55 protein-coding genes and 1 tRNA gene (2 of these 56 only partly in view) are annotated in these 55,998 nt (G+C 66.7%); 23 read left to right on the plus strand and 33 right to left on the minus strand.

All coding sequences use genetic code 11. From position 1 onward, the window contains the following. On the plus strand, positions 1–587 hold the final stretch of the coding sequence (gltX, locus tag JNK84_RS11215) for a glutamate--tRNA ligase (protein WP_293424065.1). Its footprint begins 832 nt before the window's first position; 587 of the gene's 1,419 nt are visible here — the last part of the coding sequence; its start codon lies beyond the left edge, outside the window; the stop codon is at positions 585–587. 185 nt (positions 588–772) lie between these two features. Then, positions 773–2,071: a citrate synthase gene (gltA, locus tag JNK84_RS11220; RefSeq protein WP_293424067.1), complete on the plus strand. Its 1,299-nt coding sequence runs from the start codon at positions 773–775 to the stop codon at positions 2,069–2,071. A 51-nt stretch (positions 2,072–2,122) separates the two neighbouring features. Here gltA and lpxB read toward each other — a convergent pair whose 3' ends face one another. The 12 genes from lpxB to pyrH form a co-directional block, all read right to left on the minus strand. Continuing rightward, positions 2,123–3,310, minus strand: coding sequence for a lipid-A-disaccharide synthase (gene lpxB, locus JNK84_RS11225; RefSeq protein WP_293424069.1), 1,188 nt, complete (start codon positions 3,308–3,310; stop codon positions 2,123–2,125). Further along, positions 3,307–4,155: an LpxI family protein gene (locus tag JNK84_RS11230; protein WP_293424071.1), complete on the minus strand. Its 849-nt coding sequence runs from the start codon at positions 4,153–4,155 to the stop codon at positions 3,307–3,309. Before JNK84_RS11230 ends, lpxB begins: the two co-directional genes overlap by 4 nt. Further along, positions 4,148–4,990, minus strand: coding sequence for an acyl-ACP--UDP-N-acetylglucosamine O-acyltransferase (lpxA, locus tag JNK84_RS11235; RefSeq protein ID WP_293424073.1), 843 nt, complete (start codon positions 4,988–4,990; stop codon positions 4,148–4,150). Before lpxA ends, JNK84_RS11230 begins: the two co-directional genes overlap by 8 nt. A gap of 3 nt (positions 4,991–4,993) precedes the next feature. After that, positions 4,994–5,446 (minus strand): 3-hydroxyacyl-ACP dehydratase FabZ, encoded by a 453-nt coding sequence (fabZ, locus tag JNK84_RS11240; protein WP_293424075.1) that lies wholly within the window; start codon positions 5,444–5,446, stop codon positions 4,994–4,996. An 89-nt stretch (positions 5,447–5,535) separates the two neighbouring features. Beyond that, on the minus strand, positions 5,536–6,591 hold the full coding sequence (lpxD, locus tag JNK84_RS11245) for a UDP-3-O-(3-hydroxymyristoyl)glucosamine N-acyltransferase (protein ID WP_293424077.1): 1,056 nt from the start codon (positions 6,589–6,591) through the stop codon (positions 5,536–5,538). A 48-nt stretch (positions 6,592–6,639) separates the two neighbouring features. Continuing rightward, a complete protein-coding gene (bamA, locus tag JNK84_RS11250) occupies positions 6,640–9,183 on the minus strand; it encodes an outer membrane protein assembly factor BamA (protein ID WP_293424079.1) in 2,544 nt (847 codons plus the stop codon). 214 nt (positions 9,184–9,397) lie between these two features. Next, positions 9,398–10,732: an RIP metalloprotease RseP gene (gene rseP / locus JNK84_RS11255; protein ID WP_293424081.1), complete on the minus strand. Its 1,335-nt coding sequence runs from the start codon at positions 10,730–10,732 to the stop codon at positions 9,398–9,400. 52 nt (positions 10,733–10,784) lie between these two features. Next, entirely contained in the window at positions 10,785–11,954 is a 1,170-nt protein-coding gene (gene dxr, locus JNK84_RS11260; RefSeq protein WP_293424083.1) for a 1-deoxy-D-xylulose-5-phosphate reductoisomerase, read from the minus strand. 4 nt (positions 11,955–11,958) lie between these two features. Next, positions 11,959–12,807, minus strand: coding sequence for a phosphatidate cytidylyltransferase (locus JNK84_RS11265; protein WP_293424085.1), 849 nt, complete (start codon positions 12,805–12,807; stop codon positions 11,959–11,961). Between the two features lie 5 nt (positions 12,808–12,812). Further along, on the minus strand, positions 12,813–13,574 hold the full coding sequence (locus tag JNK84_RS11270) for an isoprenyl transferase (protein WP_293424928.1): 762 nt from the start codon (positions 13,572–13,574) through the stop codon (positions 12,813–12,815). Between the two features lie 16 nt (positions 13,575–13,590). Then, entirely contained in the window at positions 13,591–14,157 is a 567-nt protein-coding gene (gene frr / locus JNK84_RS11275) for a ribosome recycling factor (protein WP_293424087.1), read from the minus strand. A 59-nt stretch (positions 14,158–14,216) separates the two neighbouring features. Next, entirely contained in the window at positions 14,217–14,933 is a 717-nt protein-coding gene (pyrH, locus tag JNK84_RS11280) for a UMP kinase (protein WP_293424089.1), read from the minus strand. A 185-nt stretch (positions 14,934–15,118) separates the two neighbouring features. Here pyrH and JNK84_RS11285 point away from each other — a divergent pair, with 185 nt between their 5' ends. Together JNK84_RS11285 and JNK84_RS11290 are read left to right on the plus strand one after the other, a co-directional pair. Further along, positions 15,119–15,853: an SDR family oxidoreductase gene (locus JNK84_RS11285; protein WP_293424091.1), complete on the plus strand. Its 735-nt coding sequence runs from the start codon at positions 15,119–15,121 to the stop codon at positions 15,851–15,853. Positions 15,854–15,857: 4 nt separating this feature from the next. Beyond that, entirely contained in the window at positions 15,858–16,499 is a 642-nt protein-coding gene (locus JNK84_RS11290; RefSeq protein WP_293424093.1) for a 2-hydroxychromene-2-carboxylate isomerase, read from the plus strand. A 57-nt stretch (positions 16,500–16,556) separates the two neighbouring features. Here JNK84_RS11290 and tsf read toward each other — a convergent pair whose 3' ends face one another. The 3 genes from tsf to JNK84_RS11305 all read right to left on the minus strand — a co-directional run bounded on the left by tsf (position 16,557) and on the right by JNK84_RS11305 (position 19,418). Next, on the minus strand, positions 16,557–17,480 hold the full coding sequence (tsf, locus tag JNK84_RS11295) for a translation elongation factor Ts (RefSeq protein ID WP_293424095.1): 924 nt from the start codon (positions 17,478–17,480) through the stop codon (positions 16,557–16,559). Between the two features lie 132 nt (positions 17,481–17,612). Beyond that, the gene (locus JNK84_RS11300; RefSeq protein ID WP_293424097.1) at positions 17,613–18,605 is read right to left on the minus strand and encodes a 30S ribosomal protein S2; all 993 of its coding nucleotides are present in this window, start codon (positions 18,603–18,605) and stop codon (positions 17,613–17,615) included. 168 nt (positions 18,606–18,773) lie between these two features. After that, positions 18,774–19,418 carry an HAD hydrolase-like protein gene (locus JNK84_RS11305; protein ID WP_293424099.1) on the minus strand — a complete coding sequence of 215 codons (645 nt, stop codon included), beginning with the start codon at positions 19,416–19,418 and terminating at the stop codon, positions 18,774–18,776. Positions 19,419–19,567: 149 nt separating this feature from the next. Here JNK84_RS11305 and JNK84_RS11310 point away from each other — a divergent pair, with 149 nt between their 5' ends. Continuing rightward, complete coding sequence (locus tag JNK84_RS11310) at positions 19,568–20,104, plus strand: MOSC domain-containing protein (RefSeq protein WP_293424101.1); 537 nt, start codon at positions 19,568–19,570, stop codon at positions 20,102–20,104. Positions 20,105–20,109: 5 nt separating this feature from the next. On the opposite strand, the gene JNK84_RS11315 is transcribed toward JNK84_RS11310, so the two are convergent. Then, positions 20,110–20,433, minus strand: a complete 324-nt coding sequence (locus JNK84_RS11315) for a YnfA family protein (protein ID WP_293424929.1) — start codon at positions 20,431–20,433, stop codon at positions 20,110–20,112. A 123-nt stretch (positions 20,434–20,556) separates the two neighbouring features. Between JNK84_RS11315 and JNK84_RS11320 the strand changes: the two genes are divergently transcribed. From JNK84_RS11320 to JNK84_RS11335, 4 genes are all read left to right on the plus strand, one after another. Next, positions 20,557–21,348 carry an SDR family NAD(P)-dependent oxidoreductase gene (locus tag JNK84_RS11320; protein WP_293424103.1) on the plus strand — a complete coding sequence of 264 codons (792 nt, stop codon included), beginning with the start codon at positions 20,557–20,559 and terminating at the stop codon, positions 21,346–21,348. Next, positions 21,345–22,331: a small ribosomal subunit Rsm22 family protein gene (locus JNK84_RS11325; RefSeq protein ID WP_293424104.1), complete on the plus strand. Its 987-nt coding sequence runs from the start codon at positions 21,345–21,347 to the stop codon at positions 22,329–22,331. The genes JNK84_RS11320 and JNK84_RS11325 overlap by 4 nt, the downstream gene beginning before the upstream one ends. 4 nt (positions 22,332–22,335) lie before the next feature. Then, on the plus strand, positions 22,336–22,575 hold the full coding sequence (locus JNK84_RS11330; protein WP_293424106.1) for a cysteine rich repeat-containing protein: 240 nt from the start codon (positions 22,336–22,338) through the stop codon (positions 22,573–22,575). An 82-nt stretch (positions 22,576–22,657) separates the two neighbouring features. Further along, a complete protein-coding gene (locus tag JNK84_RS11335) occupies positions 22,658–23,557 on the plus strand; it encodes a DMT family transporter (RefSeq protein ID WP_293424108.1) in 900 nt (299 codons plus the stop codon). On the opposite strand, the gene JNK84_RS11340 is transcribed toward JNK84_RS11335, so the two are convergent. The 3 genes from JNK84_RS11340 to JNK84_RS11350 all read right to left on the minus strand — a co-directional run bounded on the left by JNK84_RS11340 (position 23,544) and on the right by JNK84_RS11350 (position 25,687). After that, entirely contained in the window at positions 23,544–24,635 is a 1,092-nt protein-coding gene (locus JNK84_RS11340; protein WP_293424110.1) for a 5-(carboxyamino)imidazole ribonucleotide synthase, read from the minus strand. The two genes, JNK84_RS11335 and JNK84_RS11340, sit on opposite strands and share 14 nt — an antisense overlap. Then, positions 24,622–25,131, minus strand: coding sequence for a 5-(carboxyamino)imidazole ribonucleotide mutase (gene purE / locus JNK84_RS11345; RefSeq protein WP_293424112.1), 510 nt, complete (start codon positions 25,129–25,131; stop codon positions 24,622–24,624). The genes JNK84_RS11340 and purE overlap by 14 nt, the downstream gene beginning before the upstream one ends. Before the next feature lie 343 nt (positions 25,132–25,474). Continuing rightward, on the minus strand, positions 25,475–25,687 hold the full coding sequence (locus tag JNK84_RS11350; RefSeq protein ID WP_293424114.1) for a YdcH family protein: 213 nt from the start codon (positions 25,685–25,687) through the stop codon (positions 25,475–25,477). Between the two features lie 268 nt (positions 25,688–25,955). On the opposite strand from JNK84_RS11350, the gene JNK84_RS11355 reads away from it, so the two are divergent. Beyond that, the gene (locus tag JNK84_RS11355) at positions 25,956–26,138 is read left to right on the plus strand and encodes a YdcH family protein (RefSeq protein WP_293424116.1); all 183 of its coding nucleotides are present in this window, start codon (positions 25,956–25,958) and stop codon (positions 26,136–26,138) included. Positions 26,139–26,239: 101 nt separating this feature from the next. On the opposite strand, the gene JNK84_RS11360 is transcribed toward JNK84_RS11355, so the two are convergent. Beyond that, on the minus strand, positions 26,240–26,791 hold the full coding sequence (locus JNK84_RS11360) for a cytochrome b (protein ID WP_293424118.1): 552 nt from the start codon (positions 26,789–26,791) through the stop codon (positions 26,240–26,242). 373 nt (positions 26,792–27,164) lie between these two features. Between JNK84_RS11360 and ribA the strand changes: the two genes are divergently transcribed. After that, positions 27,165–28,286 carry a GTP cyclohydrolase II RibA gene (gene ribA, locus JNK84_RS11365; protein WP_293424120.1) on the plus strand — a complete coding sequence of 374 codons (1,122 nt, stop codon included), beginning with the start codon at positions 27,165–27,167 and terminating at the stop codon, positions 28,284–28,286. Between the two features lie 119 nt (positions 28,287–28,405). Next, positions 28,406–30,655, plus strand: a complete 2,250-nt coding sequence (locus JNK84_RS11370) for a hypothetical protein (protein WP_293424122.1) — start codon at positions 28,406–28,408, stop codon at positions 30,653–30,655. Position 30,656: 1 nt separating this feature from the next. Here JNK84_RS11370 and JNK84_RS11375 read toward each other — a convergent pair whose 3' ends face one another. From JNK84_RS11375 to JNK84_RS11400, 6 genes are all read right to left on the minus strand, one after another. Beyond that, positions 30,657–31,424 carry a LamB/YcsF family protein gene (locus JNK84_RS11375; protein WP_293424124.1) on the minus strand — a complete coding sequence of 256 codons (768 nt, stop codon included), beginning with the start codon at positions 31,422–31,424 and terminating at the stop codon, positions 30,657–30,659. 10 nt (positions 31,425–31,434) lie between these two features. Beyond that, positions 31,435–32,469, minus strand: a complete 1,035-nt coding sequence (locus JNK84_RS11380; RefSeq protein WP_293424126.1) for a biotin-dependent carboxyltransferase family protein — start codon at positions 32,467–32,469, stop codon at positions 31,435–31,437. Continuing rightward, on the minus strand, positions 32,466–33,194 hold the full coding sequence (gene pxpB, locus JNK84_RS11385; RefSeq protein ID WP_293424128.1) for a 5-oxoprolinase subunit PxpB: 729 nt from the start codon (positions 33,192–33,194) through the stop codon (positions 32,466–32,468). The genes JNK84_RS11380 and pxpB overlap by 4 nt, the downstream gene beginning before the upstream one ends. A 35-nt stretch (positions 33,195–33,229) precedes the next feature. Further along, a complete protein-coding gene (locus JNK84_RS11390) occupies positions 33,230–34,561 on the minus strand; it encodes a TRAP transporter large permease (protein WP_293424130.1) in 1,332 nt (443 codons plus the stop codon). 3 nt (positions 34,562–34,564) lie between these two features. Next, positions 34,565–35,098, minus strand: a complete 534-nt coding sequence (locus JNK84_RS11395; protein WP_293424133.1) for a TRAP transporter small permease — start codon at positions 35,096–35,098, stop codon at positions 34,565–34,567. Positions 35,099–35,231: 133 nt separating this feature from the next. After that, the gene (locus tag JNK84_RS11400; RefSeq protein WP_293424135.1) at positions 35,232–36,224 is read right to left on the minus strand and encodes a TRAP transporter substrate-binding protein; all 993 of its coding nucleotides are present in this window, start codon (positions 36,222–36,224) and stop codon (positions 35,232–35,234) included. 320 nt (positions 36,225–36,544) lie between these two features. Between JNK84_RS11400 and JNK84_RS11405 the strand changes: the two genes are divergently transcribed. After that, entirely contained in the window at positions 36,545–37,063 is a 519-nt protein-coding gene (locus JNK84_RS11405; protein ID WP_293424137.1) for a winged helix DNA-binding protein, read from the plus strand. 18 nt (positions 37,064–37,081) lie between these two features. Here the strand turns inward: JNK84_RS11405 and JNK84_RS11410 are convergent, their stop codons facing one another. The 7 genes from JNK84_RS11410 to JNK84_RS11440 all read right to left on the minus strand — a co-directional run bounded on the left by JNK84_RS11410 (position 37,082) and on the right by JNK84_RS11440 (position 47,410). Next, the gene (locus JNK84_RS11410; RefSeq protein ID WP_293424139.1) at positions 37,082–38,722 is read right to left on the minus strand and encodes a hydantoinase B/oxoprolinase family protein; all 1,641 of its coding nucleotides are present in this window, start codon (positions 38,720–38,722) and stop codon (positions 37,082–37,084) included. A 5-nt stretch (positions 38,723–38,727) separates the two neighbouring features. Then, positions 38,728–40,878, minus strand: coding sequence for a hydantoinase/oxoprolinase family protein (locus tag JNK84_RS11415; protein ID WP_293424141.1), 2,151 nt, complete (start codon positions 40,876–40,878; stop codon positions 38,728–38,730). Positions 40,879–41,145: 267 nt separating this feature from the next. Continuing rightward, entirely contained in the window at positions 41,146–42,093 is a 948-nt protein-coding gene (locus tag JNK84_RS11420) for an acetamidase/formamidase family protein (RefSeq protein WP_293424143.1), read from the minus strand. Beyond that, positions 42,090–44,540, minus strand: a complete 2,451-nt coding sequence (locus JNK84_RS11425; protein ID WP_293424145.1) for a TRAP transporter permease — start codon at positions 44,538–44,540, stop codon at positions 42,090–42,092. The genes JNK84_RS11420 and JNK84_RS11425 overlap by 4 nt, the downstream gene beginning before the upstream one ends. Positions 44,541–44,721: 181 nt before the next feature. Continuing rightward, positions 44,722–45,684, minus strand: a complete 963-nt coding sequence (locus JNK84_RS11430) for a TAXI family TRAP transporter solute-binding subunit (RefSeq protein ID WP_293424147.1) — start codon at positions 45,682–45,684, stop codon at positions 44,722–44,724. A 115-nt stretch (positions 45,685–45,799) separates the two neighbouring features. Beyond that, on the minus strand, positions 45,800–46,489 hold the full coding sequence (locus tag JNK84_RS11435; protein WP_293424149.1) for a DUF1045 domain-containing protein: 690 nt from the start codon (positions 46,487–46,489) through the stop codon (positions 45,800–45,802). Positions 46,490–46,537: 48 nt separating this feature from the next. Then, on the minus strand, positions 46,538–47,410 hold the full coding sequence (locus tag JNK84_RS11440) for a lysozyme inhibitor LprI family protein (protein ID WP_293424151.1): 873 nt from the start codon (positions 47,408–47,410) through the stop codon (positions 46,538–46,540). Positions 47,411–47,574: 164 nt separating this feature from the next. On the opposite strand from JNK84_RS11440, the gene mnmA reads away from it, so the two are divergent. From mnmA to JNK84_RS11490, 10 genes are all read left to right on the plus strand, one after another. Continuing rightward, complete coding sequence (gene mnmA / locus JNK84_RS11445; protein ID WP_293424153.1) at positions 47,575–48,741, plus strand: tRNA 2-thiouridine(34) synthase MnmA; 1,167 nt, start codon at positions 47,575–47,577, stop codon at positions 48,739–48,741. 10 nt (positions 48,742–48,751) lie between these two features. Next, a complete protein-coding gene (locus JNK84_RS11450) occupies positions 48,752–49,381 on the plus strand; it encodes a class I SAM-dependent methyltransferase (RefSeq protein WP_293424155.1) in 630 nt (209 codons plus the stop codon). Positions 49,382–49,520: 139 nt separating this feature from the next. Then, positions 49,521–50,510: an MBL fold metallo-hydrolase gene (locus tag JNK84_RS11455; protein WP_293424157.1), complete on the plus strand. Its 990-nt coding sequence runs from the start codon at positions 49,521–49,523 to the stop codon at positions 50,508–50,510. Between the two features lie 114 nt (positions 50,511–50,624). Further along, positions 50,625–51,251 carry a Pr6Pr family membrane protein gene (locus tag JNK84_RS11460; RefSeq protein WP_293424159.1) on the plus strand — a complete coding sequence of 209 codons (627 nt, stop codon included), beginning with the start codon at positions 50,625–50,627 and terminating at the stop codon, positions 51,249–51,251. Between the two features lie 84 nt (positions 51,252–51,335). After that, positions 51,336–51,412 (plus strand) — tRNA-Met (locus JNK84_RS11465). A 618-nt stretch (positions 51,413–52,030) separates the two neighbouring features. Then, positions 52,031–52,282, plus strand: coding sequence for an acyl carrier protein (locus JNK84_RS11470; RefSeq protein WP_293424161.1), 252 nt, complete (start codon positions 52,031–52,033; stop codon positions 52,280–52,282). A 53-nt stretch (positions 52,283–52,335) separates the two neighbouring features. Continuing rightward, entirely contained in the window at positions 52,336–53,478 is a 1,143-nt protein-coding gene (locus JNK84_RS11475) for an acyl-CoA dehydrogenase family protein (protein ID WP_293424163.1), read from the plus strand. A gap of 3 nt (positions 53,479–53,481) precedes the next feature. Further along, positions 53,482–54,405 (plus strand): amino acid--[acyl-carrier-protein] ligase, encoded by a 924-nt coding sequence (locus JNK84_RS11480; RefSeq protein ID WP_293424165.1) that lies wholly within the window; start codon positions 53,482–53,484, stop codon positions 54,403–54,405. Between the two features lie 2 nt (positions 54,406–54,407). Continuing rightward, positions 54,408–55,421, plus strand: a complete 1,014-nt coding sequence (locus JNK84_RS11485; RefSeq protein ID WP_293424167.1) for a DUF1839 family protein — start codon at positions 54,408–54,410, stop codon at positions 55,419–55,421. Between the two features lie 8 nt (positions 55,422–55,429). Beyond that, positions 55,430–55,998, plus strand: partial view of a glycosyl hydrolase 2 galactose-binding domain-containing protein gene (locus JNK84_RS11490; RefSeq protein WP_293424169.1) — the 5' portion only. The gene runs 1,891 nt beyond the window's last position; only the first 569 of its 2,460 coding nucleotides appear in the window; the start codon lies at positions 55,430–55,432; the stop codon falls past the right edge of the window.

Raw genomic sequence — 55,998 nt, forward strand, 5'->3', positions numbered from 1 at the left:
TCTCCACCGACGAGATGATCGCGGCCTTCGACCTCTCTGGCGTCGGCCGATCGCCGGCGCGCTTCGACTTCGTCAAGCTGGAAGCCGTCAACGGCCACTATATCCGCCATGCCGACGATGCCCGACTTGTCGCGGCGATCGACGACGTCCTGCCGCATATCGAAAACGGGCCGGCCATTCAGGCCGCGCTGACGCCGGAGGTGCGCGCGCAGCTTCTGAAGGCCATGCCGGGACTGAAGGAACGGGCCAAGACCGTTCTGGAGCTGATCGACGGCGCGCGCTTCCTTCTCGAGGCGCGCCCGCTGCCAGTCGACGACAAGGCGAAAGCGCTGCTGACCGAGGAAGCACGCGGCCATCTCGGCGCGCTCCATGTCCGCCTTTCCGCCATGCCCGAATGGAGCGCAACGGCAGCCGACGCGGCCGTGCGTGCCGAGGCGGAGGCACGTGGCGCCAAGCTCGGCGCACTGGCCCAGCCGCTGCGCGCCGCCCTCACCGGTCGTACAACGTCCCCCGGCATTTTCGACGTGCTGGACGTGCTCGGCCGAGAGGAAAGCCTTGCGCGCATTGCCGACCAGGCTCGCCTCTGACGCGATTGGCGCCACCAGGAGGGCGATAGACAAGCCCTCCTTCCGTGGCAGGTCACGCAGTCGCCGCCCGCCGCAACTTGCCGCGTTGCGAAAAAGCGTCTATCCGATCCATGGGGCGCGTCAGGTCACGGTTGAGACCATGATTGGACACGACTAGATTATTTCGCGAATTCAAGGGGTTGCCCATGGCCGCAAGTTCAAAGTCCGCGACGCTGACCTATGGTGACAAGACCGTGCAGCTGCCGGTCTCGGACGGCACCGTCGGACCGTCGACGGTCGACATCGGCAAGCTCTACGCCCAGACCGGCATGTTCACCTACGATCCGGGCTTCACCTCGACTGCAAGCTGCGAAAGCCAGATCACCTATATCGATGGCGACGAGGGCGTCCTGCTCTATCGCGGCTACCCGATCGAGCAGCTCGCCGAGCATGGCGACTTCCTCGAAACCTGCTACCTGCTGCTCTACGGGGAACTGCCCACGGCAGCCCAGAAGGCCGATTTCGACTACCGCGTCACGCGCCATACCATGGTCCACGACCAGATGACGCGGTTCTTCCAGGGCTTCCGCCGCGACGCCCACCCGATGGCCGTCATGGTCGCCGCGGTCGGCGCTCTGTCGGCCTTCTACCACGACTCCATCGACATCGCCGACCCGCACCAGCGGATGGTGTCGTCGATCCGTCTCGTCGCGAAACTGCCGACGCTGTCGGCCATGGCCTATAAGTACTCCATTGGCCAGCCGTTCATGTATCCGCAGAACGATCTCGACTACTCGTCGAACTTCCTGCGCATGTGCTTCGCCGTGCCGGCCGAGGACTACAAGGCGAACCCCGTCCTCGCCCGCGCCATGGACCGCATCTTCATCCTGCATGCGGACCACGAGCAGAACGCCTCGACCTCGACGGTGCGTCTCGCCGGTTCCTCCGGCGCCAACCCCTTCGCCTGCATCGCGGCCGGTATCGCCTGCCTCTGGGGCCCGGCCCATGGCGGCGCCAACGAAGCCGCGCTGAAGATGCTCGGCGAGATCGGGCATGTCGAGAACATCCCGAAATTCGTCGCCAAGGCGAAGGACAAGAACGATCCGTTCCGCCTGATGGGCTTCGGCCACCGGGTCTACAAGAACTACGACCCGCGCGCCAAGATCATGCAGAAGACCTGCCACGAGGTGCTCGGCGAGCTCGGCATCAAGGACGATCCGCTGCTGGACGTGGCCATCGAGCTGGAGCGCATCGCGCTGTCGGACGACTATTTCATCGAAAAGAAGCTCTACCCGAACATCGACTTCTACTCGGGCATCACGCTGAAGGCGATGGGCTTCCCGACCGCCATGTTCACCGTTCTGTTCGCGCTCGCGCGCACGGTCGGCTGGATCGCGCAGTGGAAGGAAATGATCGAGGATCCGCAGCAGAAGATCGGCCGTCCGCGCCAGCTCTACACGGGCGAGACGCGCCGCGACTATATGCCGATCTCGCGCCGGAAGTGATCCGCAATCGATGACTTGACCGACGGGGCGCTTCGGCGCCCCGTTCGCGTTTCAGGTGCTGAGCGGCCTCGCGCCGGACCTGGTGCGCCACGTGTCGAGAACGACGCGCGCGGCCTTGATGCTCGGATCCTCGCCCGAAAAATCCATTAGCGCGTCGAGCGTGCCGATGGCCGCGACCTGGCGCGCGCGCGCGGGCGTGTCGCCGATCACATCGGACAGCGCCGACGCGACGGCCTGCACCGTGCCGTACTCCTGCAGGAATTCCGGGATCACTTTCTCGCCGATGACGAGATTGGCCAGCACCGCGCTCTCGGCGGTGATGAGCCGGCGCGCGATCTGGGCCTCCAGCCAGCCGGTGCGGTAGGCGACGACCTGCGGCACGCCGGCAACCGCCACCTCGAGCGTCACCGTGCCGGAACAGGAGAGCGCCGCCCGCGCGGTGCGGAAGGCCTCGAACTTGGCAGTTTCGCCATCGAGGATCGCGGGTTTTACTGGCCAGCGCGATACCAGCTGCTCGATCAAGGCGCGATGGTGCGGGACGGCTGGCAGAACCCACTCGATGGGCCCGCGCTCCGCCTCGACCGTCACGAGCACGTCGGCGAACAGCGGACTGAGGCGCTCAATTTCCAGCCGGCGCGAACCGGGCAGAACGAGCACGCGCGGCGGCATGCCGTCGCGCCGCGCCTGGTCCCTGGCCGAGGGCCGGATATCGGCAAGGCGTTCGGAGATCGGATGGCCGACATAGGTCGTCGGCGGGCCACCGAGCCGGCGGTGAACCTCCGGCTCGAACGGCAGCAGCGCCAGCAGATGATCGACGTAGGGGCGCATCTCCGCCGCCCGGCTCGGACGCCAGGCCCAGACGGTCGGTGAGACGTAGAAGACGATGGGGATGTCGGGACGCAGCTTGCGGATCTGCCGGCCGACGCGGCGGTTGAATCCGGGGCAATCGATCAGCACCAGCACATCCGGCGGGTTGTCGATGAGCGCCTGCACGGTCTCGCGCACGCGACGCAGGATTTTCGGGATATGCGCGATAATCGAGGTAATGCCGAACAGGGCGATGTCGGACATCGGGAAGCGCGAGACGAGGCCGCGCTGCTCCATGCGCGGGCCGCCGACACCCCGGAAACTCACGCCAACAGGGTGCATGGCCGGCAAAGCGTCCATCAGATGCGCGCCGAGCTGATCGCCGGATTCCTCGCCAGCGAGAATGAAGACGTCGAGAGGCTGTTCGGTCACGTTGCGCTTGCCTCAAGCCCGACCACGAACAGGCCGAGCGCATCGGCGCGCCGCACGACCTCCTCCATATCGACCACCAGCGCCGAGCCGGCCGGTACGGCAACGCCCCGCAAGCCTGCGGCGGCAGCCTTCTCGATGGTGGCCGGGCCTATCGCGGGCATGTCGATGCGCCGGTCCTGGCCAGGCTTCGGCGCCTTGACGATGAGGCCGGTTCCCGGCGGCCATTTCAGCCGTCCGCTGTCTCGCATCTGGCGGCAATGATCCAGCATGCCATCCGTGCCCTCGGCGCCCTCGACCGCGACGATCCGCCGCCCGCCGATGACCATGCCCTGCCCGACGTCGTAGGGGCCGAGCGCCGCGATAGCCGCGAGCGCCACTGCTATGTCGGCGCGGTCGGCCTCCCCTGGGGAATGGCGACCGAGCACGCCGGCCGGCATCAGCAGTTCCGGCGCCACGTCCTGGGCGGCGAGCAGGCGGAAGCCCTCGCGCTCGAATAGTCCGGCAATGCCGCGAAGGAGGTGGTCGTCGCCGCCGCGATAGAGCTTCACGACATCCGGCAGCACTTTCAGCGCGCTGATGTCGGGGACGGTCGTCCAGAGATTTGGCCGCACCAGCGAGCCGATCAGCACGAGGTCGCGGCAGCCCGCCTTCCGCGCGGCCTTCAGGATCGCGCCGAAGCGGCCGATGCCCACCCAGGCATGCGGATAGGCCTCGAGCTCGCGCCCCGCGATCCCCTTGAGCAGGAGGCCAAAGACCGGGCGGCCTCGTGCCGTCGCCGCGCGCGCCAGCGCGGGCGGAAAAGCCCCTGCCCCGGCGATGATGCCGAGCGGCGTGGTGTCAGTCATCTGCCGCGGCCGGACCGCTGCCTGCGACACGGGTCTTCTTGGGCGCCGCCATCATGACAGGGCGCTTCTCGCCGGCCTCGATGAAGGCAATGAGGCGACCGGCCGCCGGGTGGGCGGCGTAGGCGGCTGTCGCCTCGGCGAGGCGTTCGGCGAAGGTGCCCGGCCCGTAGAACAGCATCTCGTAGCAGGCGCGCACCGTCTTCACGTCCTCACGCCCGAAGCCGCGCCGCTTCATGCCGACCACGTTGAGGCCGATCAGTTCGCCCGATGCGCCATTGGCGCCGAAGGCCATGCCGAAGGGAATCACGTCGTCCTTGACGCCGGTGACGCCGCCGATCATGGCGAAATCGCCGATCCGGGTGAACTGGTGCACCGCACAGAGCCCGCCGAGGAAGACGAAATCGCCGACCTTGGCATGGCCGCCAAGCGTCGCGGCATTGGCGAAGATGACGTTGTTGCCGACGCGGCAGTCATGCGCGACATGGGCATAGGCCATCAGGAAGCACCGGTCGCCGATCTGGGTCAGCCCGGTCTTGGGCGTACCGCGATTGACCGTGACGCTCTCGCGGATGACGCAATCCTCGCCAATGACGAGGCGCGTCGGCTCACCCTTGTAGGACAGATCCTGCGGCGGCGTGCCGATGGAGGCGAAGGGGTGGATTTCCGTGCGCGCGCCAATCTCTGTCAGGCCATCGACATTGACGTGTGAGTGAAGCACCACGCCCTCGCCGAGACTGACCTCCGGCCCGACCGTGCAGAAGGGGCCGACGCGAACGCCCTCGCCGAGCTTTGCGCCGGCGGCGACATGGGCGAGCGGGTGAACCTGGGGGCTCATGCGTCAAGCATCCGCCAGCATGGCCGAGAGCTCGGCCTCGGCGCAGAGACGGCCATCGACATAAGCCTCGCCACGGTAGAACCAGATGTTCCGCTTCTTGGCGATCTTGGTCATGTGGTACTCGACGACGTCGCCGGGCACGACAGGCTTCCTGAACTTCGCCTTGTCGATGGTCATGAAGAAGACCAGTTTGCCGGTGCTGCCGGCCGAGACCAGCGCCATGACGCCACCGGTCTGGGCCATGCCCTCGATCATCAGCACGCCCGGCATGATCGGGTTGTTGGGGAAGTGCCCCATGAACTGCGGCTCGTTGGCCGTGACGTTCTTGATGCCGACGCCGAACTCGTCGCCGCGCATGCGCACGACCTTGTCGATCAGCAGGAACGGGTAGCGGTGCGGCAGGGTCGCGAGCAGCTTCTGGATGCCCACGGTGTCGATGCTGGTCGTCTCGTCCATAATCCGCTGGTCTCCGCCCCTTTCCGACGCCTGGGTTCTGCCTAACCCTTTGCGGCGGCGGTGGCTACTGTCCGATTGCAGGTTGGGCGTCAGGCGCTGTCCGGGCCGGCCGCCTTGCCGGCCCGCGCCAGCCGCTCGACGGCGGCAATCTCGCGGAACCAGTCGCGCACGGGCTTGGCGGGCCGGCCGCCCCAGCGCGCCCCGTCCGGCACGTCATCCTTGACGATGGAGGTGGCGGCAATCTGCGCGCCATGGCCGACGGTGACGTGATTGTTGACGCCGACCTGCCCGCCGAGCATGACGAAATCGCCAAGCGTCGCCGAACCCGACAGACCGACCTGACTGACGATCAGGCAGTGCCGGCCGACAACGACGTTGTGGGCGACCTGCACGAGATTGTCGATCTTCGTGCCCTCGCCGATCACCGTGTCGCGGATATGGCCGCGATCGATGGTGCTGTTGGCACCGATTTCCACGTCGTCCTGGATGATGACGCGGCCGATTTGGGGAATCTTGGCGTGTTTCGCCCTGCCCGGCTCGAAGCCGAAACCGTCCTGACCAACCCGCACGCCGGCATGAAGGATCACGCGATTGCCGAGCAGCGCATGAGTCAACGAGGCGCCGGGACCAATCGCGCAGTCGCGCCCGATCCTGACGCCCGGGCCAATGGTCGAATTGGCAGCCAGCAGCGTACCGGAACCGATCTCCGCCCCCGGTCCCACCACGACGCCGGGATCGACGATCACGCCCGTCTCCAGGCGTGCCGACGGGTGAATGTTCGCGCCCGGTGAAATGCCGGTCGCGCCGAAAAGGCTCTGCGGGTGCAGCGCCTGAGGGAACAGCCGCCGGGACACCGAGACGAAGGCGGCATGGGGATGGCCGACGACGATGGCCGCCGTACCCTGCGGCACGAGGCCGGCATTGCGCGGTTGGACAAGGCAGGCGGCCGCGCGTGTTGCCGCGAGCTGGTCGGCATATTTGGCGTTGTCGAGAAAGGCGAGATCGCCGGGGCCAGCGTCAGCAAGGGCCGCGACGCCGCGAATCAGCCGGTCACCGCCCTCGCCCGCGAATTCCGCCTTCAGAAATGCAGCGACCGAGGCGACGGTCATCGCCTCGGTCGGATGGAAGAAAACTGGTTCAGCCATGTTCGTCCCGCAACCGGAACGCCGCGCTTTCAGGCGCGGCGCGACCGGTTAGAAGCGCGTGCCGCCGGAGAAGCGGAATGCCTGCGTCTGGTCGCCGCGCGCCTTCGACAGCACGAAGGAATAGTCGAAGCGGATCGGGCCGAAGGGCGAGTTCCAGAGGAGGCCGACACCGACCGACGAGCGGATCTTGTGCGCGTCCGAGCCGTCGAGCACCACGGGAAGCGTGCCGCCGCCCGTATTGAAGCTGCGGATCGAGTTGTAGCCCCAGACCGAACCCGCGTCGGCGTAGAGAGCGCCGCGCATGCCGAAATCCTTCGGCAGGAAGGTGAAGGGGAAAGTGACCTCGGCCGAAGCGCCCCAATAGGCCGTGCCGCCGATCGCGTCACCCGGGCGATTGATGCCTTGCATCAGCAGAAGATTGCGCACGGCATTATCGCGCGGTCCGATGCCGGCCGTCTGGAAGCCGCGAACGAGTTCCGGACCCATGAAGAACTGATCGATCGAGTCGAGTTGGCCGCCGCCGGTCTTCTGTCCGCCGATACCCAGGATGTGACCGCCCTGGACGCGGAACATGGCGATCCAGTCGTTCGTCAGGTCGTGGTAGTAGCGGGCTTCACCGGTGGTGCGGATGTAGCGAGCATCGCCGCCGACGCCGGCGAAGTCCTGGCGTAGTTCGGCATAGAGACCCTGGCTCGGGTTCTGCGCCCGGTCGAGGTTCGAATACATCAGCGAGTAGCCGACCGAGGAGATGAAGCGCGTGCGGCCGTTGATGGCGCGCAGAGCGACCGAGGTCTCGCCATCGTCAAGACAGGTGTAAAGCGTACCCGTATTCGTCGTCGTCGGCATTCCGCTGGCATCGCGATACAGCGCGACGCCGCCCGCCATGCCAGTCGAACGCGGGTCTCCCGCCTCGAAATTATGGATATTGCCGCTACCGTCGGTAAACTGCAGCAGCGGCGCACCATAGGCCGAGCGGCAATTCGTCTGGTCGTCACGGATGGAGATCTTCTGCGCAACGGCGCTGTAGCGCAGCTGAACGCCGAAATTCTCGTTGAGCGGGATGCCGAGGCGCAGCGTACCGCCGTAGGAGGTCGAGGCGAACGGCTGATAGGACGACAGGTTCGAGTGCCTCCAGAACACGTCGAAACCACCGGCCAGCCGATAGTCCATCAGGAAGGGCTCGGTGAACGAGAAGTTCACGCCGCGCGTGCGCTGGCCGAACGTGCCGCCGAGGCGGACGAACTGGCCGCGGCCGAGGAAATTGCGCTCCTCGACAGAAGCTTCCGCGATGAAGCCGTCGGCGGTCGAATAGCCACCAGAGACCGAGAAGGCGCCGGTCGGTTGATCCTCGACATCCACGTTGACGACGACGCGGTCGGCGGCCGAACCCGGCTCGGTGGTGATGCGGACGTTCTTGAAGAAGCCAAGGTTCTTCAGACGGCGCTCGGCGCGGTCAACAAGCACGCGGTTGTAGGCGTCGCCCTCCGCCATGTCGAACTCGCGGCGGATGACGCGGTCCTGGGTGCGGGTGTTGCCGCGCACGTTGATGCGCTCGACATAGACCCGCGGGCCTTCCTCGACCACGTAGACGAGGTTGACGGTCAGGGTCGACGGGTCGCGCTCGCCGCGCGGGCGAACAGTCGCGAAGGCATAGCCGCGGCGGGCAACCGCCAGCGTGATGTCTTCGAGCGACTTGTCGACCAGTTCGACATTGTAGACGGAGCCCGAGGCGGTCTTGACCGCGCCGCGCAGGGTGGCGCCGTCAACGTCGCGAATATTGGACTGCACGTCCACCGCGCCGACACGGTACTGCGGGCCTTCCTCGACCTCGATCGTGACGGTGAAGCTGTTAGCGGCCTGATCGAAATCGGCACGTGCCGACAGGACGCGCATGTCGACATAGCCATTGCGGAGATAAAGGCGGCGGATCGCCTCCTGGTCCGCGTTCAGGCGGTCGGCATCATAGACGTCGTTGGACTTCAGCCAGGAGAACAGGCCTGTCTCGGCCGTCGTCATGACGTCCAGCAGACGCTGCCGGCCGAAGGCGTTGTTGCCGACGAAGTTGATGGCCCGGACACCGGCCTTCTTGCCCTCGTTGATCTCGAAAACGAGATCGATGCGCCCGTTCGGCTGCGTGATGGTCTTCGGCACGATCTCGACGTCGTAGCGGCCTGTGCGGCGATACACGTCGTAGAGGCGCTGCGTGTCTGACTGGACCATCGGACGCGAGAACGTGCCGCGCGGTCGCGATTCGATCTCGTTCAGAAGCTGCTCGGTCTTCAGGCGGCGGTTGCCCTCGAAGACCACGCGGTTGATGACCTCATTCTCCGACACCGTGACCACGAGACGGCCGCTCTGGCGGCTGACGCGCACGTCGCGGAACAGGCCGGTGGCGTACATGGCCTTGATGGCCTCGTCGACACGGGCCGCCGACAAGGGCTCGCCCGGACCGGTCTGGAAGTAGGAGCGCACCGTATCAGCCTCGATGCGGCGGTTGCCCTGCACGACGATCGAGGAGGCAGACTGGGCCTGCGCGCCAGAAGAAAGGACGATGCCAGTGGTGGCGGCAGTCGCCAGACCCACTGCGGTCATCGTTCCTGCGATCACGACCGTTCGGACCGTCCGAGCGAAAGAAGTCATGAAGCACGCGCCTGTCTGTTCGGTATGTGGGTTCCGCGCGAACGCGGACCGCCCGTGGATTCCTCCCGGGCGAAACGCTTGTAGCCGGTTTCACCGGGAGTGCAAACGACGCCTCCCGCTGCCGGCCGGTTTTTGACGGGGCGTTGCCCCAGTGCCACGCGTACGATCATCCGACGAGCCCCCGGATATCGTTCCACGTGGCGAAGATCATCAGCATCAGGACAAGCGCCAAACCGAAGCGGAAGGCCACTTCCTGCGCCTGTTCGCTCATCGGACGGCCGCGGATCGCCTCGATGGCGTAGAAGACCAGATGGCCGCCGTCGAGCATCGGAATGGGGAACAGGTTGAGCAGTCCGATGGACACCGAGATAAGCGCGGCGAGGCTGAGAAGCGCAACGAATCCGATCTGCGCGGCCTCTCCCGATACCTGAGCGATTCTGATCGGGCCGCCGAGCTGATCGGCGCTCTGTGTGCCCATGATGACGCCGCCGAGATAGGCGAAGGTGCGGTCGATGACGAACCAGGTCTCCTTCACCCCCATCCAGGTGGCGGTGAACGGGTCGTAGCGGCGGAACTGGGTGTCGCCCGGCTCGTTCGACTTGGATATGCCGATCCGGCCGATGCGATGGGTCCCGCCGAAACGGTCCTTGAACTCGAAGATGGCAGGCGTGACCGCCAGGTCGACCTGCCGGCCATCCCGCTCCACCTTGATGGCGAGAGACTGGCCGGCGCTTGCACCGACGATGCGCTGCATGTCGGAGAAGCTCTCGATCGCGCGGCCGTCAATACTCAGGACAAGATCGCCGGGCCGGAAGCCCGCCTGTTCGGCCACCGACGAGCGGAACCATGCGGGGTCGGCGGCCGACTGGACCTTCATCTGCTGCATGCCGCGCGCGAGAGCGAACTCGAGCGGCTGGCCGGATTTCGCCTCGATCGCGCGACGCACGTCGTCGAGGCTGGTCATCGGCTGGCCATCGACCGACAGAATGACGTCGTTGCGCCGGAAACCGCCCTCGTCAGTCTGCGCGGAGACCACCAGGTTCGACACGCGCGGCTGGAGGATCATCTTGCCTGACAGCATGAAGATGCCGGCGAAGATGACGATGGCGAGGATGAAATTGGCGATCGGGCCGGCCGCGACGATGGCGGCCCGCTGACCGAGGGTCTTGTGGAAGAAGCTCTCGGAGCGCTCCGTCGCGGTCATTGCGGCGGCGGTCTCGAAATCAGGGGTAGAAGCGGCATCGGCATCGCCGAAGAATTTCACGTAACCGCCGAGCGGAATGGCGCAGAGTTTCCAGCGCGTGCCGTGACGGTCGTTGAAGCCGATGAGCTCGCGGCCGAACCCGATCGAGAACATCTCGACCCGCACGCCATTGCGGCGAGCGACCCAGAAATGCCCGAGCTCGTGGAAGAACACCACGATGGTCAGCACGAACAGGAACGGAATGATGGTCCAGACGAGTGTCTGGCCCCACCCGCCCAGAGCGGAAACGGCGTTCATATCAATGTCCCTGGATATGAGACCGGCGCGCGGACTCATACCCTCCCACGGTTCAGGATGCCGGAGCCGGCGCGCGATGCATAGAGACCCGCGCGCGATCTCTCGCGGCATGGTCAATCAACCATAAATCGTCCAATGTGGCCGGAGCGGGGCCGGACCCAAGGACCTCCAGCACTTCCCCAACCACGCGCGCGATGTCGCCGAAGCCGATGCTCCGCGCGAGGAAGGCCTCGACGGCGACCTCGTTGGCCGCGTTGAGCACGGTTGGCGCCCTGCCGCCTGTCTGCATCGCCTCGATAGCCAGGCGCAATGCCGGGAAGCGACCGAGGTCCGGCTCCTCGAAGGTCAGCTGGCCGATTTCGGCAAGGTTCAGTCGCCGCGACGGCCCGTCGATGCGCTCCGGCCAACCGAGGCAGTGGGCGATCGGCACGCGCATGTCGGCCGCGCCGAGCTGTGCGACAACGGAGCCGTCACGGTAACCGACCATGCCGTGGACGAGCTGCTGGGGATGGATGATGGCCTTCAGCCGATCCGGCGCGATATCGAAAAGATGATGCGCCTCGATGAGTTCCAGACCCTTGTTCATGAGACCGGCTGAATCGACGGTGATCTTCGCGCCCATGGCGTAGTTCGGATGCTTGAGCGCATCCTCGGGGACGGCCGCTGCGATCCGCGCCGCGTCCCAGGTGCGGAACGGCCCGCCCGAGGCGGTGATCCAGACGGTCTCGACATCCTCCATCCGCGAGCCCGCGAGCGCCTGGAAGACGGCATTGTGCTCGGAATCGACCGGCAGGACCGTGATGCCTCGCGCGCGCGCCGCCGCCATGACCATGGCGCCGGCTGCGGCAAGGCTTTCCTTGTTGGCGAGGGCGATCGCCGTGCCCTGCCCGATCGCCGCGAGCACCGGTTCCACCCCCGCGGCTCCCGAGACCGCCGCAAGGACGAGGTCCGCCGGGCGGGCAGCCGCCTCGGACACCGCCGCGGGACCAGCGGCTACCTCAATGCCCGATCCGGCGAGGGCCGACTTCAGCGCAGGATAGGCCGCCGCGTCGGCGACCGCCGCGAAGCGGGCGCCGAAGGCGCGGGCGATCCGCGCAAGACCCGCAGCATCGCCATTGGCGGTCACCGCCTCGACTGCGAAGCGGTCGCGGTGCCGTCCGATCAGGTCGAGAGCACTGGATCCGACCGACCCGGTCGCGCCCAGCAGAATGATCCGCTTCATCGCTTCACCAGACCAGAAGGCCGGCGGCCGGCTGACCGAAGCCGCCGCGCGCGAGGCCGATCAGCGCCGCGAGGATCGCCGCGACGAGGAAACCGTCGAGCCGGTCCATCACGCCGCCATGACCTGGAATCAGGGTGCCAGCGTCCTTGGCGGAGAACCGCCGCTTGACGAAGGACTCGAACAGATCGCCGCCCTGGCTCGCCATCGCGAGAACCAGCGTGACCAGGGCAAGCGGGACGGTGAGCGGCAATCCCGCGACGCGCACCACGCCGAGCGCCAGCACGGTTCCGAGCAAGGCCCCGCCGATGAAGCCCGACCAGGTCTTCTTCGGCGACAGCTGCGGCCAGAGCTTCGGGCCGCCGATGGAGCGACCGGCGAAATAGGCCCCGACATCGGTGCCCCAGACCAGCGCGAAAAGCCAGAGAATCGCGACGAAACCGAGCGCCGCATCGTCGCGCAGGATGACCGGCCCCGCGACCACCGCCGCGGCATAGGCGAGCCCGGCGATGGCCCAGCGGGAGCGACCGCGCGGCGACAGCGCCAGGGCGATGCCGGTGCCGACCCCGAGAGCGATCAGCGCGAAACCCGGATTCCAGAAGAAGCGCAGCAGGACGACGGCCGCCGCGATCGAAACCGTCTCTCCGCCAAACAGGACGGGCGGTGCATCGGGAAGGATCAGCCGGTTCCACTCCCACAGGACGACCGCGGCACCCGCGAGCCAGAACAGCGCGAAAAGCCAGCCGCCGAGCCAGGCGGTGCCGACGGCGACCGGGACAAGGACCAGCGCCGAGATGACGCGGCGCAGGAGATCGGGATCGGTGAATGCGCCGGCGGGCCTCTGGTCGGGGTCCATCGAAGTCACGCGCCCGTGGCGGAGGAAAGTCCGCCATAGCGCCGCTCGCGGCGGCCATATTCGGCAAGCGCCTCCATGAGCGCCTCCCGGCCGTAGTCGGGCCAGAGGATCGGCTGGAAGACCAGTTCCGAATAGGCGGCCTGCCACATCATGAAGTTCGACAGCCGCATCTCGCCGGATGTCCGGATGATCAGGTCGGGGTCTGGAATGCCAGCCGTGGACAGCCCCGCCTCCAGCACCTCCGGCGTGATGGTGGCGGGATCGCGCCTGCCGGCGGCGACCTCCTCGGCCAACCGGCGGGCAGCGGCGGCGATCTCCTGCCGTGACCCGTAGTTGAAGGCGACGATCAGCGTCTGGCCGGTATTGGCGGCGGTCAGCGCCTCAGCCTCGGTGAGCAGCGCCCTGATGTCGGGCGCCAGATCGTCGCGCTCACCGGCGATCCTGACCCGCACCTTGGCCTCGTGCAGCTCGGCGAGGTCGTTGCGAATGAAGCGCTTGAGCAGGCCCATCAGCGCGGAAACCTCGGTCGGCGGACGCGACCAGTTCTCCGACGAGAACGAATAGACCGTGACGATCTCGATACCGATCTCGCGGGCCGCCTTCAGCGTGCGCCGCAAGGCCTCGACGCCTTTGCGATGCCCCTCGACGCGCGGCAGACCGCGCTGCGTCGCCCAGCGGCCGTTGCCGTCCATGATGATGGCGACATGACGCGGCAGCGTGACCGGGCCTGAACCGCCCGTCACCACAGCATCCTGCAGGCTCGCCATCGTCACGGATATCGCCTCAGACGGTCATGATCTCCTTCTCCTTGTGAACAAGGAGCTGGTCGATCTCGGCAATGTGCTTGTCGGTTTCCTTCTGGACCTGATCGGCGGCGCGGGTGTGCTCGTCCTCGCTCATCGAATGGTCCTTTTCCTTCGTCTTGAGGATGTCGAGACCATCGCGGCGCACGTGGCGGACGGCCACGCGCGCGCCCTCGGCATATTTGTGCGCGACCTTGACCATTTCCTTGCGGCGATCCTGGGTCAGTTCCGGAATGCGCAGGCGGATCACCTGTCCTTCGGTCTGCGGATTGAGGCCGAGGCTCGATTCACGGATCGCCTTCTCCACCGACTGAACAGTCGAGCGATCCCAGACCTGCACCGACAGGAGGCGCGGCTCGGGGACGCTGACGGTCGCCACCTGGTTGATGTGCATGTTCTGTCCATAGACCTCGATCGTAATGGGATCGAGAAGGTTCGGCGAGGCACGGCCGGTCCTGAGCGTGCCGAGTTCATGTTTGAACGAGCCGATGGCGCCCTGCATGCGGCGCTGGATATCGGCAATGTCGAAGGTCGGGGACGCGGCCATGGGGCAGCCTCTTCAGTCAGAATGCGGGCCGGACGGGCTCGCGAAACAATCGGCCGCGATCAGGCGGTGACCACGGTGCAACGCCCCTCTCCGGCCAGAACGGAAGCCACGGCTCCCGGCGCGTCGAGGGAAAACACGATTATCGGAAGACGGTTCTCCCGGGCAAGCGCGAAGGCGGCGGTATCCATGACCTTGAGGTCCTTCGCAATCGCTTCGTCGGCTGTCAGCCGGTCATAACGCAGGGCCTTGGGGTCCTTTTTGGGGTCAGCCGAATAGATTCCATCGACATTGGTGCCTTTCAGGACAACCTCGCAACCAAGCTCCACCGCCCGCATCGTGGCGGTCGTGTCGGTTGTCAGAAGCGGCACCCCGATACCGCCGCCGAGCACGACGATCCTGCCGGCGGCGAGATGCGCCAGCGCGTGGCGGACCGTGTAGGTGTCGAGCGCCTCCGGCACCGGCTCGGCCGACAGGGCCACGGCAGGATGTCCAAGAGCCTGGATCTGGCCGGCGAGGGCTATGGCATTCATCACGGTGGCGAGCCGTCCGATGGCGTCCGCATCGACGCGCGACAGGCCGATGCCGGAAATCTGCTTGCCACGAAAGATATTGCCGCCGCCGACGACGACGGCCAGTTGCGTGCCCGCCTTGGCGGCGGCGATCAGATCCTCGGCGACGGCACGGACAGTCTTCGGATCGAAGCCGAAATCCTCAGCGCCAGCCAGCGCCTCGCCGGACACTTTCACCAGCGCCCGTCCGTAGCGTGGCCTTGCCATACCGTTTCCCCGATTCGTCGCGCCCGATGCGGCTTTTCCGCCGGCCGGTTTAGCGCAATGGCGGCCCGGCGCAACCCGCGCCCATCCTCCGCATGCGGGAAAACCCGCCCCTCCTTGGCACCGTGCTGATACACGATGTAGCCTCACCGGCGCCGGTGGGCGGACCGGCATCCGGAGAGGCCATCATGGCGAGCAGGAACGCGACCGTCGCGCTGATCGGCGCCGGCGACTATATCGGCGCCGCCATCGCGCGTCGCTTCGCGGCGGAGGGCTACAGCGTTTTCGCCGGCCGCCGAAACGGCGAGAAACTCGAGCCGCTCGTCGCCGAGATCACGGCAACCGGCGGAACCTGCATTGGCCGCTCCCTTGACGCCCGCAAGGAGGAAGAGGTCACCGCCTTCCTCACCGAGGCCGATGCTCATGCCCCGATCGAGGCCTGCATCTTCAATGTCGGGGCCAACGTGAACTTCCCGATCCTGGAGACGTCCGAACGGGTTTTCCGCAAGGTCTGGGAGATGGCCTGCTATTCCGGTTTCCTTGCAGGCCGGGAGGCGGCGCGCCTGATGGTTCCGCGCGGCCGGGGCTCGATCTTCTTCACCGGCGCGACGGCCTCGATGCGGGGCGGTTCAGGCTTCGCCGCCTTCGCCAGCGCCAAGTTCGGGCTGAGAGCCGTGGCCCAGAGCATGGCGCGCGAGCTTGGGCCCAAGAATATCCATGTTGCGCATCTCGTCATCGATTCCGGGGTCGATACCGCCTTCGTTCGCGATCTGCGCAGGAAGCGGATCGGCAGCGACGCCATAGAGCCCGACGAACTGATGGACCCCGCCTCGATCGCCGAAACCTACTGGCAATTGCACCGCCAGCCGCGCGATGCCTGGACCCACGAACTCGACATCCGCCCCTATGGCGAACGCTGGTGAGACCATGAGCGACGATACCAAGGCAGCCGATTCCAAATCAGCCCAACCCAGGGTCATCGAGTTCCATTTCGATTTCGGCAGTCCCAATGCCTATTTCAGCCACAAGGTGCTGCCGGCCATCGCGGCGCGGACCGGCGCGACGGTGCGCGCGGTGCCGGTGCTTCTCGGCGGCATCTTCAAGGCGACCAACAACCGCTCGCCCTTCGAGGCCTTCTCGGGGATCAAGAACAAGCTCGATTACGAGCGACTGGAGATGAAGCGCTTCCTGGAGCGCCACGGGCTCTCGCAGTTCCGGATGAACCCGTTCTTCCCCGTGAATACACTGACGCTGATGCGCGGCGCGGTGGCTGCCGAAGCCGATGGAATCCTCGCGGCCTACATGGATGCGGGGTTTCACCACATGTGGGAAGATCCCAAGAAGATGGACGATCCGGCGGTGTTCAGGGCCGCGCTCGACGCCTCCGGCCTCGACGGCGCGCGCATTCTCGAACGCACGCAGGACCCGGGCGTCAAGGCGAAGCTGATGGAGAACACCGAGGCGTCGGTCGGCCGAGGCGCTTTCGGCATTCCGACCTTCTTCGTCGGCCGCGAGATCTTCTTCGGCAAGGATCGCCTGCGCGATGTCGAGGACATGCTGGCGTCCTGAGACAAAGAAAAAGGGGCGGTCGCCCGCCCCTCTTCCAAAGTCCGATGACTGAAGAACTCAGGCCTTGATGCCGGCCTGGGCCGCGACTTCCGCCGCGAAGTCGTTTTCGGCCTTCTCGATGCCCTCGCCGAGGCCGTAGCGCACGAAAGCGGTCAGCTTGATCGGCGCGCCGACCTTGCCCTCGGCTTCCTTCAGCGCCTGAGCGACGGTCTTGCCGCCGTCATGGATGTACATCTGGTCGAGCAGGCAGACCTCCTTGGCGTAGGTCTTCAGGCCCGAAGCGACGATCTTCTCCAGCACATTCTCCGGCTTGCCGGCGTTCTTCTCGGCAAGAATCGCCTTCTCACGGGCGACGACGGCCGGGTCGAGGCCTTCGAAATCGAGCGCCAGCGGGTTGGCCGCCGCAACATGCATCGCGACCATGCGGCCGAGCGCGGCGAGCTCATCCTTCTTGCCGGTCGATTCCAGCCCGACCAGAACGCCGATCTTGCCGAGGCCGGCATCGATCGCATTGTGCACGTAGGAGCCGACGACGCCGTCGGAAACGGAGACCACGGCGGCGCGGCGCAGCGACTGGTTTTCGCCGATCGTGGCGATCGACGAGGCGATGGCATCGGCGACGGTGCCGCTGGAGGTCGCGGGCGCGGCGAGGATCGCCTCGACATTGTCGCCGGTCTTCAGGGCGACGTGCGCGATCATCTTCACCAGGCCCTGGAAGTGATCGTTGCGGGCCACGAAGTCGGTCTCGGAATTGACCTCGACCACGGCGGCCTTGGTGCCCTCGGTCCAGATGCCGACAAGGCCTTCGGCGGCGACACGGCCGGCCTTCTTGGCGGCCTTCGACAGGCCCTTCTTGCGCAGCAGGTCGACCGCCGCCTCCATGTCGCCGTTGGTCTCGGCAAGCGCGGCCTTGCAGTCCATCATGCCTGCGCCGGTCATCTCGCGCAGTTCCTTGACCATCTGGGCGGTGATGTTCGCCATGGGTCTATCCTCGAAATTCGAAAGTGATCAATCGGATGGGAAACGGCCGGCCCGCTGCGCGGACCGGCCGGAACTCAGGAAACCAGCCTCCCCCGACACGAGTTTCGTGTCGGGCGAATGACGCTGCCTCGATCAGGCCGCCTCGGCTTCGACCAGCGCCTTGGCCTGGTCGATCCAGCCCTGGACGCGGCCCGGAAGGCCGACGCTGTCACCGATCTCGGCGGCATCAGCCGGGGTGAAGCCGGCGATCTGCCAATAGTGGAAGATGCCGAGATCGTTGAGCTGCTTCTCGATGTCGGGCGACACGCCGGTGAGCTTGATGAGCTCGTCGGCCGGGCCGCGCGGACCGGCGAGGCGCTCGACGCCGCCGGCGGTAGCCGGCAGATCTTCCACGAGCGGCTTCTCCGAGGCGCCGAGGTCGACACCCGCCGAACCCTGGGCGCGGCCGATGCCGTCGATGGCGGCGCGGGCGATCAGGTCGCAGTAGAGGGTCAGGGCGCGGCCGGCATCGTCATTGCCCGGGATCGGATAGGTGATGCCGTCCGGATCGCAGTTGGTGTCGACGATGGCGACGACCGGGATGCCGAGGCGACGCGCCTCGAGGATGGCGATGGCCTCCTTGTTCGTGTCGATCACGAACATCAGGTCCGGAACGCCGCCCATCTCCTTGATGCCGCCGAGGGCGCGCTCGAGCTTGTCCTTCTCACGCGAGAGGGTCAGCGCTTCCTTCTTCGTGTAACCGGCGCCGCCGCCCGAGAGCTGCTCGTCGAGCTTGCGCAGGCGCGAGATCGAGCCCGACACCGTCTTCCAGTTGGTCAGCGTGCCGCCGAGCCAGCGCGAATTGACATAGTACTGGGCGCACTGCTTGGCGCCGCCGGCGATCGCCTCCTGGGCCTGGCGCTTGGTGCCGACGAACAGCACGCGGCCGCCCTTGGCGACGGTGTCCGAGACGGCGACGAGCGCACGATGCAGCATCGGCACGGTCTGCGCGAGGTCGAGGATATGGATGTTGTTGCGGACGCCGAAGATGTACTGATTCATCTTCGGGTTCCAGCGGTGGGCCTGATGGCCAAAGTGGCAGCCAGCTTCCAAAAGCTGACGCATGCTGAAATCGGGCAGCGCCATAAGTCTTCTCCGGTTATGCCTCCGCGGACTATGGCCGGCTCCGGATGGAGCCCGTCACCACCGGAGCGGCAAAGGAAATGTGTCCTCAGCCGCGGGTCCGCGTGTGGAATGGGCCGGCCGATACACGATCAGGGCGGAAAGCGCAAGTTTGACGCGATAGCCGACGTCCTAAGCCTGCCGCCTCAGCCTCGCGACCATTCCCGGCAAATCCTGCGGCCGCTCGCAGATTGCCGTCGCGCCGGCTTTCGTCAGTTCCTCGATACCGCCATAGCCCCAGGCAACGCCGATGGACGGCATTTCGTGCCGCTGGGCTGCATGGATGTCGTGCAGCCGGTCGCCGATCATGACGGTGCGTTTCGGATCGATCGCCTGTTCCGCGATGATCTTCGCGATGATGTCGGCCTTGTCGTCGAGGCTGCCGTCGAGCGCCGCGCCATAGACCCGCTCGAACAGGGGCCCGTAGCCGACATGCTCGACGATGGGCACGGCATAGGGCTCGGGCTTTGCCGTGCAGACGAACATCCGACCCGCCTCCGAGCGGATCGCCGTCACCGCGTCCATGATGCCCGGATAAAGCGAGAGGTCGTACATGCCGCCGCCGCGATAGTGGAATCGGTAGCGCTCGAGCGCCATCTCGGGGTCGCCGCCCTCGGGAAGCAATTGCCTGAAACTCTGGCGCAGCGAGGGCCCGATGACCCAGGTCAGCGCCTCGAAGGGCGGCGGTTCGTGGCCGAGATCGACAAGTGCCTTGCGCACCGAACCGATGATGCCGGGCGCCGGATCGGTGAGCGTTCCGTCGAGGTCGAAGAGCACGGTCGTGGACATCCGGCCCGTTTAGGCGGGAGCGCATTGCGCGTCCACCCGCAACGCCGCAGGTCCGCCGCGTCGCAACATGACGTGACAAGGCCTTCCCGTTGGGCCAAAAGGCGCGGATTCCGGATCGGGCGGAAGGACAGGGCAGCATGGCATCGGTCGTTTCCGTCAGCCTTGATCGCCGCCATCGCTTCTCCAAGGAGCGCGCCGAGCGGATCACGCTCATCACCGGGGAAGGCGTCGAGGGCGATGCCCATCGCGGCGTCACGGTCAAGCACCGCTCGCGGGTGCGCTTCGACCCGAGTCAGCCAAACCTCCGGCAGGTCCATCTCATCCACGCGGAACTCTTCGCCGAACTCGCGGCGAGGGGATTCACCGTCGTGCCCGGCGATATCGGCGAGAACATTACCACCGAGGGCATCGACCTTCTGGCACTGCCGACCGGCGCGCGCCTTTCCATCGGCGGCGCCGTCATCGAGGTCACCGGCCTGCGCAATCCCTGCATCCAGCTCGACCGGTTTCAGGATGGCCTGATGCAGGCGGTGCTGGACCGCGACGCCGAGGGCAGGCTCATCCGCAAGGCGGGGATCATGGGTATCGTGATCGAGGGCGGACACGTCGGCATCGGCGACCGCATCGACGTCGAACTGCCGGCCGCGCCGCATCGCCCGCTGGAAAAGGTTTGAACGCGTCAGCTGCGCGGGCCGAACAGGATCACCGCCGCACCGACAAGGCAGATGGCCGCGCCGGTCATGTCCCAGCGATCGGGACGCTGCCCCTCGATGATCCAGAGCCAGGCGATCGAGGCCATGATGTAAACGCCGCCATAGGCCGCATAGGCGCGGCCGGCGTGCTCCGCTTCCACCTGCGCCAGCGCCCAGGCGAAGAAGGCGAGCGCGAGCAGACCGGGACCAAGCCAGAGCACTGATTTGCCGAGCCGCAGCCAGGCCCAGAAGGCAAAGCAGCCGGCAATCTCGGCAAGAGCAGCGGCAGCGTAGGCGGTGAGGGTCGGAATCGCGAGGGATGGCATCGGCCAAGCTATGCGTATCGGACGTGGGCCGCGCGAGACCCGGTATCCACCTGCCCCGAAAATGCTCTAGAAGCACGGCGGAGCAGCATCCAGCATCGGGAGAGAACAATGGGCGCACTCGACGGCAAGGTCGCCATCGTCACCGGAGCCGCCCGCGGCATCGGCAAGGCCATCGCGGCGCGTTTCGTCGCCGAAGGCGCGAGCGTCGTTCTGTCCGACATCAATGCCGAAGCTGGCGCCGCGACCGCGGCCGAACTCGCCAAGACCGGCAAGGCGGCCTTCGTCTTCGCCGATGTCGGCGATGCCGGTTCCGTGGCGACGCTGGTGCAGGGCGCCCGTTCGGCCTTTGCGGGCGATATCGACATCCTCATCAACAATGCCGGCATTGTTCATTCCGCCGAATTCCTCGACCTTGCCGAGGCAGATTTCGACAAGGTGCTGCGCGTGAACCTCAAGGGCTCGTTCCTCGTCGGACAGGCGGTCGCAAAGCGCATGGTCGAGCAGGTCAAGGCCGGCAAGGCGGCCGGCGCCATCGTCAACATGAGCTCCGTGAACGCCCGGCTCGCCATCGCCAACCAGATCCCCTACTGCGTATCGAAGGGCGGCGTCAGCCAGCTGACCAATGTCATGGCGCTCGGCCTCTCCGAATGGGGCATCCGCGTCAACGCCATCGGCCCCGGCTCCATCGCCACCGAGATGCTGGCGAGCGTCAACAATGACCCGGCCGCCCGCCATCGCCTGTTCTCGCGCACGCCGCTGCGCCGCCTCGGCGAACCCGACGAGATCGCGAGCGTCGCGGTGTTCCTCGCCTCGGATGCGTCGAGTTATGTCACCGGCCAGACCATCTACGCCGACGGCGGGCGTCTCGGCCTCAACTACACGGTTCCGGTGAAGGATTGAGCGGCGAACTGCCCCCGGCGCTGCGGGCGGCTGTCGAGGCGCTGGCCAGCGAACATCCCGGCCGGGAGCTTGCGGCGGCGAGCGCGGCGCTTTCCGCCGATTACCGCGCCGGCCATGGGACGCGCTTCTCCCGGCCGGTCGAACTAGCAGCCTACGCGGTCACGCGCATGCCCGCGACCTTCGCGGCCGCCCGCGCCGCCCTGACCGAGGCGGCGGCACGCACCGACTTCGCGCCGGCCTCGCTCATCGATCTCGGCTGCGGACCGGGATCGGCGGCATGGGCGGCGGTCGAGGCCTTTCCGACGCTCTCCCGAGCGGAACTGGTCGATTCCCATGCGGGAATGCTGACAACCGGCCAGCGCCTCGCCGCAGGCGCGCCGCTGGCCCTTGCGGATGCGGCGTGGACATCGCTCGCCATCGACGAGGCGCTGAAGCGGCCGACAAGCGCCGACCTCGTGGTCGCGTCCTACGCCTTCAACGAATTCCCGGCCGAACGGCTGGCGGCCTGTGCGGCAGCGCTGGCGCGGCTGTCGCGCGGTCTTGTCGTAATCGTCGAGCCAGGGTCCAGGGCGGGCTTCGCCGCCGTTCGAGCGCTCCGCGACGGCCTGATCGCGGCGGGCTGGTCGATCCTCGCCCCCTGCCCCGGCAACGGCGCCTGCCCGATCCGGACGCCGGACTGGTGCCATTTCTCGCAACGTCTGCCACGTCTGCGCGCCCATCGCGCCGCCAAGGGCGCGGAGGTGCCGTTCGAGGACGAGCCCTATTCCTATGTCGCCGCAGCAGCGCCCGGCATCGCGGTGCGCCCCGCCGCTGCACGCGTTTTGCGCCCGCCACAGGCGAGGAAACCGGGCACGGACTTCCGCCTCTGCACGCAGTCGGGCATTACCGAGGAACATGTCGCCACACGCGATCGCGACAGGACGCGTTCCACCCGCAAATGCGGCTGGGGCGATGAATTTCCGCTATCGATGACGAACGGATGATCCCATGCGCCTCCCTGCCCTGACGATCATTCTCGCGGCATTGCCCATCTCGGCCTTCGCTCAGGGTGAAAGCCTGTCCTTTTCCCAGCGTCTCGCCGTCTATCGCGCCTGCAAGCCCGATCTCGACCGTCATTGCCCGGATGCGGGACGCGATGCCGGACGCATCCGCGCCTGCCTCACCGCCAACCAGACCCGACTTTCCGCCGACTGCACATCGACCGTCCGGCAAACCGGCGCGCGTTGAACCGCCGGCCTCCCCTGCGGACGCAGCCATTGACCCTCGGCCCTCCCGCCGGGAATAGGTGGGACAGGATGGGGATTTCCGCATGAGCGCCGTCGTCTTTCCGTGGCTCTGGGCCGCCTTCACCGTGCTGGCCTCCGCCGCCCAGACCGCGCGCAACGCCATGCAGCGCAGCCTCACCGAGACGCTCGGCACGATCGGCGCGACCCATGTCCGCTTCCTCTACGGTTTCCCCTTCGCTCTGGTCTTCCTTGGGCTCGTCCATACCGCTTTGCCCGCGAAGGCGCCGGCGCTTCACAGTACGTTCTGGCTCTGGACGCTGATGGGAGGGCTCGCGCAGATCGGCGCGACGGCACTGATGCTCGCCGCCATGCGGCAGCGGTCGTTCGTCGTCACAACCGCCTACACCAAGACCGAGCCGGTGCTGGTGGCCCTGTTCGGCGTCGTCCTGCTCGGCGATCACCTCAACGGCTATGCGTGGCTCGCCATCGTCGTGGCGACGGCCGGCATCCTGTTCATGTCGTGGAAGCCGGGCGCGGAGCAGTCGATGCGTCCCGCCCTGCTTGGCGTCCTCTCCGCCGCCCTGTTCGGCATCGCCGCGGTTGGCTTTCGCGGCGCGATCCGCTCACTGGATACCGACAGTTTCATCATGGCGGCCACGACGACGCTGGCCTGCGGCCTCGGCATCCAGACGCTGGTGCTGTCCGGCTATCTCGCCATCGCCGACCGCGCCAATCTCGTCGCCATCCTGAAAGCCTGGCGCGTCTCGGTGATGGCCGGCTTCATGGGCGCCTTCGCCTCGCAGTTCTGGTTTCTCGCCTTCGCGCTGGAAACAGTCGCCAAGGTCCGCACGCTCGCGCTCGTCGAGGTGCTGTTCGCCGGCATCGTCTCCGGCGCGATCATCAAGCAGGCGACATCGCCGCGCGATGCTTTCGGCATCGTCCTGATCGTCGCCGGCGTCGCCGTGCTGCTCAGCTACGGGTGAGCGGCGAGAGTCTTGTCACGTGACCCATCTTGCGGCCGTCGCGCTGATCGCGCTTGCCGTAGAGGTGGAGCACCGCGCCGTCCTCTGCGGCGATCCGCCGCCAGTTCTCGACATCCTGCCCGATCAGGTTCTGCATCACCGCATCCGAATGGCGGGCCGTTGAGCCGAGCGGCAGGCCCGCGACGGCGCGCATGTGGTTCTCGAACTGCGAGCAGTGACAGGCGGCCTCCGTCCAGTGGCCGGAATTGTGGACGCGGGGCGCCATCTCGTTGAGCAGCAGCGTCTTCTCGCGGGTCACGAACAGCTCCACGGCGAGAACGCCGACATAGTCGAGATTCTCCGCGAGCACGGTGCCCATCAGCGCCGCCTTGGCCGAGAGACCGACGTCGATGGCCGCCGGCACGGTGGAGGTGCGCAGGATACCGCCTCTGTGGACGTTCTCGACCGGATCGTAGTGGCGGATCTCGCCGTCCGCGCCGCGCACGATCAGCACTGAAATCTCGCGCTCGAAAGGCACGAAGGCTTCAAGAATGGCCGGCTGCCGGCCAATGGCCGCGAAAGCCGTCTCGGGGCTGTCACCCTGCCGGACGATGACCTGCCCCTTGCCGTCATAGCCGAAGCGCCGCGTCTTCAGCACGGCGGGCCGCCCGAGCCGCTCCAGCGCACGGGCGAGGTCCTCGACGCTGTCGACCGGCTCGAAATCCGGGACGCCAAGGCCGCATTCGCGCGCGAAGGTCTTCTCGACCACGCGATCCTGCGAGACGGATAGCGCCTTTGGTCCAGGACGGACGGTCAGGCGGCTCGACAGGAAATTGGCGGCCTTGTCCGGCACGTTTTCGAATTCGTAGGTGACGATATCGACGTCCTCGGCGAAGCGGGCCAGCGCCACTTCGTCGGAATAGTCGGCTTCGGTGATGCGCCTGACGACGTCGAAAGCCGGGCTTTCCGGCTCCGGCGCATAGACCTGGCAGCGCAGACCGAGCCTTGCTCCCGCCAGCGCCAGCATACGGCCCAGTTGGCCGCCGCCGAGAATACCGATGATCGAATCCGGTCCGGCGGACCGATCACTGCTCGTCACGAGGGCGCTCCGCAATGGCGGCCGTCTGGCGCGCGCGATAATCGTCCAGCCGACCGGCTAGCGCGTCGTCGTTCAACGCCAGCACGGCAGCCGCAAGCAGCGCCGCGTTGATCGCCCCCGGCTTGCCGATGGCGAGCGTGCCGACCGGTATTCCGCCAGGCATCTGCACGATGGAATGGAGGCTGTCGACGCCCGAAAGCGCCTTGCTCTCCACCGGCACGCCGAAGACCGGCAGCGGCGTCAGCGATGCGGTCATGCCCGGCAAGTGCGCGGCGCCGCCCGCACCCGCGATGATGATCCGATAGCCCCTGGCCTTGGCGGACTTCGCGAAGTCGTACAGCCGGTCCGGCGTCCGGTGGGCCGACACGATCAGCGCGTCGTGGCCGATACCAAGCGCCTCCAGCGTTTCCGCGGCATGGCGCATGGTGGTCCAGTCGGACTGCGAACCCATAATGATCGCGACGGGTTTCGCCCCGCCCGCGGCCGTCTCCGGCATCGACGCCTCCCCCGCCCGTCGAGGGATCGACGGCATGCGACAAGAAGCGGCGGAGCATAGGCAGAGCCTTGCGGCGCGGCAAGGGCGGCGGATAGCACTTCCGTATCACGCGGGAAGGCTGCCGGTCGGCCGTTCATTCTCTGATGCTGTTCAGTTGGCACCCGAGCCGGAACGCGCGCCCGGACTGCGGCATGGTCGCGCGGATGGGCCTCGAAATCAGCATGCCGGACTGCCGATACGCTCTCCATATCGACATAATTACCATATGTTAGTGAAATTTATTAATGCGCAACATTAGCCTTGAAGACCGAGGGACCAGCGACCTGCCCGCAGCCCGAAACCATCACGCGATGATGTCGGGCGTCAGCACGTCTTCGAGATAGGCAATGCGATCGCGCAGGGCGAGCTTGCGCTTTTTCAGGCGTTGAAGCTGCAGGCGGTCGGCCACGACCAGCGCCGCAAGCGCCTCGATCGCCGTGTCGAGGTCGCGGTGTTCCTGCCGCAGGCGCTCCAGCTCATCGGCCAGCGCGCTCTCCTCGTCCTCGTTCAATGCCATCTGCCGCCCGCAAGCCTGTCGCCGGGTCCATCCGAGACCCGTGCTGCGTCACTATCGCGTCGGGGCGTCACGAGGGCAAGGAGGCGTGGGCAAGCAGGCGTGGGCAAGCAGGCGTGGGCAAGCAGGCGTTGCCACGGCAAGCTGTCCTGTGAGTCGTAACATTCCGTGACTTTACTTTGCCGTATTCAGGTCCAGACTGGTGGCGTCCGATGCGTTTCGGACGGTTGTCCGATCCGCGCCGGCAAGCCCCATTCCCAGGAGGATATGGATGAGCCTGCAGTCGCATCTTACGGAACTCGAACGGCGCCACGAGGCGCTTGATCGCGAATTGGCCGAGACGATGGCATGTCCCTCGTCGGGCGACGACGAAATCGCTGCGCTCAAGCGGCGCAAACTGCTCCTGAAGGACGAGATCGCACGCCTGAAGTCCGGCGAGCGGAGTGTGCACTAAAGGACACTCCACCGGATCATGGCCGCGCGCGGCGCGGCCGAACCGTTGAACGGACCGCCGGCAGCCCTTGAGGCGCCGGCGGTTTCGTTTCTGACGGGGCCCTATCGCGCCCACATCCGCCAGAACACGCCGTCACGCTTGACGACGAGGTGCATCAGGGCGCCGCCGATATGGGCGAAGACCAGCAGTGTCATGAGTAATGCCGCGCCGAAATGAACCTTGTAGATGGCTGTGCAGGTCGCCTCCTGCCCCGAGAAAGGCAGCGTCATCGGGATGGTCCAGAACAGGTTGACCGGCCCGTAGCACATGGATGTCGCCAGCCATCCGGCGAAAGGCACCACGAAAATCAGGATGTAGAGCAGATGGTGAACGCTGGTCGAGGCGATGCGCTCGAAGGGCGTCAGCGATGCTTCCGGAGGCGGAACGCCCTTGGCCAGCCGAACGGCCACGCGGGCACAGGCCAGGAAGAACACAATCAGTCCGAACGACTTGTGCCATTCGTAGAGCGAGTTCTTGAGCGCGGGATTGGCGGCGGGATCGGGCGGATAGGGAATGCTGGCCATGTAGACGCCGACCGGCACCATGGCGAAGATGATGGCGGCCATCACCCAGTGAATGACGCGATGGGGGGTCGAGTAGGTCTCTGGCTGCATGGCTTGATGCTCTCGCCCGGTGTGTAGGATTCGTTCTGCTGGTCGGATACGCCCTGCTACCGGCCGGTGGATGCGCAAGGCTGGCGCGCAACCGACCATCCCGCCGCTGGCGGAACTTCCTGTCTCGGCGCGATGATCGGCGGCACATCGGCAACTTGCAAGTGTGACGGAAACGAAGCCCGACTGGCCTTCCGTCGTCAGCCGAAGCGCATAGTGACACGATCCGGCCAATCATGGCTCTATAGGCATGGCGGTTCCATCGCACCTGCCACGCGATCCCGCGCTTGAACGGTGCGCCGATCCGACCCAGATAAGTCTCTCAGGAGCTGGCTTTTTTGACCAGCGTCCCGAATGACATTGCCAAGGCAGCCGCATGACGAGTGAGACCGGCCTTCTCGGGGCGTCCGACGACGTTTCCCGCGCCCGCGCCGAACGGGCCATCGCCGAGTTTCGCGCTGGACGCCCCGTGCGGATCGACGGGCAGGATGCGCGGATCGCCGTCGCTGGCGTCGAAACGCTCGACCTGCCACTCGCGACTGCGCTTGCGGCGCAGGCGTCCGGCGCGCCGCATCTGGTCCTGCCTGCGGCACGTCTCCGCCGCCTCGGGCTCGAACGCGGCGTTCCCGGCCGCGTCGCCCTGCACCGCATCGATCTCGCGCGCGTCGAGCAGCTTGCCTTGCTCGTCGAGGCGCGCATCGACGCGCCGGTCGCGCCCGTCGATGCGCTCGACGAGGCCGCCCTGGAACTGGCGCGTCTGGCGCTGACCATTCCGGCCGTCGTCGTTGCCCCGCTCGCTGCCGATGCGGCGCCGGACGAGGTCATCGCCGTTTCATCCGATGATATTGTCGGCTATCGCCGCGCCCAGTCGCGCCACCTGGCCATTGTCGGGCGAGCTCCCGTGCCCCTCGAAAACGCCCCCGAAAGCGAGTTTGTCGTGTTTCGCGGCGGCGAAGGCCTGCGTGACCAGGTGGCGATCATCGTCGGCAAGCCCTCTCCTGACCGGCCGGTGCCTGTGCGCCTGCACTCCGCCTGCCTGACGGGCGACCTGTTCGGCTCGCTGAAATGCGACTGCGGCGACCAGCTGCGCGGCACCGTGCAGTGGATGGCCGAGAATGGTGGCGGCATCCTGCTCTATCTGGATCAGGAAGGGCGCGGAAACGGCATCGCCAACAAGATGCGCGCCTACAAGCTCCAGTCGCTTGGCTGGGACACGTATGACGCCGACGAGGTTCTTGGTTTCGATCTCGATCAGCGTCGCTTCGATTTCGCGGCCAACATGCTCAAGCAGCTCGGCGTCACCAGCATCGATATCATGACGAACAACCCGCTGAAGGTCGCGGCCATGCGCGAGGCCGGGCTCGACGTTGTCTCCGAGCGGCGGGTGATCGGCCGGGCCACCGACCAGAATGTCCGCTACCTGACATCCAAGCGTGACCGCGCTGGCCACGCCATCGATGCGGATGCGCTGCTCGCCAGCCTGACCGCCGGCAAGTAACCGGGCACCGTTTGCGCTGAATCGCGAGTGAACGGGCGATCGAGGATGCGACGGGCATCCTTCATCGCACCGCAACCGCCGATGGGATATCAAGGCGCTTCCCGTCGCCGGATGAGCGCATGCCCGAGGATCGCCCGCCCTTTTCCCTGACGATCGCGCTCGGGCTGTTCGGCCTTGCGTGGTTCGTGCTGGCCGGTCCCTGGCTGATCGGCAGCGTGACGATCCCTTGGGACGGCAAGGCGCACTGGTATCCGCATCTCGTCTTCGCGTCCGCCGCCTTCCATGGCGGGGAAAACGCCGCATGGACGCCCAACATCTTCGCGGGCTCGCCGGAGATCGCCGACCCGCAATCCGTGCTGTTCTCGGTTCCGCTGCTCCTGCTCGCGCTGCTGCGCCCCTCGCCGTCCCTGCTCGCGATGGACTGGGCGGTGTTCCTGATGCTTCTCGCCGGCGGCGCTGCGGTCATCATGCTGTTCCGCGATCGCGGCTGGCATTGGGGCGGCGCGCTCGTCGCGGCGATCGCGTTCGCCTTCGGCGCGGCGGCGTCGTGGCGCCTGCAGCACCTGTCGCAGGTCTTCTCGCTTTGTTGGTGGGCGATCTCGTGGTGGCTGCTGTCGCGCGCCCTGAACCGCACCTCGCTCGTTCACGGCGTTCTCGCGGGACTTGCGGCTGGCGCGCTGCTGCTCGGGCGCGATCAGGTGGCCATGCTGTCGGCCTATCTGCTCGCGGGCGTCGTGCTCGACCATTGGCTGCGTGCGCAAGATCGCGGCGCGGCTCTGCGGGCGAGCCTGCTGCCGCTGACGGTCGCGGCGATCACCTGCCTCCTGGTCGCTGCCCTTCCCGTTCTGATGTCGGCGCTTTGGGGCTCTGAATCCAACCGCGTGGTGATCGATCTCGAAGGAGCTGGTCGCGGCTCGCTCCACCCGGCCCACCTCTTGACTCTGGCCATCGGCAATCTCTATGGCGCGGCGGGCATGCTGGCGAACCATTGGGGGCCGCCGAGCCCGACATGGGGCGATACCGGCCTGTTCCTCGCCCGCAATATGGGCGTGCTCTATTCGGGCGCCATCCCCTTCTTCCTGATCCTCGCGACCATCTGTTCCGGCGCGGCGTTCCGCTCCGAGATCCGGTTCGTGACCGCGGCGCTGGTCCTGATGCTGTTGTATGCCCTCGGCTGGTACACGCCCGCGCTCCCGCTGTTCTGGCACGTGCCGGGCATCGATCTGTTCCGCCGGCCGGCGGATGCGGTCTTCGTCATTGGGGGCCTCGCGGCGATCCTCGCCGGCTACGGCGCGCACCTGCTGCTGACCGGCAGGCTGGCGACCCGCTGGATCGTCGAGACCGGCATCGCCTTTCTGCTCGTCATCCTCGCGATGATGCTGATCCTGTGGAAGCAGGCGCCGATGACCGCCTGGGTCTCGCTGCTGATCGGCATCGTCACGCTGGTTCTCTCGCTCGCTATCCTGACCGCCGCCCGTTTCATCAAGCCGGGCCTGCTGCCGCTCGCGCTCGTCGCGGTGCTTGTGCAGGACCTTGCGATCACCAATGCGCCGAGTGAGTCCACGGCCCTGCCGCCGCAGGTCTATGACGTGTTGCAGCCCGCAACCGCCGATCCGACCGTGGCGCTGCTGAAATCCCGCATGATCCGCGACGGCGATCGCCGCGACCGGGTCGAGCTGATCGGGCTCGGCTACCCCTGGCAGAACGCCGCGCTGTCCCACGGTTTCGAGGACACTTTGGGCTTCAATCCGGTGCGCTCGGCCGCCTACGCCAATCTCGTCGGCGCCGAAGACATCGCCGCTCTGCCCGGCCAGCGCCGGTTTCCGCCGGCATTTCCGTCATATCGGTCGCCGCTCGCCGACATTCTCGGGCTGCGCTTCATCGTGTCCGGCGTGCCGATCAACGAGGTCGACAAGACCCTTGCTTCGGATGCCTTCCTGCTCGTCGCGCGGACGCCGGATGCCTACATCTACGAGAACGCACGCGCCCTGCCCCGCGTCTGGGTCACGCCGGCAACGGCGCCGACGCCACCCGATCTCGCCACCGCCGGCTTTCCCGCCGGACTGGACCCGCGCGAAACCGTCTTGATCGAAGGTCCGGCTTTGCCGCGCCGGAGCGGTGGCACCGCGCGCATCGCGGCTTACGGCAATACCGAGATCGTCGTCGAAACCGAGACCACCGATGGCGGCACACTGGTTCTGGCCGATGCCTGGCACCCCTGGTGGCGCGCGCGCATCAGCGGCGCGGAGGTGCCCGTCCGGCGCGCCTATGGCCTCGTGCGCGCCGTCGAGGTGCCGGCTGGCCGTGCGACTGTGCGCTTCGCCTTCGAGCCCGTACGCAGCGCGCTGGCCCAGTTGTCCCGGCGCTAGATCAGGCTGTCCGGAAGGGCCGGATCGCAACGCCCGCCGCTTCCAGCGTCTCGCGTACCTTTCGCGCCATGGCGATGGCTGCGGGGTTGTCGCCGTGGACGCAGATCGTATCGATGGCGACCTTGAGCTTCCTGCCGGTCACCGTCGTCACCTCCTGGTCCTGCACCATGCGCAGCACCCGCTCGGCCGCAAAGGCGGCGTCGTGGATGATCGAGCCCTCTTTCTTGCGGCTCGTCAGATTGCCGCTGTCGTCATAGGTGCGGTCGGCGAAAACCTCGCGCGCCATGGGCAGGCCGAGCTTCTCGCCGACGCGTTCGGTTGGCAGGGTCGGCATGACCACGAAGACCAGCGAGGGATCGACCCCCTTGATCGCCCGGCCGATGGCGAGGGCGATGTCCTCGTCGTCATTGCTCATGTTGCCGAGCGCCCCATGTGCCTTCACATGCGTGACCTTGTGACCAGCAAGCGCCGCGCAGGCCTGCATGGCGCCGATCTGGTAGGCCACCTGCTTTTCGAGGTCGGCCATGGTCTCGCCGCGGATGGTGCGGCGGCCGAAGCCCCAGAGGTCGCCGAAACCGGGATGCGCGCCGATGGCGACGCCCTTCGCCTTCGCGATCTCGGCCGTGCGGTGCATGATGATCGGATCGCCCGCATGCCAGCCGCAGGCAATGTTGGCGGACGAGACGATGGACAACATCGCCTCGTCGTCGCCCATCTTCCACGGGCCGAAGCCCTCGCCCATGTCGGCATTCAGATCGACGCTGGCCATGGCCCTCTCCTCAGGTGTCGCCGGTCGCAAGGTCGAACCGCCCGTGAGCATCGACCCAGCCATCGACGAGATTGGCGGCGAGCAGCGCCTCCGGATCGAAGGCGGGCCCGACCGGCTTAAGCCCGTCGCGGACGGCGTCGAGCATGGCCGCCTGCTCCCGCGCGGCCGCAATGGCTTCCGCCTGCGTGACGACCTCAAACCGGACCTCGCTGCCCGGCCGGTTCTGCACGAAGCGCGGCAGGTCCGCCGAGATCATGGTCGCGATCTTCGGATAGCCGCCGGTCGTGCCGGCATCGGCCAGCAGCACGATGGGCTCGCCCGAGCCCGGCACCTGGATGGCGCCGGTCGGAATGCCGTCCGAGACGATGTTGAAGCCCTTGGCGTGCTCGATGGTGGAGCCGGTGAGCCGATAGCCCATCCGGTCGGCCTGCGGTGAGATCACATAGGGCTGGCTGATCAGCGTCTCGATGCCGGCGGTCGTGAAATAGTCGTCCTGCGGACCGAGAACCACCCGGAACGGGCCGGCATGGACGCGCGGTGCGACGGTCGCGGTGAGGTCCGGCCCCATCGGCGCGCCCTTCACCACGAGCGTCTGGCCCGCCTTCACGGGCTGGCGATCGACTCCGCCGAGCCCCGCGCGCAGGTGGAACGACTGGCTACCCAGATCCTTCGGCAGGTCGAAACCGCCCGACACCGCCAGCACCATGAATGTGCCGGCCTTGGCGGGGCCGATGGTGATCGTCTGGCCCGGCTCGGCCGTTGCCGAGGTGAGTGGCCGCACGGCCTCGCCATCGATCCTGAGGTCGGCGACCGCGCCAGCGAGTGCAACGCGTATCGGGCCGCCTTCGACGACAAACGAACCGCCCATGACTGTGAACTCGATCGCGCCGGTGCCGGGTTCGTTGCCGACGAGCATGTTGGCGACCGCGAGCGCGATCCGGTCCACCGCCCCCGCCGATCCGACGCCATAGCGGCGATAGCCGAAGCGCCCTCCATCCTGAACGGAGGTTCCCGCACCGCAATCCCTGACCCTGAGCGCTGTCATGGTGCGATCAGTTCGGCGACCGGATCGCCGGCGGCGGCGGCGGCATCGAGCGCGTCCCAGCGGGATGCATCGACGGGCTGGAATACGACCTCTTCGCCGGCCCCGACGAGGAAGACGGGATCACGGTCCGGCATGAAGTTGCGGACGGGCGTGCGGCCGAGGAGGTGCCAGCCGGACGGCGCCTCGACAGAAGCGAATAGCGCCTGCACACCGCCGATGGAGACGGTGCCAGCCGGCGTCTTCAGTCGCGGATCGATACGCCTTGGCAGCGCAATCGACTGATCGGCCCCCGACAGGTAGCAGAAACCCGGCAGGAAGCCGAGCATGGCCACCCGGTAGACCCGCTCCGAATGACGGCGGATCACCTCGTTGGGAGTGATGCCGTGGGCGGCTGCGACATCATCCAGATCGATGCCGAACGCGCCGCCATAGACGACGGGAATGCGCCAGCGCTTCGCGGCCCCCGTCTCCGTCGTCAGACCATCCAGCAACTCCAGAACCCGCGTCTCGAAGGCGTGCATGTCGATCACCAGCGGATCGACCTGCACGAAGACCGAACGATAGGTCGGCAGACTTTCAACCACGCCGGGAAAGGCCGCTGCCGACAATGCCTCGTCGAAAGCAAGGCACAGGGCATTGATCCCGTCGTCGATCTCGGTGCCGAACTCGATCGTCACGGCGCTGTCGCCGCAGGCGAGAAAGCGCGGCCGGACGGCGAGGCCCATACCATTCACTCCCTGAACCGGATCCCTGCCGCCGCCTATCGCGGCGGTCCTCCTGCCTGTGTCGCCTCCACGAACATGCGCGGCAGCACCGTCACGATCTCGGGGAAGATGGTGATGACCGCGATCGCGACGACGAGCATCAGGAAGAAGGGCAGCGAGGCATAGGCGACGAACCAGCTGTCGCGGCCGCTCATCGATTGCAGCACGAAGAGCACGAAGCCGACGGGCGGCGTCACCTCCGCGATCTCGACCAGCAGAACGATGAAGATGCCGAACCAGATGGGATCGATGCCGACCTTCTGGATCATCGGCAGAACGATGGTCGTCGTCAGCACGATCATCGACACGCCGTCCAGCGCCGTGCCGAGCAGAATGTACATGATCGTCAGCACGGCGATGAGCTGGAACTTCGACGGGTTCAGCCAGGCCACGTATTCGGCGAGCGCCCGCGGAATGCCGGTGAAGCCCATGGCAAGCGTCAGATAGGCCGCGCCCGCGAGGATGAACATGATCATCGCCGAGAGACGCGTCGCGCCGAGAAGGCTCTCGCGGAAGTTCTCCCAGGTGAGCGAGCGGCCCCACCAGGCCAGCGCCAGCGAGCCGACGGCGCCGAAGGCCGCGGCCTCTGTCGCCGTCGCCCAGCCGGCGACGATCACCCAGATGACCATGAGGATCAGCAGCATGCAGGGGATCAGTTCGCGCGAGGCATGCAGCTTCTGCCGCAACGTCGTCGAGCCGATGTCGTCGGGCGGCACCTTGTCGGGATTGAGCAGCGCCCAGACGATGATGTAGCCGGAAAACAGCACCATCACGAGCAGCCCGGGCAGAAAGCCGGCGAGGAAGATCTGGATGATCGACACCTCGGCGGCGACCGCGTAGACGACCATGATGATCGAGGGCGGGATGAGGATGCCGAGCGTGCCGGACCCCGCCAGAGAGCCCAGCGACATGTTGTCGGGATAGCCGCGCCGCTTCAGTTCCGGGACGGTCATCTTGCCGATGGTCACCGCGGTCGCGGCGGAGGAACCGGATACCGAGCCGAATATGCCGCAGGCGAGCACATTGACGTGCAGCAACCGCCCCGGCAGGCGGCGCAGCCAGGGCGCGAGCCCGATGAACATCTGGTTGGCGAGGTTGGTTCGGAACAGGATCTCGCCCATCCAGACGAAGAGCGGCAGGGCCGCCAGCTCCCAGGACGCGACCGATTGCCAGACGGCCGTCGCAAGGTTGAGCGTCGGCGAGGAATTGGTGAAGAAGGCCATGCCGACCCAGCCGGTAATGGCAAGGCCGAAGCCGATCCAGGCGCCGAGCGTCAGGACCACGAACATGACGACGAGCAGAACGCCGCCGATGGCGAGTGTCGACATGGCTCAGACCTCGCCGGAATAGTCGCCGGCCGCGTGGCGATCGCGGACCTGGCTGACATAGGTCGGAACGAGGCCGCCGGCGACGCGAACCAGTTCATCGACGAGCGCCACGGCGAGCACGGCCGCTCCGAGTGCGACCGGCGCCTGAGGTATCCAGAGCGGCAGCGGCAGCAGACCCTGCCCACGATCGTTGAAGACGTAGCTCTCGTAGACCATGTTGCCGAGCGCGTAGGTCAGGAAGAGCGCGAAAGCCGAGCACATGGCGAGCGCGACGAACTCGATCCAGCGCGCGGTGCTGTCCGAAAAGCGGTCGATGAAAATGCCCATGCGGACGAGTTCGCCGCGCTTGAAGGTCGCCGCCAGCGGCAGGAAGGCGGCGCCGGCGCAGATCCAGGCGGTGATGTCGTCGGCGCCGCGCACCATGACGCCCACCGGCCGCAGCGCGGCTTGCGCCATCATCAAAAGACAAATGGCGAGCACGCAGGCGGCCCCCAGCCACGCGGCCCCGGTGTAAAGGAAATCGAGTGATTTTCGCATGACCGGCCTATGGTCCATCGACGCGCGTCGCGGACAGTGTCGGCGGCGGCTTCAGGCTGAGTGAGAATGCGGTGGAATGCCACTGCGACGCCCGCCGGACCGGCCTGGAAGCCGGCCCGGACGCGCGCGGCGATCAGGCGCCGATGCGCTTGCGGTAGTCGGCGATGACGTTGCGGCCGACATCGCCAGCCTTCGCCACCCATTCTTCGGTCAGCTTCGCGCCGACAGCCTTCACCTCACCCAGCAGCTGCGGCGACGGATCGACGATGGTCATGCCGTTCTTGCGCAGTTCCGCGATCGAATTGGTCTCGACCTCGCCGGCCATCTTCCAGCCACGCTCCTCGGCCTTGGCGGACACTTCCGTCATGGCCTTGCGAACGGCCTCGGGCAGGCGCTGCCAGGCCCGCTCGTTCACCAGCACGGCGTTCTTCGGCATCGAGGCGCGCAGGTTGATGAACTGGCTCGAAAACTCCCAAGCACGCGACTGCACGCCCGTCGCACCGGAGGTGATCATGCCGGTGACGATATTGGTGGCGAAGGCCTGCGGCACTTCCGATGCCTGCACCAGGGTCGGCACCGCGCCGAGAAGCTCGGCCATGCGCGAGGTGATCGGCGACACCGTGCGGAACTTCATGCCGCGCATGTCGGCGGCCGAGTTGATCGGGGTCTTGGAATAGAAGGCCTGGCTCGGCCACGCCACGCAGTAGAGCACGCGGATGCCGCGGCGCTGGCAGGCGGCTTCGAGCGCGGCCTTGGATGCCGCGTAGAGCGCCTGGCCCTGATCGAAGCCCTGCGCGAGAAACGGGATCGAATCGAGTTCGTAGATCGGGTCTTCATTGCCAAACTGGCTGATCAGGATCTCGCCGGCGGCAACCTGTCCGCTGCCGACAGCCCGGAGGATTTCCGGCAGGCGGATCAGCGAATTATTGGAGTGAACCTGGATCTTGATGCCATTGTTGGTGGCCTTGGCGATCTCGTCGACCCACCAGCGGACATTCTGGGTGTGATAGGTGCCGTCCGTGTAGGGGACCGGCATGTCCCAGGCGGTCTGGGCGCGCGCGACGAGCGGCGCTGCCAGAACTGCCGTGCCGGCTGCGCCGGCGACGAATTTGCGGCGATCGATCATTGGGAAATCTCCTGCAGTTCCCGTCTCTGGAATGCCCGGTCGCTGTCGGCCGGCAAGGCTTGTGCCCTTGGCTATGATTGGATCGCCGTTCGAGCCCGGTGACAAGGCCCTGCGCCGCATTACCCGGTACGCTGCAACGCACCAGCCCGGCCGTTCAGGAACTGCCGCCAACACCGTCGACGCTCACCTGAACAATCCGCCCGCCCTGTTCCGTTGTCAACATAACGTTGATGTTTTATTGCCGTTTTATGCATTTGATTTTGACGAGATGTCGATCCATTCTATTCGACCGCGTTATGGACAGAACCGGAGACGTCAAGATGGCCCCGCCCCCCAGCCTCGGCCCCATTGTCTCGTCAGCCCATCTCGCCGCGGGTGAAATGCCGGCGCTGTCCGAGTTCGAGTTCGGCATGATCATGGTCAGCCATGCCTTCCACCGCTGGACGGTGCGATGCGCGGCCGCGGCCGGCGCACCGGGGCTTTCGGCGCTCGAGAACATGATCCTGCACACGGTCTATCATCGGGCTCGGCCAAAGCGGCTGGCCGACATCGCGCTGGTCCTCAATGTCGAGGACATGCATCTCGTGACTTACGCCGTGAAAAAGCTCGAGAAAGCGGGGCTGGTGAAGGGCGAGAAGATAGGCAAGGAAAAGGCCGTTTCCGTCACCAGGAAGGGCGCCGACGCCGTGACGCGCTACCACGAGGTGCGCGAGGCCCTGCTGATCCAGGGCGTCAAGGCTTTCGGCACGGAAGCTCACATCCTCAGCCGGATCGCCACCGAGATGCGCGTCCTGTCCGGACTCTATGATCAGGCGGCCCGGGCGGCGGCGAGCCTCTGAGGCCCGCCGCGTCAATCCTCAGCCGCCGTAGGCCCTGGCGCCTTTCGACGAAACCAGTCCTTCCGCGACATCGCGCTCCAGCGCCGCGCGATCACGCTTGGCGGGATCGCCGATACCTGCGCCGCCCGGCGTCATGACCACCAGCCGGTCATCCGGCGGGATGAGCTGGAACCCCTTGCCCTTCAGCTTCTTGCCGGACTTCAACGCGACAGCGCCGGCCGCGCCGTCCTTGCCCCCGTCGCGCCCGCGCGGGGGATGGTCGATACGGTCATAGGCGGCCAGCAGGTCGAACGGCTTGCCGATGCGGCTGCCGACCTCGATCACCTGGCCGAGGCCGCCGCGCATGCGACCGGCGCCGCCGGAATCCTCGCGAAACTCCTTGCGCCAGAAGATCAACGGCGTGATCGACTCTGCGATCTCCACGGGCGTTCCCTTCACGCCCGAGGGATAGGCGGTGGCCGAAAGGCCGTCCTTCATCGGCCGCGCGCCGGTGCCGCCATTGGAGGTCACGGCCATGGTGAACCCGTAATTGCCGAGCCCGGCATCCTCGGTCTGGCCGCGCACATTGAGATTCCACAGGCAGGAGGTGCCTTCGGCCGGAACGCGTTCGGGAATGGCCTGCCGCAGCGCGCCGAACACCACATCGGGCAGCATCTGGCCGATGATGTGACGCGAGGCGACCGGCTTGGGTTTCAGCGCATTGACGATGGAGTCCTCGGGCGCGGAGACCGTTAGAGGCGCCAGCGACCCCGCATTGTTGGGGATGTCCTTGCCGACGATGCAGGCAAGACCGAACACGGTGTAGGCGGTGGTATAGGCGAGCGGCACATTGATGCCGCGCTTCGATGCCGGGCCGGTGCCGGTGAAGTCGACGTGGATTCCCTTCTTGGTGACCTCCACCGTGCAGGACAGCGTGACCGGCTCGTCGTAGCCATCGACCGTCATGGTATTCGACCACTTGCCCTGCGGCAGCGCGGCTACGGCTTCCAGCACGGCGGCTTTCGAGCGGGACATGATGTGCTTCGACAGCACATCGAGATCCTTCAGGCCAAACTCCTCCATCATCTCGGAGAGGCGTTCGCAGCCGACATCGTTGCAGGCGGCCAGCGAATAGACGTCACCCTCGGTGTCGATGGGCAGGCGCGTATTGGCGCGGATCATCGCCATCAGCGTCTCGTTCAGCTTGCCGCGGTCGGCGAGCTTGAGGAGCGGGATATAGAGCCCCTCCATGAATACATCGGTGCCGTCGGGCCCGAAGCCGATGCCGCCGATATCCATGAGATGGCTGGTGCAGGAAAACAGGCCGACGAGCTTGCCGCGATGGAAGGCCGGCGTCGTCAGGACGAAATCGTTGAGGTGACCGGTGCCCATCCAAGGATCGTTGGTGATGTAGATGTCGCCCGGCTTCATCGTGTCGACCGGGAAGGCCTTGATGAAATGCCTGACGCTCTCGGCCATGGAATTGACGTGGCCGGGCGTGCCGGTCACGGCCTGCGCCAGCATGTTGCCCTCGCGGTCGAAGACGCCCGCCGAGAGATCGCCGGCCTCGCGCACGATGGGCGAGAAGGCCGTGCGCAGCAGCACCTGAGCCTGTTCCTCGACCACCGCGATGAGGCGGTTCCACATGACCTGCAGTTCGATATCGGAAAGCTTGCTCATGACGGTCACTTTCCCTTCTTCGAGGCAGGTTTGGCCTTCGGGGCAGATTTGGCGGCCTTGCGGGCGGTCAGCACCAGACCGAGCCCGCCGTCGATCTCGGCATCGAAGGTCGCCGTGACAAAGGTGGAGGTGCCGGCTTCCACGACGATCGCAGGGCCGGCAATGCGGGCGCCCGGCGCCATGGCGAGGCGGTCATACATCGGCACCTTCACGGTCTTGCCTGCCTTCGCGTCGAAGACAGGCCGCGTGCCGATCGGCTTCGGCCCCGCCTTCGATTTCGGTTTCGCCAGCATTGGCGGCCGCGCGGTATCGGTCGTCACCAGCAGCGACCACGAAAGGATCTCGATGGCCGCGCCGGGAATGTGGCGCGCGAAGAGCTGGCGATAGCCCGCCTCGAAGCTGTCGCGCATCTTCGCCATGTCCTTGTCCGTCAGCGCACGGATCGGCAACGCGACGGCGATTTCGTGCCCCTGCCCCGCGTAGCGCATGAAGGCGGTGCGTGTTTCGGTCAGCTTCCGGTTGCCGGCAGCAGCCTTGGCGAGCGCGCTCGCTTCCGCGCTCATGCCGGACAGCAGGCGGTTCGCCTCCTTCAGGTCGAAGCGGTCAAGCCGCATGAATCTGGAATGGACAAGCTCATAGGCTGCCGGCGCGCGCAGGAAGCCGACCGCCGAGCCGACGCCGGCATCGGCCGGCACGACGACGCGACCGATGCCCAGCTTCTCGGCGAGGCGCGCGGCATGGAGCGGCGCCGCGCCGCCGAAGGCGACCATGGTGTGATCGGAGACGACCACGCCGCGCTCCACCGAATGGACGCGGGCGGCATTGGCCATATTCTCGTCGACGATCTCGGCGACGCCGTGGGCAGCCATGGAGGTCGATAGCGACAAGGGCTTGCCGACGCTTGCATCCAGCGCCGCGTCGGATTTCTCGGGGTAGAGCTTGATCGCGCCGCCTGCAAAGCGGGCCGGCTCGATCTTGCCGATGGCGACATCGGCGTCGGTGACGGTCGGCAGTTCGCCGCCGCGGCCATAGCAGGCCGGTCCCGGCACGGAAGCGGCCGAGTCCGGCCCGACCGTGATGCGCTTCAGCGTATCGACGCGCGCGATGGAACCGCCACCCGCGCCGATCTCGACCATTTCAATGACCGGGATGCGGACCGGAAGGCCCGAGCCCTTCATGAAACGCGACTGCCGGTCGACCTCGAAGGTGCGCGCCTTGTAGGGTGTCGCATCGTGGATGAGGCAGATCTTTGCGGTGGTGCCGCCCATGTCGAAGGACAGAACCTTGTCCTCGCCACGCTCGGCAGCGATGTGGGCCGCGAGGATCGCGCCTCCCGCCGGACCCGACTCCACAAGACGGATGGGGAAACGCGCAGCCGTCTCCAGCGTCGCCAGCGATCCGCCCGAGGTCATCAGGTGGATGGGCTTGCCATAACCCTCGGCGGCGAAACGCGCCTTCAGGCGGCCGAGATAACCGGCCATCAGCGGCTGCACATAGGCATTGGCGACCGCCGTCGAGGTGCGCTCGTATTCGCGCATCTCCGGACAGACCTCGCAGGACAGCGTGACCGCGATCTCCGGCGCTTCCTTCGCGAGAATGTCGCGCACGCGCTCCTCGTGCTTGCCGTTGGCATAGGAATGAATGAAGGCGACCGCGACCGCGTCGACCTTCAGCTTCCTCAGCTCCTTGGCGAGGCGGACAACAGCTGCCTCGTCGAGATCGACCCAGACCTTGCCCATCACGTCGATGCGCTCGGGAACGGTGAAGCGCAGCTGGCGTGGCACGAGCTGGCGCGGCTTGTCGATGAAGATGTCGTACTGGTCGTAGCGTCCCTCGTCGGCGATCTCGATCACGTCGCGGAAACCGTCCGTGGCGATCAGCGCGGTCCTGGCGCCCTTGCGCTCGATCACCGCGTTGGTCGCCAGCGTCGTGCCGTGCACGAACACGTCGAGGTCGGCGAAGCCGATGCCGGCCTCCTTCAGCACGATGCGCGTGCCGTCGACCACCGCTTCCTCGGGCGCATGGGGCGTGGTCAGCACCTTGGTGGTGAAGCGCCTGTCGCCCTGTTCCAGGACGATGTCGGTGAACGTGCCGCCGATATCCGTGGCAAGGCGGGTGACGCCCGATCTCGCCTGCGGCTTTGCCTTCGGTGACAACGCTGCCTTCGTCGAAGGCTTGGCTGCTGATTTGGCCATGCTGAGGTCAGTCCGATCCGTGAGGCCGGCACGCGGATGCACCATGCAGCCCGCCGCCGAGATCGCAGGACTGTCGCATGAAACGCCGCCGTTTCACGACCGCCTGCGGTATGTGCGGTGACATTCCAGCGCCGCAGAGCGCAAGTCAACAATTCATCGACGATTTGTTGTCGAAATGGCCGCGATGCCGCGACAATGCCGACCTGCACTGCATTTGGCGCGCTCGGTTCAGCGCACCTTCGCCAACCATTTCTTGTCGAGCATCACGTGGATGCCCTTGTTGCCGTTGACGACCTGCGTCACGCGCACGTCGGCGACCAGCGACAGGAGCGCAAAGGCTTCGTCACGGTCGAGGCCCGACCGCACCGTGACCAGATCGATCATCGACCGCAGGGCAATCTGAACCGCTGCGTCCAGATCGGGGTCGAAGGCCATGGTGATGGCATGGGTCGGCGTTTCGGCCATTGGCCAGACAAGGCTCATATCGTCGCGCACGGTCAGCCGGAACGTGCCGATCAGCCCGGTTTCGATGGCGGTGATGCAGACCTCGCCGTCGCCCTGCGCGCCGTGAGCATCGCCCACCGAGAAATTCGCCCCGGCGACGAAGACCGGCAAATAGAGCGTCGTGCCGGCAACCAGTTCCTTGTTGTCGAGATTGCCGCCGTTGCAGCGCGGCGGCAGCGTGTTGATGCGCCCCCACTCGACCGGCGGTGCCACAGCCATGACACCGAAGAACGGCCGGTCGAGCGCGATCTCGTGACCCCAGGGCATGGTCGCGACCTTGCGGATGCGATCGATGCGCGAGTGGAACAGCCGGAATGCCTTGACATCATCGGGCAAGGCCCCTGACAGCGGCTTCACGAAGGTGTAGCCCCAGTCGTAGTGCAGGTCGATCGCCTCGATATCAACTTGCAGCACCTGCCCCGGTTTCGCGCCCGCCACCGCCACGGGACCGGTGCAGATATGGCCGGGCAACGCCGGTCCGCCAAAGCGTTGGTGAATCGCCGTCAGGGCTGCCGGGATGCCCCAGTCGGCCGGCGGCAGGACGTCGGTGCCGCCGGAAACGGTCGAGATCGTCACCCGGTCGCCGGAGGCAATCGTCAGGCGCGGCGGCAGCGCCGCCTCGAAATAGCCCCAGTGGGCCGTATCGGCGGAGGCGTCGAGGCGGTGGCTCATGTCGTGTCCCGGAGTGGCGGCGTCGCTCTCGCCGTTCTCACCCGGAACCAGTGCAGCGCCAAGCCCGCGCCGAGGAAGGCCAGCCCCACCGCATCGGCATAGGCGCTGGGGGCAAGAAGCAGGCTGCCGCCGATGAGGCAAAGGACGCGCTCGGTCCAGTTGGCCTGTTCGAGGGCCTGCCCCGTGAACATGATGCAGAGGCCGACCAGCGCCAGACAGGCGGTGATCGTCACCCACAGAACCGACAGCCAGGGCAGAAGACCCGACGGCAAGCCATAGGTGATGGCGCCGGCGGCGTTGGTGCCGGTCGGCACGAGCATGAGCAACTGCGCGCCATCGGGCGTCAGGCAGAACATGAAGGGCACGACGAAGGCCGGCAGCGTGTACTTCCACGCCTGCATCGTGGTGCGGAACGGCTCGCCGCCGGTAATGGCCGAGGCCGCGAAGGGCGCGAGCGCCGTCGGCGGTGACACGTCGGCCAGCACGGCATAGTAGAACATGAACATATGCGCGGCGGCCGGCGGCACGCCGACCTTCACGAGCGCCGGCACGAGCATCACTGCGGCAATGATGTAGCTGGCCGTCACCGGCACGGAGAGGCCGAGGATCCACATGGCGATCGCCGCCATGAGCAGGATCAGGAACACGTTCGACCCGCCGGCGGCGATGATGATGCCGGAAATGGTGAGGCCGAGCCCCGTCAGGTTCACGACTGAGACGATGACGCCGGCGCAGGCGCAGACCGCGACGATGGCGAGCGTCGAACGCGTGCCGTCGATCAGCGCTTCGATCATGGCCGTGCCGCCGGCCGGCAGGTCTCGCCCTGCTTGCGCCGCGAGCAGCGACTGGGCGCCCGAAGCGGTCACGGCCGCTGCAATGCCCCAGAAGCTGGCGACCGACAGGCGCCCATCGAACAATTCGTGCATTCCGAGCGTGCGCGGAATGTCCGACAGCCCGAAGAAATGCGCGGCAAGGGCCGCGCCGCAGCCGATCAGGAAGCCGCTCCGGGTCACCAGCTGGCTGTCCGGCCGCAGCATCGACAGCACGAAGGCGACGACGATCGACCAGTAGACCGCCATGAAGCTGGTGAAGCCGAGCACGAGGAAGATCGCGATCGCGCCGAGGGAGATGAAGTGATAGCCGCCGGCCTTGGTCAGTTCCCAGAGCGAGGCGTCGGACGTGCGCACGGCGGAGACGTTCATGCGCCGGGAATCGGCCTCCGTCATCAGCCAGCACGAGACGTAGTAGAGGATGGTCGGGATCGTCGCGTAGATGAGGATCTGGAGGTAGTCGACGTCGAGGAACTCGGCGATGATGAAGGCCGCCGCGCCCAGCGTCGGCGGCGACAAGGTCGCGCCGATTCCGGCCGCCGAGAGCATGCCGCCGGCGACGTTGGGCGAGTAGCCGGACCGCTTCAGCATCGGCCAGGCGAGCGATGAGACGGTGACCGTCGTCGCGACGCCCGAGCCGGACACCGTGCCCAAGAGAAAACCGGAGGCGACCACCGCCCTCCCCGGCGCCGACGGTGACGGGTTCTTGCCGAACAGCGCGAAGGCCCATTCGATGAAGAAGCGCCCGGCACCGCCTCTATCCAGCACCGCGCCATAGATGGTGAAGAGGATGATGAAGGTGGCGGCCACGTCGAGCGGCGTGGTGAAGATGCCCTCGAGGGTCAGGAAATTCTGGCCGATAATGCGGTTCAGCGTGAAGCCACGGTGCTCGAAGACATCCGGGATCAGCCAGCCGGACCCGGCATAGCAATAGACCAGGAAGACGAGCGCGATGGCCGGCAGGATCCAGCCGACCGCCCTGCGCGTCGCCTCCAGCACCAGCAGGATCAGCGCCAGGCCGAGGACCAATTCCTCCGGCGCCGGACGCATGGCTCGGGATTTGTAGGCGTCGATGTTCAGCGACAGATAGACAGCGGTGTAGAGCGCCACCGCGGCGAAAATCCAGTCGACCGGCTGAAGGCGCGCCAGGAAGCGATTGGACACCAGCAGCGGATAGCTGAGGAAGCACAGAGCCAACAGGACGCCGAGCCCGTAGGCGACGCTGGAGCGGCCATAGATCGCGAACATCGGGTTCGGATGGTGCAGCAGATAGGCGATGGCGGCGGCGGCCAGCAGGCAGGCGACCAGTTCCTCGGGCGTCGCGCGGCGCGTCTGCGGATAGCCATCGGCGCCCTGCTTCGTCAGCGGGTAGAGAATGAAGATCAGCGCCAGGCAGGCGGCGAGGAATGTCGAGCGATAGACCGTCGTGTTGATCGCGAACTGCGTCCAGTAGAGCGCGAACCCACCGATCGCGAGGCAGGCAGCACTGGTCAGCCAGCCGAGCCAGCCGTCGACACGACGGGCTGGCCCGCCTTCGGAATCGGACGACAGCTTCTCGATTTCTTCAGCGGTGAGCTGTCGCTCGCCGTTCCGCTGTTCCGCCTGAACAGACGTCATGCCGTCCTCGCCTCCCCGCACGGGCGGGGCAGCGCCTTGCCAGCGCCTTGTCCCCGGTATCCCTCGGCGCACCATAGCGGCTGTCGCCAAGGAAAAAAGCCGGGGCGGAGGGTTCCGTCCCCGGCTTTCGCACGATATCCGCGGAACCGTCGGTCGCTGCGGGCCGCTCGGCTGGCGACGCTCACATGGCGACGCCTTTCGACTTGTAGAAGGCCTCGGCCGCGGGGTGGAAGGCAACCGCTGTCTTCGTCGCGGCGCTCTGCACGTTGAGCTTGCGCGCCTCCGGGTGAATGCCCTGCACATCGGTCAGGTTGTTGAAAATCCCCTCGAGCATGCGCGTGACCAGGGCGTTGGGCGCCTTGGCGTTGACCACGATGACGTTGGCGACGCCGATGGCCGGCACCGCCGCGGTCTGGCCTGCATAGCTGTTCGGGGGCATGGTGAAGCCGCGATAGAGCCCCGGATATTTGGCGTTCATCGCCACCAGCTCCTTGGACGCATCGACCAGCTTCATCGGCGCCCGCCCGCCCTGCGCGAGGTCGCGGACGGCAGCAGTCGGAATTCCTCCACCCCAGAAAAAGCCGGCGATCTTGCCGTCGGCGAAGGCATTGGCGCATTCGGCGACACCGAGATTGTCGCGGGTGATGTCGGTGCGCGGATTGAGGCCCGCCGCCTCCAGAGTGCGGTCCGCCCAACCTTCCGTTGACGAGCCCGCCGAGCCGACTCCGATGCGCTTGCCCTTCATGTCGGCGATCGAGTTGATCGACGGTTGAGCCACGACGTGGAGAATGTTGTCGTAGAGCACTGCGAGAACGCTGATCTCGCGCTTGCCACCCTGGGTGTAGGCGCCCTGCCCCGCGAGCGCATCCACCACGGAATCGAGCGTCGACAGGCCCATATCGGCATCGCCTGCCGAGACGAGATTGATGTTGTCGACGGAACCGCCGGTGACTTGCGCGGTCGCCTGGGTATTCTGCATCTTCTCGGTGAGGATGCGGGCAAGGCCGCCGCCATAGACGAAATAGACGCCGCCCGTGCCCCCGGTGGCGATGGTCAGGCGCGTGCGTGACTGCGCGAAAGCCGGCGCAGACAACATGGCGGCGCCGCTGGCCAGCGCCACGCGGCGCGTCAGGTTGATCGACATGAAAACTCCTCCCTCATTGTTCGGCCGCGATGCGCCCGGCATTCGCCGGCGCGACCGCGTTGGGAGGAGCATATAGCGCGCGGCGCGGCCCTGATAAGAGGTTAGCCGAATGCCGTCAGCCCTCGAACGGAAACCGGGCGAGGACGGTGAAGCGGGACTGCCGGTCGTCCTGCCGGAACACCGCGAGCGCATCGACGCGGACAGGAGCCGCAATTGGCGCGTAGGCCGCGGCCAGCGCTTCGCGCAACGGAATGCGCAGCGGCTCGGGCAGCGAGCCAGTGAGCGTCATGTGGAAGCGGAAATCCTCGAAGACATAGGGATAGCCGAAGGCATCCATCTGGGCGATCTGCCGTTCCGTCAGCGGCGCTTTGAGACGGCGCGAGCGATCCGCCTCGCTCATCGGCGCCCGGAACGCGTCGAGATCTCGGACGCAATCCGCCGCGAGGGTGGCGAGCGTATCCGAGGGTTCGGCCGGCGCGAGCGCGACGAAGGACTTCAGCAAGGCGACGGTCATGGCCGGCAGAACCACCGCCGACCGCCGTTCGGCGAAGATCATTGCCGCTTCGAGCAGGTCGGCCTCGCTTGCGCCCTCGGCGAGCTCGAAGGGCGCCTTCAGTGTGCCGTGAAAGCCGTAGCGGCGGGCATCGTCGGTCAGTTCCGCCCAGTCCGGACGCTCGAAGGGCTCACCGGGCGGGAAAGCCGCATCGCGGGCGAGAGCCGCGTCATAACCGATGACGGACGAGCCGAACCGCCAGAGCGGGTCGTCGGGCGACGGAGCGGCGTAGAGGGCGTAGCGTGTGGTCATGGCGAGCGCTTAGCCGGCGGACATGAAGGGCTCAAGACGCAAAAGACATCAGGGTAGCCCGTATGCCCGCTTCAGGTCGCGCGTGCGCGCCTCGGTCTCGACCACGAGGCAGGGGCCGGTTACCTGCGAGTAGACCGAGTTGGCGAAACGGTTCGGCGTTTCATAAGCCTCCAGCGTGCAGGCGAGGTCGCGGAGTTCCGCCCATGGCCTTTGAGCTGCCCGGAGCGCCTCCGCCCAGGCCGCTCGCTTCACATCGTCGAGACCGGGCCGGGTCCGGATGGCGGCGAGCGCATCGCGCCATACGGTGTTGAGATCGTGGTCCACGCGGCGTGCCTGCCGGCGGTAGCATTCCGTCAGCGGCTGATAGTCGCCGCCGCGGCCGGGATGGCGGCACAGTGGCTGGCGGCCTTCCGCGCCGATCAGTTCGCGGCGGTTCGGGCCTCTTGCGCCGCTCGCGAAACTCGCCCGCCCGAGATCGGGCAGCGCCTCCCCGAACCGGTTGGTCAGGTCCGCCACGATCACGCGTGTCATCGCCGCCCGGCAGGCCGCGCCCGCATGCTCCGCCTCGCCGGCACCGAGGTTACGCTCGAAGCCGACAAGAGCCGGCGCGCACTGGCCGTCGCGGAACGAGGTCCAGAGCCCCAGAAGCCGCTCGAACTCGCCGCCCCATTCGGCTTTGCCGCCAGCGTCGATATTGCCGTTCCAGTCTGCGATGGCCCGCAGCGCGTCGCGGCGCGCGACGTCGAGAGCGGCATCCGCTTCGGCGTTGATCCGGGCGAGGCAGTCGCGGCGCGCCTCGGCGGGAAGCGAGGCCGGGCATTCCCTCTGTCGCTCCACAGGGGATGCCGCCTGCGCCGCGCCGGTCGGTGCCGTGGTCAATGCGGCGGCGGTCGCCAGGACAAGAATGCCGAAGATGCGCATGTGGAGGTTTCCTGCTGTCAATGCAGCATCGGGCAGCAAGGTTTCACCGGCATGGCTCGCCGCCAGCTTCCTGTTGCGGCGCTGCACGCGCGCACCGACGCGGCGCTTTGCGCCATCGGAAGGTCGGGCCTATATAGCCATCGAACAGACGAGATCGCCGCCCGATGCTGAACAGCCTCGATATCGACAAGCCGCCGCACGCCACGCGCGTGGTCGTGGCCATGTCCGGTGGCGTGGATTCATCGGTCGTGGCCGGCCTGATGGCTGAGCAGGGCTATGATGTCGTCGGCATCACGCTCCAGCTCTACGACCATGGAGCGGCGGTGCACCGCAAGGGAGCCTGTTGCGCGGGGCAGGACATCAACGACGCACGACGCGTCGCGGAGCGTCTGGGCATCCCGCATTACGTGCTCGACTACGAAGAGCGCTTCCGCAAGGCGGTGATCGACCGGTTCGCCCAGTCCTATGCGGATGGCGAGACGCCGATCCCCTGCGTCGACTGCAACAGGCACGTGAAGTTCGCGGATCTGCTCGATACCGCCCGCAGCCTGGGCGCGGACGTGCTCGCCACCGGCCATTACGTCGCCAGCCGCGCCGCCGCGAACGGCCGGCGCGCGATGTACAGGCCGGTCGACGCTGACCGCGACCAGAGCTATTTCCTGTTCGCGACCACGCCGGACCAGCTCGATCTGCTGCGCTTTCCGCTCGGCACCATGACCAAGCCGGAAACGCGCGACCACGCGCGCCGCTTCGGCCTTGCCATCGCGGACAAAGCCGACAGTCAGGACATCTGCTTCGTGCCATCCGGCCGCTACACCGCCATCGTCGAGAAACTGAAGCCGGAAGCGGCCGAGGCCGGCGACATCGTCCATGTCGATGGCCGTGTTCTCGGCCGGCACGACGGCGTCATGCGCTTCACGGTCGGCCAGCGCCGCGGCCTCGGCATTGCCGCGCGCGAACCGCTCTACGTGGTTGGCCTCGATGCGGCTGGCCGACGTGTGGTCGTCGGGCCTAAGGAGGCACTGGCGACACGCGCCATTGGCCTGCGCGATCTCAACTGGCTCGGCGACGCGCCGCTGGCGGTGGGCGACACGATGGAGTGCTACGCCCGCGTGCGTTCGACCCGCCCTCCGAGGGCGGCAGTCCTGACCATGACGGCCGCCGGCCCCGAAATCGAGCTCCTGGACGGAGAGGAGGGCGTCGCCCCCGGGCAGGCCTGCGTGCTCTACGATGCGGAACGGGGTCTTGCCCGCGTTCTCGGCGGCGGCTTCATCAAGAAGCGCGAGAGCCTCATCCTTCCCCCGTCCCTGCCTCTGCAAGCCGCCGTCTGACGGAGCCCCGATGCCCGCCGCCGAACTCGACTCCCAGTCCATCCAGAAGGCCTATGCCCGCTGGGCGCCGATCTACGACCCGCTGTTCGGCCGCATCACCACGACAGGCCGGCGCGCCGCGGTTGCCGCCGCCAGCAAGGTCGGCGGCCGCGTTCTCGAGGTAGGTGTCGGCACCGGCATAGCCCTACCCGATTACAGCCCCAACTGCCGGGTCATCGGCCTCGACCTGTCGTTCGACATGCTCAAGATCGCGCGCAAGCGCGTGGATGACGGGCTGGCCAATGTCGAAGGCATCCTGCAGATGGATGCAGGTCGCCTCGCCTTCCCCGACGCCTCGTTCGATTGCGTCGTTGCGATGTATCTGATTACCGTCGTTCCCGATCCCGAGGCGGTGATGACCGAGCTCAACCGTGTCTGCAAACCGGGCGGCGAGGTCATTCTCGTCAATCACTTCGCGGCCGAGGGCGGTATTCGCGCTCTGGTCGAGAAGGCCGCGGCGCCGTTCGGCGACAAGCTCGGCTGGCATCCCGATTTTCCGTTCTCCCGCGTCATGGGCGAGAAGGACCTGACCATGGTGGAGAAGCGCCCGGCCGGGTTCGGCGGCCTGTTCACGCTTGTTCGGTTCAAGAAGGCCGGCTGACGCCGCCCGGCACCCGCCTCCGCCGCAAGCCTCGGTTGAAGCCTCGTCGGCTGCCCCATACAGTTCCTGCGACAAGCCGGGCGCGCCTCGTGGCGGCCTGCGCGCTTGTTGCAACAGGAAATGCAGGGAGAGAGCCGTGATGATCGACCATCCGAATCCGACGCGCCGCAGCCTCCTGATCGGGGCAGCCGCCCTTGCTTCCGCATCGGGACTGGCAGCGGGCGTCTCGCCCGCATTGGCACGCGCGCCGTTCGCGCGCACGCAGCCCGCCTACTTCTACCGTTTCCCGCTGGGCAAGGCCCAGGTGACGATGGTTTCGGACGGCACGCTGGCGCTCGGCAAACCGTCCGACACCATGAAAGGCATGTCGGAAGCCGAGATCGCCCAGGCGCTGACCGACAACTTCCTGCCGACCGATTCCGTCGTGCTGGAACAGAACATCGCGCTCGTGAACATGGGCAACCGCCTCATCATGTTCGATTCCGGAATGGGTTTCTCCAAGGCGTTCGGCACGACCACCGGTCGCCTGATGAGAAGCCTCGCCGAGGCGCGCATCCGGCCCGAGCAGATCGACGACATCATCATCACCCACGCCCATATCGATCATATCGGCGGGCTCGCGACGGAACGGGGACGGCGGCTGTTCCCCAATGCGACCATCCATATTTCGAAAGTCGATCACGACTTCTGGACCGACGAGGCGAAGCAGTCCGACCGCACGCTCGGCCTCTTCGTCAGGCATGCCCGCGCCAACCTGCTGCCTTATCGCGACCGCATCAAATGGGTGACCGGTGGCCAGGAGGTCGTGCCCGGCGTTCAGGCGGTGAACGCGCCGGGGCATTCCGTCGGCCACACGATCTATCTGATCGAGTCGGACGGAAAGAAGCTGGCCTTCACCGGCGACGTGACGCACCACCAGATTCTCCTGACCGAGCGGCCACGGACGGAATTCGCCTATGACAGCGACCCGAAGCAAGCCGTGGATACCCGCCTGAGGGTGTTCGACATGCTGTCCAAGGACCGAATCCCGATGCTGGCCTTCCATTTCCCGTGGCCCGGACACGGTTATCTGGGGCGGACCGGCCCGGAAACGTTCCGCTTCTTCCCGGCGCCGATGTCCATCGGCTAGCGACCCCTTTCGCCAATCAGCGGGAGCGATGCCCCCCGGCGTCGCTCCCGCCGTCAAAGGCGATCCAACCCTGCAACCTGACGACGATTTGCTCCAAGGCCGGACCCGACCCGCATGACCGACATCAGTCCCGCTGGGCGACTAACCGCAGGCGTGGTCGCAACGGCCGGATTCTTCGGGCTCGCATTGCAGCTCGTCCTGATCATCGGCACCACGACCGCAAGCGGCGGGACCGCCACGCGGGCGATCTTCAATTTCTTCTGCTTCTTCACGATACTCTCCAACGCCATCGTGACGGCCGTGCTGACCCGCGTCGCGCTCGGCAAAGCTCCGGCAGCTTCGTGGCTGGGTGCCACTACGCTCTACATCGCGGTCGTTGGCATCACCTATTCCGTAGCGCTCCGGCACATCTGGAATCCGCAGGGGTGGCAGTTGGTCGCCGACCATGCGTTGCACGATGTCGTGCCCGTCCTCGCCGTCCTCTTCTGGCTCGTCTTCGTTCCGAAGGGCCGCCTCTCGGTCCGCATCATCCCATTCTGGCTGATCTTTCCTGTTGGCTATCTCGGCTGGAGCCTCGCGCGTGGCGCGGTGGACGGCTGGTACCCCTACTATTTCATCGATGCCGGCAAACTCGGCTACGCCGTCATGGCGCGCAACGCCCTCCTGGTCACGGCTCTGTTCGCTCTGGTTGCGCTCGCCGTCGTCGGCATCGACCGCCTTCCCGGGCAAAGGCGCGGCTGACATGCGGCTCGCCTTGACACTGCTCCGGGCCGGACCTTATATCCGCGCTCTCCGAACCGGTTCGCCGGTCCGGTTGCCCTTTGGGGCGGGGTAGCTCAGTTGGTGAGAGCGCAGGATTCATAACCCTGAGGTCGGCAGTTCGACTCTGCCTCCCGCTACCAAGGCATCATCCGACATAGCTGGATTCGTTGCGCCGACGTGGCTGGAACGCGCGGATCGGCCACGATTGCCCGACGTGCCGTTCCGGCGCACCCATTCTCGGCGAATCTCCATGGTTGGCGACACAGGCAAGAAGGCCGGCGCGAGCCCGACGGCCCCTCGCCCGGCGGCGGCGTGAGGCGCTGAGCCCATTGGCGTGGCCTCGGCAAAGGGTCGAGAGCGTCGCGGCCGTTCCTGTTTCGCTGTCCGGTTCGGGAATTCCCGCCTCGCCCGGTTTGGTACACGCGCCTTCAACCGACGATGGTTGCGTCCCGTGGCGACACGCGCCTGCCGGCAAATATCCGCGCGTCATCTCGCCCTGCCGGGTCATTGACGCCCCGAAGCCACCGATTCGGACACGGCCCGCTCCTTGCGTGCAAATCCATGCGGGCCTTGCGTTGTCCCGGTCGGGGACACCTCATCCGATCCGGGAACAACAGCACCGGTCCGCGATGACACGATGCAGCAATGACGCTGGGTCATCTCATTAACACTATCGGTAATCAAAGGTTGCTCCCTTTCCTCGAATGCAAGTAATCCAACACTCGGGAACGGGGATCGGCTCACAGGAGCGATCCGTTATGAAGGATCAGATCAGCGAGATCATCGCGCGGACCGTCGAGCTGCCGGGGGGCATCGACAGTCTGACCGACACATCCGACCTCTACGAGGCGGGCATGACGTCGTTTGGCTCGGTCCAGCTCATGCTGGCACTGGAAGAGGCTTTCGATGTCGAGTTTCCCGAGCGGATGCTTAACCGCCGGCTTTTCTCCTCCATCGCGACCATCCGGGCCGCCCTGGACGAACTGACCTCCGAGAAGGCGGGAGCCTGATCATGCTAGACCGGACGGGTTCCGACCGCGCTGCGGGCGCGGCGTCTGCTGCCATGCGTATGAAGGAGGTGGCGAAGGTCGCCAGCCTCCACGCCGACGCCGTCGACCGCGATGCCCGCTTCCCCCGCGAGGCGGTGGATGCGATGCGCGAGGCCCGTCTGCTTGGCCTGATGATCCCGCGTGAGCACGGTGGCGAGGGCGCCGATTTCGCCGAGATCGCCGACCTCTGCGCGGCGCTCGGCGGCGCCTGCTCGGCGGCTGGCATGGTCTTCGCCATGCACCAGATCAAGGTCGCGAGCCTCGTCCACCATGGCGAAGGCAGCGACTGGATGCGCGATTTCATGCGCCGGATCGCCCGCGACCAGCTTCTCATCGCCTCGTCGACCTCCGAAGGCGGCATCGGCGGCGATCTGCGCAATTCCGTCTGCTCCATCGTTCCGGACGGCGATCACGTCACGCTGGAGAAGGACGCGATCGTCATCTCCTACGGCCTCGACGCCGACGCCGTCCTCGCTACCGCCCGCCGCGCTCCGGACGCCGCCTCGTCCGACCAGGTCATGGTCGTGATCGAGAAGCATCAGGCGGGCCTTGCGCAGACTTCCGTGTGGGACACGCTCGGCATGCGCGGCACCGCTTCGCACGGCTTCAAGCTGACGACCCGCGTGCCGGCCGCTCAGGTCTTCCCGAAGCCCTTCGCGGAGATCGCCGCGCAAAGCATGCTCGCCTCCTCGCACCTGTTCTGGTCGGCGCTCTGGTTCGGCATTGCCGGTTCAGCGCTGTCCAAGGCGCAGGCCGCCGTCAAGGCAGCCGCCCGCAAGACGCCGAACAGCCTGCCGCCCGGTGCTGCGCGCCTTGCCGCCGCCGCCGCCGACCTCTCGGGCCTGAAGGCGCTGGTGCGCGACGGCATCGCCCGGTTCGAACGGGCCCGCCACGACGAGGACGAGCTGAACTCCATGGCTTTCGCCATTGCCATGAACGCGGTGAAGGTCGAGGCCTCCGAAAAGGCCGTGGCCATCGTCCAGGCGGCGCTCGGCATCATCGGCATCCAGGGCTACAAGAACGCCAACCCGCTGTCGGTCGGCCGCCAGCTTCGCGACATCCTGTCCGCGCCGCTGATGATCGCCAACGACCGCGTGCTCGCCAACACATCGACCATGCTTCTCATGTCGCGCCTCGACACCGAGCTGGAGGGCTGATCCGTGCTTGCCAAGACCCCCACCACTGAAACCTCCTTCCTCGACGAACTGTTCGACCGCGGTCTGTTGATCGAGACCGGTGTCGACGGTCTCTACGGTCGCTCCGGCTTGTTCGAGGCCATCGGCGATGGCTTCCAGGCGCTGGTCAGCCGCTACGGCGCCGCGGACAAGGCCGAGGTCGTGCGCTTCCCGCCGGCCATGGCCCGCTCGGTCTTCGAGCAGTCGGGCTACATGAAGAGCTTTCCGCAGCTTGCCGGCACCGTGCACTGCTTCTGCGGCAACCCCGCCGACCATGTCAGCCTCCTGCAGACGATCGAGCAGAAGGGTGACTGGACCGAGGGGCAGAAGGCCAGCGACGTCGTGCTGACGCCCGCCGCCTGCTATCCGCTCTATCCGACCGCCGCCAGGCGCGGCGACCTGCCGGTCGAGGGCCGCCTCTACGACCTGCTCTCCTATTGCTTCCGGCACGAACCCTCCAAGGATCCGGCCCGCCAGCAGTTCTTCCGCATGCGCGAATATGTCCGCATGGGCACGCCCGACCAGGTCACCGAATTCCGCGCCAACTGGCTGGAGCGTGGCCAGAAGCTGATCGGCGATCTCGGCCTGCCCTTCGCCGTCGATGTCGCCAACGATCCGTTCTTCGGCCGCACCGGCAAGATGCTCGCCGTGAACCAGCGCGACCAGCGGCTGAAATTCGAGCTGCTCATCCCGATCGAGAGCGAGGAGAACCCGACGGCCTGCCTCTCGTTCAACTATCATCAGGACCATTTCGGCAAGACGTTCGGCCTGACCTCCGCCGACGGCGAGGTCGCGCACACGGCCTGCGTCGGTTTCGGGCATGAGCGTGTCATTCTGGCCCTCCTGAAGCATCACGGCACCGATGTCGCGCGCTGGCCGGCGTCGGTCCGTACCGCCCTGGGCCTTTGACCATGCAGGTCGTCTTTCCCGAACTCGATGCGGCGAACTATCCGCGCCACGCCCTGCACCACGCGGAGCGGGCCTGGCCGGAGACAAACTGCCACACCGACCTGTTCATCGAATTGCTGCACACGCTCGGCCGCGAGCCCGCGGCCGGCCTCGGCATGACCGTCGCGCAGGATTTCGAAGGCGACCAGTTTACTTTCTTCAAGATGCCGACGCGCGATATCGAGACCCTGTTCGGCCTCGACGTGCAGGAGCTGTCGATCTACCGGCCTCTCGTCGATCATATCGAGGAGCAGGCTGCACGCGGCCGCATCGCCCTCGTCGAGGTCGATGCGCACCGCCTGCCCGACACGCGCGGCGTGACCTACCTCGCCGACCATTCGAAGACGACGATCGCGGTCAACCGCTTCGACCGCGCCTCGGCTGCGCTCGGCTATTTCCACAATGCCGGCTATTTCGAGATGGCGGGCGAGGATGTCGAGCACCTGCTCGGCTTCGGCTCGGTCGCGCGACCGGTCCTGCCGCCCTACGTCGAATTCGCCAAGGTTTCGGGTCCGGGTCTCACCGGGCGCGCGCTGCGGGACGCGGCCATCGCCCGCTTCGCCGATCATTGGGCCAACCGGCCTGAGCGCAACCCGGTCGATGCCTATCGCGCGGCCCTGCCGGCCCATCTCGACTGGCTCGCCAGCGAGCCGCCGTGCTCGTTCCACCCCTATGCCTTCAACACCGCGCGGCAGTTCGGCGCCTGCATGTCGCTGCTCGCCGCGCATCTCGACTGGCTCGCACGTCAGGGCATCGGAGGGCTCGGCCAGCCCATCGCGCTCTGCGAGGCCATGTCATCCGGCATGAAGACGTTCCAATTCCTTCTCGCCCGCGCCCGCGCGCGCAAGAAGGCGGATGGTCTGGACGCAGCCCTTGCCGCCATCGCCCGCGACTACGACCTGGCCATGGACGAGATCGGTCGCGCCTTCGGCTTCACCGCAACCCGGACACCGACGCTCGTCCGGACCGCCTCCTGAGAGCAAGCATGGCACGCATCCGCAGCATATCGGGCGACACGAGTGTCCTCCTCGCTGCGGGCTGGTCGCTGACGACATGCGAGGCCGATGCCGCCGCGGTGCCAGGCGATCTGCCGGCCGATTGCGCCTGGCTGCCGGCCGAAGTCCCCGGCACGGTCGAGAGCGCCTTCCGTGCGGCCGGAGGACAGGCCCCCGACGGCAGGTCGCTGCACGACCTGGATGTCTGGTACCGGATCGTGTTCGAAGCGCGCGGCGCCTGCACGTTCCGCTTTCACGGACTTGCGACCCATGCCGAGATATTCCTCGACGGGCAGCCGGTGTTGGCCAGCAATTCCATGTTCCTCGCGCACGATCTGGATTTTGCGGGCACGGGCCGCCAAGAACTGGCGATCCGTTTCCGCGCGCTGAATGCGTCTCTCGCTGAAGCCAAGGGCCCGCGCGCGCGCTGGCGGCCGATGATGATCCAGCCCGGGACGCTGCGTCTCGCCCGAACCACGCCGCTCGGCCACATGCCCGGCTGGACGCCGCCGGTCGCGATCGTCGGCCCGTGGCAGCCGGTGGAGCTCATCCATCGCGG

It is taken from the genome of Phreatobacter sp. (assembly GCF_016793595.1).
Taxonomy (GTDB): Bacteria; Pseudomonadota; Alphaproteobacteria; order Rhizobiales; family Phreatobacteraceae; genus Phreatobacter.

What these genes read in the sequence shown, in the direction of transcription:
- gltA (WP_293424067.1), top strand. Translation starts at nt 773, where the DNA reads ATGGCCGCAAGTTCAAAGTCCGCGACGCTGACCTATGGTGACAAGACC.
- JNK84_RS11230 (WP_293424071.1), bottom strand. Translation starts at nt 4,155, where the DNA reads ATGACTGACACCACGCCGCTCGGCATCATCGCCGGGGCAGGGGCTTTT.
- lpxA (WP_293424073.1), bottom strand. Translation starts at nt 4,990, where the DNA reads ATGAGCCCCCAGGTTCACCCGCTCGCCCATGTCGCCGCCGGCGCAAAG.
- fabZ (WP_293424075.1), bottom strand. Translation starts at nt 5,446, where the DNA reads ATGGACGAGACGACCAGCATCGACACCGTGGGCATCCAGAAGCTGCTC.
- lpxD (WP_293424077.1), bottom strand. Translation starts at nt 6,591, where the DNA reads ATGGCTGAACCAGTTTTCTTCCATCCGACCGAGGCGATGACCGTCGCC.
- bamA (WP_293424079.1), bottom strand. Translation starts at nt 9,183, where the DNA reads ATGACCGCAGTGGGTCTGGCGACTGCCGCCACCACTGGCATCGTCCTT.
- rseP (WP_293424081.1), bottom strand. Translation starts at nt 10,732, where the DNA reads ATGAACGCCGTTTCCGCTCTGGGCGGGTGGGGCCAGACACTCGTCTGG.
- dxr (WP_293424083.1), bottom strand. Translation starts at nt 11,954, where the DNA reads ATGAAGCGGATCATTCTGCTGGGCGCGACCGGGTCGGTCGGATCCAGT.
- JNK84_RS11265 (WP_293424085.1), bottom strand. Translation starts at nt 12,807, where the DNA reads ATGGACCCCGACCAGAGGCCCGCCGGCGCATTCACCGATCCCGATCTC.
- JNK84_RS11270 (WP_293424928.1), bottom strand. Translation starts at nt 13,574, where the DNA reads ATGGCGAGCCTGCAGGATGCTGTGGTGACGGGCGGTTCAGGCCCGGTC.
- frr (WP_293424087.1), bottom strand. Translation starts at nt 14,157, where the DNA reads ATGGCCGCGTCCCCGACCTTCGACATTGCCGATATCCAGCGCCGCATG.
- pyrH (WP_293424089.1), bottom strand. Translation starts at nt 14,933, where the DNA reads ATGGCAAGGCCACGCTACGGACGGGCGCTGGTGAAAGTGTCCGGCGAG.
- JNK84_RS11285 (WP_293424091.1), top strand. Translation starts at nt 15,119, where the DNA reads ATGGCGAGCAGGAACGCGACCGTCGCGCTGATCGGCGCCGGCGACTAT.
- JNK84_RS11290 (WP_293424093.1), top strand. Translation starts at nt 15,858, where the DNA reads ATGAGCGACGATACCAAGGCAGCCGATTCCAAATCAGCCCAACCCAGG.
- tsf (WP_293424095.1), bottom strand. Translation starts at nt 17,480, where the DNA reads ATGGCGAACATCACCGCCCAGATGGTCAAGGAACTGCGCGAGATGACC.
- JNK84_RS11300 (WP_293424097.1), bottom strand. Translation starts at nt 18,605, where the DNA reads ATGGCGCTGCCCGATTTCAGCATGCGTCAGCTTTTGGAAGCTGGCTGC.
- JNK84_RS11310 (WP_293424101.1), top strand. Translation starts at nt 19,568, where the DNA reads ATGGCATCGGTCGTTTCCGTCAGCCTTGATCGCCGCCATCGCTTCTCC.
- JNK84_RS11320 (WP_293424103.1), top strand. Translation starts at nt 20,557, where the DNA reads ATGGGCGCACTCGACGGCAAGGTCGCCATCGTCACCGGAGCCGCCCGC.
- JNK84_RS11330 (WP_293424106.1), top strand. Translation starts at nt 22,336, where the DNA reads ATGCGCCTCCCTGCCCTGACGATCATTCTCGCGGCATTGCCCATCTCG.
- JNK84_RS11335 (WP_293424108.1), top strand. Translation starts at nt 22,658, where the DNA reads ATGAGCGCCGTCGTCTTTCCGTGGCTCTGGGCCGCCTTCACCGTGCTG.
- purE (WP_293424112.1), bottom strand. Translation starts at nt 25,131, where the DNA reads ATGCCGGAGACGGCCGCGGGCGGGGCGAAACCCGTCGCGATCATTATG.
- JNK84_RS11350 (WP_293424114.1), bottom strand. Translation starts at nt 25,687, where the DNA reads ATGGCATTGAACGAGGACGAGGAGAGCGCGCTGGCCGATGAGCTGGAG.
- JNK84_RS11355 (WP_293424116.1), top strand. Translation starts at nt 25,956, where the DNA reads ATGAGCCTGCAGTCGCATCTTACGGAACTCGAACGGCGCCACGAGGCG.
- JNK84_RS11360 (WP_293424118.1), bottom strand. Translation starts at nt 26,791, where the DNA reads ATGCAGCCAGAGACCTACTCGACCCCCCATCGCGTCATTCACTGGGTG.
- ribA (WP_293424120.1), top strand. Translation starts at nt 27,165, where the DNA reads ATGACGAGTGAGACCGGCCTTCTCGGGGCGTCCGACGACGTTTCCCGC.
- JNK84_RS11370 (WP_293424122.1), top strand. Translation starts at nt 28,406, where the DNA reads ATGCCCGAGGATCGCCCGCCCTTTTCCCTGACGATCGCGCTCGGGCTG.
- JNK84_RS11375 (WP_293424124.1), bottom strand. Translation starts at nt 31,424, where the DNA reads ATGGCCAGCGTCGATCTGAATGCCGACATGGGCGAGGGCTTCGGCCCG.
- JNK84_RS11380 (WP_293424126.1), bottom strand. Translation starts at nt 32,469, where the DNA reads ATGACAGCGCTCAGGGTCAGGGATTGCGGTGCGGGAACCTCCGTTCAG.
- pxpB (WP_293424128.1), bottom strand. Translation starts at nt 33,194, where the DNA reads ATGGGCCTCGCCGTCCGGCCGCGCTTTCTCGCCTGCGGCGACAGCGCC.
- JNK84_RS11390 (WP_293424130.1), bottom strand. Translation starts at nt 34,561, where the DNA reads ATGTCGACACTCGCCATCGGCGGCGTTCTGCTCGTCGTCATGTTCGTG.
- JNK84_RS11395 (WP_293424133.1), bottom strand. Translation starts at nt 35,098, where the DNA reads ATGCGAAAATCACTCGATTTCCTTTACACCGGGGCCGCGTGGCTGGGG.
- JNK84_RS11400 (WP_293424135.1), bottom strand. Translation starts at nt 36,224, where the DNA reads ATGATCGATCGCCGCAAATTCGTCGCCGGCGCAGCCGGCACGGCAGTT.
- JNK84_RS11405 (WP_293424137.1), top strand. Translation starts at nt 36,545, where the DNA reads ATGGCCCCGCCCCCCAGCCTCGGCCCCATTGTCTCGTCAGCCCATCTC.
- JNK84_RS11410 (WP_293424139.1), bottom strand. Translation starts at nt 38,722, where the DNA reads ATGAGCAAGCTTTCCGATATCGAACTGCAGGTCATGTGGAACCGCCTC.
- JNK84_RS11420 (WP_293424143.1), bottom strand. Translation starts at nt 42,093, where the DNA reads ATGAGCCACCGCCTCGACGCCTCCGCCGATACGGCCCACTGGGGCTAT.
- JNK84_RS11425 (WP_293424145.1), bottom strand. Translation starts at nt 44,540, where the DNA reads ATGACGTCTGTTCAGGCGGAACAGCGGAACGGCGAGCGACAGCTCACC.
- JNK84_RS11430 (WP_293424147.1), bottom strand. Translation starts at nt 45,684, where the DNA reads ATGTCGATCAACCTGACGCGCCGCGTGGCGCTGGCCAGCGGCGCCGCC.
- JNK84_RS11435 (WP_293424149.1), bottom strand. Translation starts at nt 46,489, where the DNA reads ATGACCACACGCTACGCCCTCTACGCCGCTCCGTCGCCCGACGACCCG.
- JNK84_RS11440 (WP_293424151.1), bottom strand. Translation starts at nt 47,410, where the DNA reads ATGCGCATCTTCGGCATTCTTGTCCTGGCGACCGCCGCCGCATTGACC.
- mnmA (WP_293424153.1), top strand. Translation starts at nt 47,575, where the DNA reads ATGCTGAACAGCCTCGATATCGACAAGCCGCCGCACGCCACGCGCGTG.
- JNK84_RS11450 (WP_293424155.1), top strand. Translation starts at nt 48,752, where the DNA reads ATGCCCGCCGCCGAACTCGACTCCCAGTCCATCCAGAAGGCCTATGCC.
- JNK84_RS11455 (WP_293424157.1), top strand. Translation starts at nt 49,521, where the DNA reads ATGATCGACCATCCGAATCCGACGCGCCGCAGCCTCCTGATCGGGGCA.
- JNK84_RS11460 (WP_293424159.1), top strand. Translation starts at nt 50,625, where the DNA reads ATGACCGACATCAGTCCCGCTGGGCGACTAACCGCAGGCGTGGTCGCA.
- JNK84_RS11470 (WP_293424161.1), top strand. Translation starts at nt 52,031, where the DNA reads ATGAAGGATCAGATCAGCGAGATCATCGCGCGGACCGTCGAGCTGCCG.
- JNK84_RS11475 (WP_293424163.1), top strand. Translation starts at nt 52,336, where the DNA reads ATGCGTATGAAGGAGGTGGCGAAGGTCGCCAGCCTCCACGCCGACGCC.
- JNK84_RS11485 (WP_293424167.1), top strand. Translation starts at nt 54,408, where the DNA reads ATGCAGGTCGTCTTTCCCGAACTCGATGCGGCGAACTATCCGCGCCAC.